Raw genomic sequence first — 55916 nt, 5'->3', positions numbered from 1 at the left:
TCGAGAACATCAGTGCCGGCAGCGGCAACGTCACCTTCGGCAATGTCGATCTGTTCCGTATCAGCGGCGACGCCATCCGCCTCACCAACATCGCCAGCGGCACGTACAGCTTCAACGGCACGACGAAGATCGATACCACCGCCCTCGGCGTTTCTGGCTTCGTGGTGCAGAACAGTGCGGCGACCGTCAGCGTCAACAACTTGGTTACGACAAGTGTTAACGCCGCCGATGTCAGCCTGGCCAACAACACCGGCACCATTGCCATCGGCGGCACGATCACCAACTCCGGTACCGGCAACGGCGTCGTCGTCTCCGGCGGCAGCGCTGCGATCACGGTCTCGGCCGGTATCTCCAGCTCGGCAACGGCGCCCGGCACGGCGGTCAAGGTCGATGGCATCACCGGCGGCTCGGTCACCTTCAGCGGCGCGATCAGTTCGACCGGCACCGGTAGGCTTTTCGAGATCGGCTCGGCGGCTTTCCTGAGCGGCGGCACGATCAGCTTCACGGGCCCGTCACTGTCGGCGACAGGCGGCGGTGGAGCGTCTGCCATCGACCTCATCGGCACGGCCAAGTTGAACGTTACCGCTCCGCTGTCGATCACCAATGCCATGAGCACCGGCCTGGTTGTCGGCAGTGTCGGCAGCACCGCATCGGCAACCTTCGGAGCGGTCACGGTGACGGGCGCCGGCCCCGGCATCGCCATCGCCAACACCGCCGGTTCAGTCACCTTCGGCACGACCCAGGTCACGCTGGGCTCTGCCGCCAACGTGGCCGGCATCGTCTTCGTATTCACCAATGCCGATGTCAGCTTCGGCACGACCACCGTGACAATGGGCGCCGGCGCCAACCAGAGCGGCATCAGCTTCGCAACTGCCAGTGCCGATGCCAGCTTCGGCGCAACCACCGTGACAATGGGCGCTGGCGCCAACCAGACCGGCATCAACTTCAGCGGCGCCTTTGCCACGGCCGATTTCGGCGTGACCAATATAACCGGCACAGGTGACCTGACCTCGCGCGGCATCGACCTGTCGTCGACGCAAGCCGACAAGACCATCACCTTCCAGGCCGGCTCCAGCATCACCAATCTCGGCGTCGGCGTCGAACTGTCGTCGGGCGGCACCACGGCGACCTCGGCCAACGCCAACTTCACCTTCGGCGACGGCACTTCGGCCAATGGGCTGCAGTCCTCCATCAGCGCCACGGCCGTTGGCGCCTACACCGTCAACACGATCGGGCTCAATTCGGCATCCGGCAATTACGATTTCGACGATGTCGCCTTCACCGGCAGCGCCAATCTGCCCAGCGCGGTTGGTGGAACCATCATGGTCTCGCAGAACGGTGGCGTGATCGCCGCCGGCACCTACGGGCTCAGCGCCGCGGTGACGACCATCTCGGTCGCCGCCGCCGATGCCCTGGCCGGCACGCAGACCTTCGCCTTCGTCGGCACCGTCGATCTCAGCGGCACGCCGTTCACGCTCGATTCGGGCCAGTCGATCACCGGGTTCGGCAACAACACCGCCATCACCGTCTCCGGCACGCTCCAGCCGGTCAATGTCCAGGGCAATCTCGGCGCCACCGGCGGCAACGTCACCGGCAATGAAGGCGTGGTCACCGGCACGGCCGACTTCCTGCATCTGCTCGGCAGCAACCAGGTCAGCAACACCGCTTTCAACTTCAATGGCGCCAGCGGCTCGGTCTTTGCCATCGACCAGAGCGCGGGTGGCTTCAACAATGCCGGCGGCATCACCATCCAGGGCGTGACGGTCAGCAATGTCGCCACCGGCAGCACGGCCTTCAAGGTCGCCAGCCTCGACTCGAACCTGTCCATTCTCGACAACAACATCAATGTCGCCGGCACGCTGCTCGACGCCAATGGCGGCGCCGGTAACATCACGCTGACGCGCGGCACTTTGCCCAACAGCGCGACACCGGGCACGCTGACCGGCGGCGGCGTCAGCATCGCAAACCATACCGGCGGCCTGATCACGTTCTCCGACGAGGTGACGGTCGGCGGCAATGGTGTCTCGCTCACCAACAACGCCGGTTCCATAATCGCTTTCGAGGGTTTGGACATCACCACGAACGCCGCGACGGCGTTCAGCGCCAGCGGCGGCGGCACGGTCAGCGTCAGCGGCACCGGCAACACCATCACCACCGGGACGGGCACCGCATTGGACCTCGACGGCGTGACCATCGCCGCGGCCGGCATCAATTTCGATACGATTTCGAGCAACGGTGCTGCGACCGGCATATCGCTCAACGATGTCAACGGCGGCTCGCTCGATCTCGGCGCGGTAAACCTGCAAGGCATCACCTCGCGCGGCGTCGATATTTCCGGCGCGCTCGGCTCGGCACTGGACTTCACCAGCCTGACGGTCGGGCTCAATGCCGCGAACGCTATCGGCTTCGACCTCAACGGCGCATCGCTCGGCGGGAGCAACATCACGGCGGGCGATTTCGACGTCGACGGCGGCAGCTTCGCCGGCACGATCGGCATCGACATGGCCGGCACGACCGGCACAGGCATCATCCAGCTCGGCGACACGGTCAATCCCGGCGGCGCCCAGACCTCGACCATCGGCAATGTCGGCTATGGCGTCCAGTTCTCCAGCGCCACCAACGCCAAGCTGGTGTTCGGCGACGGCCAGGGCCCGGCCGAATCGACGATCGCGACCACCGGCGGACAGGTCATCCACGCCACCGATAGTTTGCCGACCAACGGCGACTACAATTTCAACGACGTCAATTTCAGCGGCGACACGTCGAACCTTTCGCCCGTCCGCGTCTACTATGTCACATCAGGCGGCACCGGCGACGGCAGCCTCGCCAATCCGGGCAGCTATTTGGGAGCGCAGGCGTCCACCGCCAATGTCGTGGTGCTGATCGACCAGAACGTCAACGGTGCCCAAGAAACCATCGACCTCAGCGGCACCACGTTCAACCTCGATGACGGTCAGGTGCTGCTCGCCTTCAAGAGCGGCGACGCGGCCATCGATGTCTCGCAGCTCGGTGTCGACACCAGCGGTGGCGCGTCGGCAGCGTTCCACTTCACCACGGTGCAGAATTCGCCGATCGTTGCAGCGCCGGGCGGCATCGATACGCTGCGGCCCATCCTGGAGACCAACAACGCCACCTCGGTCATCAACCTGGCGACATCGGGCGCCGGGACGATCACCGGCGGCATCCAGAACCTCATCATCCGCAATACCGGCACCGGCGCCGGCATTTCCGGCAACGCATCGGCCACCTCCAGTTTCTTCGTCAGGGACAACGACATCGCCGCCGGCGGCCGGGCGCTCGATTTCATCACCACCGGCGCGCCGGCCGACACGCTGCTGCTGTCGATCGACGGCAACACGCTGCAGTCGACGGGAGCCGCGCTGGCCGCGTCCTTCGCCGGCCAGAACCTCGGCCCGACAGGCAACTCAATCGCCGTCAGGTCCTTCTCCGGCAATACGGTCACCGGCGGCACCGGAGGCGGCATTGCCTTCAACAACGTAACGTTCGATTCCACTGGAGCCGGCGGCACGGTCAGCGTCGGCACGCTCGATGTCGGCACGACGGGCGCACGCGTCCAGGGCAACGGCCTGGCCTTCACCAACACCAGCGGCACCCTCGACGTCGGCACGTTCAACATCGCCAACAATGGCGGTACCGGCCTCGCGGTCAATGCCAAGACCACCACCTTTACGCTGAACAGCTCAGGCGGTTCGGTCGACACCACGAATGGCGCGGCCTTCGATCTCGACCCGCTGACGGTCAACATGACGGTCGGCAGCGTCACGGCCAGCGGCGGCGCGAGCGGCATCATTTTCGACGGCGTCGCCGGCACCTTCACCGTCACCGGCGCGACAAGCATTTCCAACACGTCGGGCGCCGGCATCAGCGCCATCAACACCAACACCGGCACCTTCAACTTCAACACGGTGGCGATAAACAACACCGCCACCACCGGCGGCGGCATCGGCTGGGCCAGCGGCACGCTCAACGTCAGCGGCCTCGCCAACATCGACACGACGAGCGGCAGCGGTCTCTCGCAGGGCGGCGGCACGACCAGCTTCACCGGCGGGCTGACCGTCGACACCACGACCGGCACCGGCATCGCCAGCACCGGCGGCACGATGACCATCGCCGCCACCGGCGGCGCCGAGACCGTGAATTCGACCCTCGGCCAGGCGATCAGCCTCTCGGGCGTCGCCGCCACCATCGCGCTCGATTCGACCGCGTCGGGCGGCGGCACCAACAATGTCGGCCTGACCAATGTCACCGGCACGGTCGGCCTCGGCTCCGGCGCGCTGAGCGGTGCGACGGGCACAGCGTTCAACGTGACCGGCGGTAGTGCCGTCATCAATTATGGCGGCTCGGTCACCAAGGCGACGGCTGGCAGCGCCGTCAGCATCGCCAACCGCGGCGGCGGCAGCGTCACCTTCGGTGGGCCGATCTCGGCGAATGGCGTGGCGAGCGGCATAGCCATTTCCGGCGCGACCGCGGCGAACACGGTCAGCTTCAACGGGGCCGTCAATCTCGGTACCAGCACGACGATGACAGGCACCGCGGTGTCGATCGACAATGCCGGCACGGCTTCGACCGTCAGCTTCGCCAATCTGAATATCCTGACGAACGGCACGGCGGGCTTCAGTGCCAGCAATGGCGGCACGGTCAATGTCACGACCGGCGCCGTGAATTCCACCGGCGCGCAGGCGGTGAATCTCAACGGTATCGCCGCCGGCATCACGTTCACCTCGACGACGTCGACCGGCGGCACCAACAATGTCAGCCTGACCGGTGTCTCCGGCACCGTCGGCCTCGGCACCGGCAGCTTGACCGGTGCGACGAGCACTTCATTCCTGGTCTCCGGCGGCAGCGTGAATGTCACCTATGCCGGCAACATCACCCAGGCCAACAACACCGGCATGATCGCCGTCACCGGCGGCCATACCGGCACGCTGACTTTCAACACCGGCACGCTGTCGGCCACCAACGGCGTCGGCGTGCAGTTCAACAATGCCGACGGCACCTACAATTTCAACGGCACGACGACGCTGAACGGCGGCCTCGCCGACATCGGCATCCTCGGCGGCTCGGACGGCACCTTCACCTTCGGCACCGGCACCACGGTCACCGCCGTCGGCAATGTCGGCATCAGCGTAGGCACCGGCGCGTCCAAAATCACCTACAACGGCAACATCACCCAGGCCAACAACTTTGCCATGGTCAACGTCGCAGGCGGCCATACCGGCACGCTGACCTTCAACACCGGCACGCTGTCGGCCACCAACGGCAACGGCATGCAGTTCTCGAATGCCGACGGCACCTATACTTTCAACGGTACGACGACGCTGAACGGCGGTGACGCCGGCATCGATATCTTCAACGGCTCGGACGGCGCCTTCAGCTTCGGCGCCGGCACCTCGATCACCAATCCGACAGGCGTGGGTTTCAACGTCAATGGCGGCGCCGGCAACATCACCTATGCCGGCACCATTTCGAAAAACAACGCCAACAACATCGTTGCCATCCAGAACCGCACCGGCGGCACCACGACACTGTCCGGCACTCTTACCGCGACCGGCGCCACCACCAACGGCATTCTCGTCAACAACAACGCCGGCGGAACAATCAATTTCTCCGGTGCCGGCAAGTCGCTGACGACCGGGACCAACACCGCCGTCAACCTGGCCAACAATACCAACGCGACCATCAACTTCACCGGCGGCGGTCTGGTCATCAACACCACCAGCGGCACCGGCTTCAACGCCACAGGCGGTGGCACGGTGACGGTGCAGGGCAGCGGCAACACGATCACGTCGACGACCGGCACGGCACTCGATGTCGAGAACACAAATATCGACTCGGGCAACCTTGTCTTCCAGAGCATCTCGTCGAATGGCGGCAGCGCCGACGGCATCATCCTGGTCAACACCGGCACGGCGGCCGGCAATGGCGGCCTGCATGTGACCGGCACCGGCTCGGCCGGCTCGGGCGGCACCATCGCCAACAAGAGCGGCGCCGACGGCTCCGCCACGCAAGGCACAGGCATCTTCCTCAACGGTACGAAGGGTGTGCAGCTCGCCTGGATGCAGCTCAACGACTTCGGCAATTTCGCGATCCGCGGCAACAACGTCACCGGCTTCACGCTGGACCACGGCGTCATCAGCGGTGACAGCGGCACCAGCAACAGCCTGTCCGACGGGCTGGCGTCCTTCGCCAATGTCGGTGAGGATGCGATCCGGCTGACCAACCTGCTGGGCTCCGGTTCGATCACCAATTCGAACATCAGCGGCGGCTATACCAACACCATCATGGTCGAGAACAACACCGGCACGCTGAACCGGCTGACGATCGACAGCTCCACCATCGGCGGCAGGAGCGACAACGGTACCGGGATGAACGACGGCATCAACTTCCAGGCCGACGCGGGCAGCACCGCCATGAACCTGACCGTCTCCAACAGCGCTTTGACGACAGCCCGCGCCAACCTCGTTGCCGCGACAGGCGGGGTCGGGACGAACATGGACGTTCAGCTGGTCGGCAACACGGTAACCAACAACCACCCTGTGACCGTGAGCGGCGGCACTGCCTTCGACATCGCCAGCCTTGGCAATGTCACCTTCAATATCGCCAACAACACGTTCGACATGCATGCCGCCAATGGTGGAACCGGCATCAAGTCGCACGTCATCGAAGTGAACAAGGGCAGCGGCAGCGGCAATTCGATATTCGACGGCACGATTTCGGGCAACACGATCGGCGTCGCCGGCACAGCCCATTCGGGCAGCGGCATCGGCTCCAACGATATCGACATCAACAGCCAGGACAACGGTACCTTCACCGTCGCGATCCTGAACAACATTCTCACGCACTACGACACGGCCGGCATACAGATCTCCCAGATTTCCGGCAGCAGCACGATCAATGCCACGGTGCAGGGCAATACGACCAGCAATGGCGATTCCAATGCCTTCACCGGCCTCTACGTCGTCGCGGGCTCGGGCCTGGCCGGCGACAATGGCGTCATCAACCTTTTGGTCGGCGGTTCCGGGACTCAGCGCAACGACTTCTCCAATGGCGATCCGGCGAACGGCAGTGACGTCTTCCTGGCGGTATCCGGCGGAGCCAGTACCTCGACGATCAACCTGTCGAGGGGTGTCTCCGTGGCTCCAACGGCCGAGCAGGTCGTCTTGGACAACAACCTGAATCCGGCCACGACAACCGTGGCGACGTCGGGAACGATCAACATCGTCAATACGGTGCCACCGCTGCCCTGATCAAGTTTTGTGGTAGTTTAGCAGTTGCGAATACACAAGATTCATGTCGACATTTCTATCTGACGTGTCATGTTAGCGGCATCGGATAGAAGCTGGAGGGGGCCCGTATGGCAGAGCCATATCTATCGGAAATAAAACTGATATCGTTCAACTTCCCTCCCAAGGGTTGGGCGTTCTGCAACGGCCAGTTTCTGCCGATAAACCAGAACCAGGCGTTGTTTTCTCTTTTGGGCACGACCTATGGCGGTAATGGGCAAACCACGTTCGCGCTGCCAAATCTGCAGGGCCGGGTGCCGACGCATATGGGCGGCGAAGGATTTTTCCTTGGTCAACAGGGCGGCGAGCCGTCGCATACGCTTACCGTCCAGGAATTGCCGTCCCATGTGCATGGCGCCAGCGCCTCGACGGTGGATGGTGACCAGGTGATTGCCACCAACAATTATCTGGGCCCGGCCAATCAGCTCTATGGCGCCCCGGCGAATCTGACGACCATGATCCCAACCGAAGTCAGCAGTATCGGCGGCAGCCAGCCGCACGAAAACATGCAGCCATACCTGACCTTGAATTTCTGCATCGCCCTGGTCGGCATCTTTCCCTCGCGAAATTGAAGGAGTTCGAACGATGGCAGCCTATGTGGGCGAGATTCGCATGTTCGCCGGCAATTTCAATCCGAACGGCTGGATGTTCTGCCAAGGCCAGACATTGCCTATCTCGGAGTATGAGACGCTGTTCCAACTTATCGGCACCACCTATGGCGGTGACGGGGAAGAGACGTTCAATCTGCCGAACCTGTCGGGCCGGCTGCCGCTGCATCAAGGCAACGGGTACGTGATCGGGCAGATGGCGGGTGTAGAAGAGGTTACGCTTACAACGCAGCAGATCGCCTCGCACTCGCACCCGTTCATGGCGACAACCAATATCGGTGGCGCCAGCGCCCCGGGCAACAACGTGCTTGCCCAGTCGTCCACGATCAAAGTCTACTCCGCGATCGCTCCCACCGTGGCGCTGGGGCCGTCGTCGATGACGCCAGCGGGCGGCAGCCAGCCGCACAGCAATTTGCAGCCCTATCTTTGCATCAATTTCATCATTTCACTGTTCGGCGTTTTCCCGAGCCAAACATAGGACAGGACCATGTCGGACCAATTCGTCGCGGAAATCCGAATTTTCCCGTTCAACTTCGCCCCCACGGGCTGGGCGACCTGCGACGGTCAGCTCATGCCGATCTCGCAAAACACCGCCTTGTTCTCGCTGCTGGGCACAACCTATGGCGGCGATGGCAAATCGAACTTTGCCTTGCCGGACATGCAGGGCAATGCGCCGATGCAGCCCGGCCAGGCCGCTGGCGGATCGGATCACTTCCTGGGTGAAACCGGGGGATCGACGACGGTAGCGCTGCTACAGACCGAGATGCCGCAACATGTGCATTCGCTGATGGCCGCCATTCCTCCGGCGCTGCTGTTCGCGCCGTCGGCCTCCACGGGACTGGCGCGGTCGGCGGGCGGACCGGTCTACCAGACCAGCAACGCCAATTTGACGCCGCTGAACAGCAATGCGGTGCAGCCAACGGGCGGCGACCTGCCGCACAACAACATGATGCCGTACCTGACTCTCAACTTCTGCATCGCCTTGCAGGGCATTTTCCCGGCCCGCCCCTGATCTGTCGATGACCGGTCTGCAGGTGTTTGAAGCGGCATCAATCGGCTGGATGCGGGCGGTTGGCGCCGGGCTGTCGTTTCGCCCGGCTACGGATGCCGATCTGCCGTTCCTGTCACGGCTCTATGCGTCGACCCGCGCCGGGGAACTCGCGGTGACGTCCTGGACCGACGAGCAGAAGGCGGCCTTCCTCGACATGCAGTTCCGGGCGCAACACGCGCACTACATCAAACACTATCCCGCGGCCGACTGGCTGGTGATCATGCGTGACGGAGACGACATCGGTCGCCTCTATATCGAGCGCTGGCCGACCCAGCATCGCATCATCGATATCGCCCTTCTGCCGGCGCATCGGCGCAAAGGGCTCGGCGCGGCACTGCTCGGCGACCTTATCGACGAGGCATGGTTAGCCGGCAAATCAGCGTCGATTCATGTCGAGAAGAACAATCCGGCCAGACAGCTCTATGCCAGGCTCGGCTTCGCCGTCGCCGAGGACAAGGGCGTTTACGACCTGATGGTGTGTCCTCCCCGGTCAAGCGCTGGTGCTCTCACGCGCCGCGATACCACGACACGATGGTGAAACGTTCGTTGCGCGTGACCGGTGTGACTTCGTGCGTCGTTTCCGAACGGAAGGCAACGAGCGAGCCCGGCAACGCCGGCATGGTGACGCGCAGGTTCGGACCGCTGTATGGCCCATGCAGGACCAGCGAGCCGCCGGAATAGCCTTCGGGCGAAGGATCGTCCGACTGACGGTTGAGAAAAATCACCGCCGAGATCTTTCTGAACCGCGACTCGTCGTGAATGAGCGGCGTGTTGCCATCCTGATGCGGCACGAAGAAATCACCTTCCCGGTAGTGAAGAAACTGCGGCTTTTCGCAGGTGCCGAGCGCGAGCCCGAAATGCCGTTCCAGAGCCGTCTTCTGCCGCGCCAACAGGGCATTCACCGGCCCTTCGGTCGCTTCCGAGACCTCGGCGCGCCTGGTGCGGCGGACTTCGGGCCATGCCGGTTCTTGATCGGGACGCCCCATCAGGCCGGCCGGACGGCCCGAGGCAGCCCGAATTTCCGCGCACAGCGCGCAGCATGCTGCTTCGTCAAGGACGCCGGCGATCTGGATATAGTCGATCATATGTCGAGCCGCCCCTCCGAACCGCCCTGTGCCCTGATCGTCGTCCTGACCGACCGGACCGTCGAAAATCAAAATCAGTTGAAGACAGCCTCGTACTGATAGCCGGTCGCGTCGGCTGAAACCGGCACGATGAAGATGTCGTCGGCGATCGCATCGCTGGTGAGGTGGTAGATGGCCTGCGGCAGGCCTATATCGCGCGGCCCCTTGAACAGAAGCGTGAAGCCGCCGCCAGGGCGTGGGCTGGAGGCGATCTGGTGAACGGCCGTCAGTTCGAGGCAAACCGCCCTGCCGCCAATCGCAACAGTGAAAACCGACCCAACCGCCTGCTTGAAATCCGATACCGACGCCATACCGTCTGTCTCACTCCGCTTGTTGCCGGGCGCAATGTCGCCGCTTCGCGGCAGGCTGTCCATAGGCTGGCAGCAGCCCCGAGGCCCGGGCGAGACAATTCATCGCAAAATACCACGGCGGCCGTGCTTTTATGCGCGCCACGGACACTGTAGTACTTTGTCCCTGCGCCGGAGTTTTGGCCCAACCAAGATCAGCGCAACAAGAGCAGATGCCAGTCCTGGGGTCTGATGTGGAGGAGCCGGCCTGATCGGCCGGCGGGAGAAAGGGACGGACCATGGCTGATATCGGGGCGAAGACGCAAGCGGCGCCGGCGGATGCTGCCATGCCGCTGTTCTATTCCAGGCCCGAAGCGCTCAACCCGGCGCGGCACGGCTCGCTAGGGCTGACCGCGCGCGGCGACTTTGCCTTCGCGCGCACCGCGCATGCCATTCCGGTGGTGGCGTCGGAAATGCCGGCGGCGATGCGCTCCTACCCGATCGTCTTCATCGGCCCGGCCAAATCCCCTGTCATCATCACCGGCGTGCGCCAGGGCGAGAACTTGTTCGTCGATGCCGACGGCCGGTGGACCGCGCCGCATTACGTCCCCGCCTATGTCCGCCGCTATCCCTTCATCCTTGCCGAGGACCCGACCACGGCAGGCCGGCTGACGCTGTGCGTGGACAGGGCAAGCGAGCGGGTCATCGACCAGCTCATGGCGCCATTCCGCGATGACAAGATCGCGCCGTTCTTCAGCGGCAACCAGCCGACCGAAGCAACCAGGCAGGCGCTCGCCTTCTGCGACAAGTTCCAGATCGACTTCAGAGCCACCCGCGAGATGATCGACAGGATCGACGCGCATGGCCTGTTCGCGCCGCGCCAGAGCAAGGTGACGCTGGACGGCGGCGAAGTGCTCAACCTCACCGATTTCCAGGTGATCGACGAGCCGGCCTTCAACAGACTGAGCGACGAGGCCTTCCTCGACCTCAGAAAGTCAGGCGCGCTCGGTCTGCTCTACTGCCACCTCGCCTCGACCAACAGCTGGACATCGCTGGTGCACCAGGCATCGCTGCGCGGTAGGCCAGCCGCCTGAAAAGCGAAAGAGCCGCGGTCCACCACGGCTTTTCGCTCCATGGAGGGATAGCTGCGCCGCGCGAGCTGTCCGCTCTCGCCGGTGGTCAGATCATGGCATTGGTGTGCAGAGTGCCCTGCGCCACAGGCTGCCGGACTTCCCAGTGCTCGACGAGCTTGCCCTTCGCCAGCCTGAAGAAATCGACGATGGCGATGCCGGTTTCCTCGGGCTCTCGTTTGGCGTGCATGTGCACGATGACGAAATCGCCCTCGGCGAAGATCCGTTTGACCTCGCCCCGGACCAAGGGAAAACGTTGCCGAAGCTGCTGCAGATAATCCCGGAACCCCTGGACGCCATCGGCGATGTTCGGATTGTGCTGGGTGTAGCTCTCGCCAAAATGAACGGCGGCCGCGTCCAAATCTCCCTCATTCACCGACTTTTCAATGAAGTCGAGCACGGCGGCCTTATTCGCTTCGAGCGTCGCATCGTGGAGCGCCGTGGACGTCTGGATGAATTGCTGATCACGCATGGATATCTGTCCTGTCTTGGGATGGCTTGAAGCCGGTTGCTGAATCGGTCCGGTTCACCGCGCCCCGCACTTTCATCGACCGAGATGCGATGATCGATGGCTTGAACTTGCATATCCTTATCCAATCGTCTCAAATTGCGCCCTGTTTGGTTTTCGCGAAAGGAATACGGACGTGGACGTCTTGTCGGATGTCCTGGCTTCCATACAGCTGGGAAGTGCGGTGATCGGCAAGGCCAGGCTGCGGCGTCCGTGGGGCATCTCGGTCGATCCCATGCGCAATACCGCCATTCATCTCGTGCAGCGTGGCGAATGCTGGCTGCGCCTTGCGGGCAATGACGGACCCGTTCGTGTGGCCGAGGGCGACGTGATTCTCGTCGGCAGCGGTGTTGGTCACACGCTCAGCGACCCGGCCAATGCGCAGGTGTCGCCAATAGGCGCCGTGCTTTCGGCAACGCTCGATCCCGATGATCGGCCAGGCGTAGACGACGGGACGACGCTTCTGTGCGCCAAATATGCGCTGGACGGCGCGGGGCCGAACCCGATGGTGTCGCTGCTGCCGCCATTGATCCATCTGACGCGCGCACAGATCGCCGCCAATGAACCGCTTCGGCTGGCAACCGATCTGCTGCGGGTCGAGGCAAGTGGCGGCTTGACCGGCCACGACATCGTAGCGCCGCGTCTTCTCGACAGCGTGTTGGTCTTCCTGCTGCGGGCCTGGATCGAAAGCCAGCCGATCGGAACGGCGGGCTGGTTCGGCGCCTTGCGCGACAAAGGCGTGGCGCAAGCGCTGCGTCTCATCCACGAGCAGCCGGCAGTCCCGTGGACCGTTGCATCCCTGGCGCAAGCCGCATCGCAATCGCGCGCCACCTTCGCGCGGCGGTTCGCCCGGCTGGTTGGCGAACCGCCGCTGGCCTATGTCACGCGCTGGCGCGTCAACCTCGCTGCCAAAGCCTTGCGGGACAGCAATCGAACCATCGACGAAATCGCTCATGCGGTCGGCTACGAGTCGGCGCCATCGTTCTCGCAGGCCTTTGCCCGTCTGACCGGGCAGCCGCCCGGCGGCTATCGCAGAGGCTTTCGGTCGTCCGAACCGGAAATCCAGCGCATTGCATCCCCGAACGATCCGAGCCCCGAAAAGCAAAACGGCCGCCCGAAGGCGGCCGATTTAGCACTTGATTCCCCTTGAGGAAATTGGAGCGGGTGAAGCGATTCGAACGCTCGACCCCAACCTTGGCAAGGTTGTGCTCTACCCCTGAGCTACACCCGCTCACACGGCATCTTGGCCGCAAGCCGGGCCTATATGGCTGAAGAGCGCGGCGATTGCAACAGGGAAATCGCAGGCTTTTTTCAACATGCCAAACGATGCCGGCAAACCGCCCGCGGCGCGGGGATTTCATCGGCCTGTCGTGCGATGGCCTTGTGTCGGCCACCGCATTGGCCGTAAACGGCAAGGCGGAAAAACGACGAAGAAGACAATCGATGCCGAAGACCGAAGCCGAACTTTTTGCCTTTCTCGCCGAACTCGGCATCGCCGTTTCGACGAAACGCCATCCGCCGCTCTATACGGTCGCCGATTCGCAGGCGCTGCGCGGCGAAATCGCCGGCGGGCACACGAAAAACCTGTTCCTGAAGGACAAGAAGGACAATTTCTACCTGGTCACCGTCGGCGAGGAGGCGGTCGTCGATCTCAAGCAGATCCACCAGCTGATCGGCGCCGCCAGCCGTGTTTCCTTCGGCAAACCGGAGATGCTGATGGAGCTTTTGGGCGTCTCGCCGGGCGCCGTCACCGTCTTCGGCGTCATCAACGACACGGCGCACCGGGTCAAGCTGGTGCTCGACGAGGATTTGATGGCGCATGCCGTCATCAACGCCCATCCGCTGACCAATGAGGCGACGACATCGATCGCGTCGGTCGATCTCATCAGATTCGTCGAGGCAACCGGGCACGATGCTGCTATCTTGAAAGTCTCGGCATGATCGCCACATGCATGGCGAAACCGACTTCCAATGACATGGCGCCGACCCGCGGGCCGGCGGCGCGACCGAAAGGGTGACGAGATGAGCGACAACAAGCCGTTTGGCGGGTCATTCGGCAGCAGTGGCGGCCAGTATGCGCCCACCGTTCAGTATGGCGGAACGGGAGCCGCGCCGGCAAAGGTCGCGCTTGGCGAAGCCGCGCCTCCCGCCGCCGCCGGCGATGTCATCAAGGACACCACGACCGCCGCCTTTGCCGCCGACGTCATCCAGGAATCGCGCCGCCAGCCGGTGCTCGTCGATTTCTGGGCGCCGTGGTGCGGCCCCTGCAAGCAGTTGACGCCGCAGCTGGAAAAAGCGGTGCGGGCCGCCGGCGGCAAGGTCAAGCTGGTCAAGATGAACATCGACGACCATCCCTCGATCGCCGGCCAGCTGGGCATCCAGTCCATTCCGGCCGTCATCGCCTTCAAGGACGGCCAGCCGGTCGACGGCTTCATGGGCGCCATCCCCGAAAGCCAGATCGCCGAATTCATCACCAAGGTCGGCGGCAAGGGCAATGGCGCTCCGGCCGTGGCCGAGGCGCTGGCGGCTGCGACGGAAGCGCGCGAGGCCGGCGACATGCAGACGGCCGCCGACATTTTCGATGCCATCCTGGCGCAGGCGCCGGAGACGATCGAGGCGATCGCCGGGCTGGGCGAGCTGCTGTTCGAGGCCGGCGACACGCAAGGCGCCGAGGCTTTGCTGGCAACGGCGCCCGAGGCCAAGAAGGACGCGCCTGTTCTCGCCGCGCTGCGCGCCAAGATGGCGCTGGCCGCGCAAGCGGCGGAACTGGGCAATCCGGCCGAGTTCGAGCGCCGCCTGGCCGAAAACCCCAAGGACCATCAGGCGCGTTTCGACCTGGCCATGATCCAGAACGCCAGGGGCGAACGTACGGCGGCAGCCGACAACCTGCTGGCCATCATCAAGGCCGACCGCGGCTGGAACGAGGATGGCGCCAGGACGCAATTGCTGCAGTTTTTCGAAGCCTGGGGCCTGACCGACGAGGCGACGCTGGCCGCGCGGCGCAAATTGTCGGCGCTGCTGTTTTCCTGAGCCGGCGGCTGTTTCGTCGCACGGGCTTGTGGTCGGCGGCGGCTGCGCCAGATTAGGAAGCTGACTTCGGCCAAGCCGACGATCCCGGCGGCGGGCGGCGAATGAAGTCGATCGGAGGAATGTGGTGCAAGCGGGAAACGCGCATTACCGGCTGGCCAAGGATCTGCCGTCGACGATCCCGATCTTTCCGCTCGAGGGCGCGCTTTTGCTGCCGGGCGGCCGCATGCCGCTCAACATCTTCGAACCGCGCTATCTGCAGATGGTGGACGAAGCGGTCGCCGGCTCGCGGCTGATCGGCGTCATCCAGCCCCGTCTGGACGGCGCGCTGCGCGAGGATGGCGAGCCGGAACTGTGCAATGTCGGCTGCGCCGGCCGCATCATCGCCTTCTCCGAAACCGGCGACGGCCGTTACCTGATTTCGCTGCAGGGCGTGTTCCGCTTCCGCATCGCTCATGAACTGACGGTCAAGACGCCGTTTCGCCAGGCAAAGCCGGCGCCCTTCCTCGCCGATCTCGATGACGATCCGGCGGCGAACGAGATCGACCGGCCGGCACTGCTCAAGGCGTTCCGCGCCTATCTGCAGGCCAATGACCTCGAGGCCGACTGGGAAAGCGTCAGCCGCGCCGAAAATGCCATGCTGGTCAACGCGCTGTCGATGATGGCGCCCTACGGCCCGGCCGAGAAACAGGCGCTGCTCGAAGCCGCCGACCTGAAGACGCGCGCCGAAACGCTGATCGCCATCACCGAAATGGCGCTGGCGCGCGAGAATGAGGACTTTGGCTCGAGCCTACAGTAAGATGTGCCGATATTCAGGTGATGCCGGCCTGCAAATGGCGGCTTCCTGCGCTTCCGGTGCTCACGTACGGAAAGTACGCTCCGCTCCGGTTCTCGGAAGCCACCATTTTCGACTCGGCCTGACCTGAATCTCAACACATCTTCAGATAGTCGGTCAGGAGGCAATAGAGTGGCGGCTGATGGGCGTGACGGAAAGAAGATCAATGTTGATCCCAAGCTGCTGGAACTGCTGGCCTGCCCGCTGACAAAGGGGCCGCTGGCCTGGGATCCAGAGCGCGGCGAACTGATCTCGCGGGTCGCCAAGCTCGCTTATCCGGTGCGCGACGGCATCCCGATCATGCTGCCCTCCGAGGCGCGGACGCTGTCGGCGGAGGATGTGCTGGCGCCGCCGAAGCTGAGTGGGCCGTCTTAGGGTATATCGATATTCAGGTTATGCCGGCCTGCAAACAATGGGTTGCTGGGCTTGCGGCCTTCGCCGGCCGAAGCACTCATAAGTAGCTTGTCAGTCAAGGCTACGGCCGGCGTAGGCCGGTGCCCACGGGGCCGGTGTAGGGGCGGTGCCATTCATCGCGTTGTCATCCCAGGGCGGAGCAGCCGCGTAGCGGCGTCGCGAAGACCCTAGGATCCATTCCGTGACGTATGCGACGCGCGAAAGCGGGCCAGAACCAGGTGCCTTTCTTCCGACGGTGTAGAGACGCAATTCTGGACCGTGGCACTCTTCGGTTGATGTCGCGGCATGGATCCCTTGAGCTGCGGAGCAGCTCCAGGGGTCTGCGCGACGGAGCTTCGCTCCTGCTCCGCCCGTGGATGACGAAGGTGCGTGTGGCCCTGTCTACTGAAAATTGCGCCCCTTGGGCATGACGCTTTCCGCCTCTTCCGACAGCATCGCAATATCCTGCCCGACCGGCGCGTTGCGTATCGCGGGTCGGCTGTCGCGAATCGGAGCCTCAGCTTTCGCTGCTGGAGGGGAAGCGCCCGGCGCTCCGGCCCCGCTGACCTTCTCCAGAAGCACGGTCAGCCAGGGCGTCAGATCCTCGATCTTTTCGGCGACGATATGGATGACACCGGATTCCGACTGCAATTTGCCGGTGACCTTGACGAAGCGCGCGCCCATGACGATCGGCCGGAAGCGGTTAAAGGTCCGCTCCCAGAAGATGACGTTGGCGACCGCCTTGTCGTCCTCCAGCGTCAGGAAGATCGCATTGCCCTTGCCGGGACGCTGCCGCACCAGGACGAGGCCGGCGACGGAAACCCGCCTGCCGTCGCGTACCGAAGGCAGGTTGGCATTGGGCGTGACCCCGGCGCGGTCGAGCCGCTCGCGCAGGAAGGCGACCGGATGCGCCTTCAGCGACAGGCCGAGCGAGCGGTAGTCGTGGATGACATGCTCGCCGAGCGGCATTTTCGGCAACTTCGTCTCCGGCTCCAGCTCGCGCAGGCGCAGCGCCGGCTGGTCGAACAGCGGCAGCTTTTCGGCCGCACTCCTGGCGCCCAGCGCGCGCACTTCCCACAGCGCGGCACGGCGGTCGAGGCCGACCGAACGAAAGGCATCGGCCTGCGCCAGCCGCTCGATCTCGTCGACATCGAGGCCGGAGCGCAGCCAGACGTCACGGACGGTTTCGTAACCTGAACCCCGCCGCTTTACGAAATCCTCCATGCGTTCCTTGGAAAGGCCCTTGATCTGCCGGAAGCCGAGCCGCACCGCATGGTTCGTCTCGATGACCCCGCGCATATCGGCATGGCGCGGCAGGATGCGGGCCGGATCGAACGGCGCTTTTTCCAGGGTGCAGTCCCAGACGGAATAATTGACGTCGACCTCGCGGATGTCGACGCCATGGTCGCGCGCGTCGCGCACCAGCTGCGCCGGCTGGTAAAACCCCATCGGCTGCGAATTCAGGATCGCGGCGCAGAACACGTCGGGATAAAAGGTCTTGAACCAGCAGGAGGCATAGACCAGCAAGGCGAAGGAGGCGGCGTGGCTTTCGGGAAAGCCGTATTCGCCAAAACCCTCGATCTGCTTGAAACAGCGCTCGGCGAAGTCCTTGGTGTAGCCCTTGCCGACCATGCCGTCGATCATGCGCTGGCGGTAATTGCCGATGGTGCCGGTGCGCTTGAAGGTTGCCATGGCGCGGCGCAGTTCGTCGGCCTCGCCCGGCCTGAAGCCGCCGGCGACGATGGCGATCTTCATCGCCTGTTCCTGGAACAGCGGCACGCCGAGCGTCTTGCCGAGAATCGCCTCGAGCTCCGGTTTCTGATATTCGGGTTTTTCCTTGCCTTGCCGGCGGCGCAGATAGGGGTGCACCATATCGCCCTGGATCGGACCCGGCCGCACGATCGCCACCTCGATGACAAGGTCATAGAAATCCTTTGGCTTGAGCCTTGGCAGCATCGACATCTGGGCGCGCGATTCGATCTGGAAGACGCCGAGCGTGTCGGCGCGGCCGATCATGTCGTAGACGCGCCTGTCTTCCGGCGGCAAGGTGGCGAGCACATAGGGTCGGCCATAGGGATCCCGGGCTTTTGGATAGTGGTCCGTAAGCAGAGTGAAGGCGCGCTGCAGGCAGGTCAGCATGCCGAGCGCCAGAATGTCCACCTTAAGGATCTTCACCGAGTCGAGATCGTCCTTGTCCCATTCGACCATCTTGCGTTCGTCCATCGCCGTCTTGACGATGGGGACGATCTCGTCGAGCCGGTCCCTGGTGATGACGAAGCCGCCGACATGCTGGGAGAGATGGCGGGGGAAGCCCATGATCTCATTGGCCCGTTCCATCACATGGCGCGATGTCGGGTCGCTCCGGTCGAGGCCGCCGGCGCGGGCTTCCTTCTCGCCGACCTCGGAGGTAGACCAGCCCCAGATCGAGCCGGACAGGGATGCCCGGACATCCTCCGACAGGCCCATCGCCTTCGACACTTCGCCCAGCGCCGAACGGCCGCGATAGCTGATGACGGCGGCGGCGAGCGCGGTGCGCTTGGAGCTGTATTTCTCGTAGATGTACTGGATGACGGTCTCGCGCTTCTCATGCTCGAAGTCGACATCGATGTCGGGCGGCTCGTTCCTCTCCTCGGAAATGAAGCGTTCGAACAGCGTGTCGATCCGGTCCGGCCCGACTTCGGTGATGCCGATGCAGAAGCAGACGATCGAATTGGCGGCCGAACCGCGCCCCTGGCAGAGAATGTCCTGGCTGCGGGCGTATTTGACGATGTCGTAGACCGTCAGGAAGTAGCGGGCGTAGTTGAGGCGCTCGATCAAAGCGAGCTCTTCCTCGATGCGCTTGATCACCGAATGAGGCACGCCTGAGGGATAGCGCCTGGCCGCCCCCTCCCGCGCCAGTCTTTCCAGCTCTGCCTGCGGCCCGAGACCGGATTCCGTCGGCTCGTCGGGGTAATTGTACTGGAGGTCGCTGAGCGAGAAGGCCAGCTCTTGCGCGAACAGCAGCGTCTCGGCCAGCGCCTGCGGATGCCTGCGGAACAGGCGGGCCATTTCCAGCGGCGGCTTCAGATGGCGTTCGGCATTGGCGCTGAGTTCCAGCCCGACCTCGGCGACCGGCGTGTTGAGGCGGATCGCGGTCAGCACGTCCTGCAGCGGGCGGCGTTCGGCGGTGTGGTAGAGGACATCGTTGGTCGCCATCAGCGGGATGCCGGTGCTCTGGGCAAGCGCCGCTGCCTGCTCGATCCGGAAACGGTCATTGCCCGCATAACAGGGCGAGACGCCAAGCCGCAGGGCCCTGCCGAAGCGGTCCTTGAGCTGGCCAAGCAAGGCAAGACAGTCCTGCGCGCCCGCTGCCAGATCGGGCATGACCGCCAGCGACATCAGATCCCCCCATTCGAGCAGGTCGCCGCGCTGGAGAAGGGTGGCGCCCTTTTCGGTCTCGTCGCGCAGATTGGCCTGGGTGAGCATGCGGCACAGATGCCCCCAGCCTGCCCGGTTCCTGGGATAGGCGAGAATGTCCGGCGTGCCGTCGCCAAAAACCAGCCGGCAGCCAGGGTGATAGGCAAGCTTTTCGACCTTGGCCTGCTGCCAGGCGCGCACCACGCCGGCCACCGTGTTGCGGTCGGCAAGGCCGATCGCCGAGAAACCCATGAGCTTGGCCGCGACCACCAGCTCCTCCGGTTTGGAGGCGCCGCGCAGGAAGGAGAAGTTCGACTGGATGCCGAACTCGGCATAGGGAATGACGGTCAGCGCGTTCATGCGAAGACCCCGTGCATGAACCAGCGCGGCGCGGCTTGCGAGCCGCCGTAAAGCCCTTGCCGGTAGAGCCAGTAGCGGCGGCCGTCGGCATCCTCGATGCGGAAATAGTCGCGTGTCGATGCCGCGGCGTCGCCTGGCGCCTGGCGCCACCATTCGGCGGCGATGCGTTCGGGACCCTCGGCGCGGGTGACGCGGTAGAGCGCGCGCCGCCAGCGGAAATGCAGCGGCGGACCCTCCGGCATTTCGGTGGCCGGCACCTCGATGGGCTCGGGCGCGCGGAACAGCCGGATCGGCCGTTCCGGCGGAAAGATGGTTGTAGGCGCCCGCACCCTGTCCGGTCTTTTCGGCGGCGTGGTCCGGCGCGGCGCTTCGCTGAAGGGGACGATGGCGACGGCGCGTTCCGGCAGATGGCTTTCAACCGCGACCGGCTGCAGCACGGCGCCCTCGCCGAGCCGGGCGCGGATGCGGTCGGCGAACAGCGCGATGTCGGCGCCGTCATCGGTCACCTCGCCCGTCAGATCGGCCTGCGCCATGTCGAAGGCGGCGGCCGCCAGCACCGAAAGCCGCACCAGATCGAAGCCGTAGCCGGCGTCGATGTCCTGCTCGAGGGCGGCCAGCCTTTCATGGAACAGTTTCTGGATCAGCCGGGGATCGCGCATCGGCCGCGAGGTGCCGAGCGCGATGCGGCTGACGGCGCCGTCGACGCGGAAGAGCAGCAGCGCCAGCCTCCGCGCGCCCTCGCCGCGGCGTTCGAGATCGGTCTTCAAGGTCGTCGCCAGCAGGCCGACCAGCCGCTCGATGTCCTCGGTCAGGGTGACAGGTTCGGCGAGATGCCGCTCGACCGAAAGCGGGGCCACGGGAAGGCGCGGCGAGACCGCTTCGTCGAGACGGCCGAGCGCCTGGTCGAGGCGCAGCAGCAAGGTGGCTCCGAAGCGGCGGGCAAGCGGCGCGCGCGGTGCTGCCATGACGGCGCCCGCCGTGCGCAGGCCGACACTTTCCAGGCTGGCGCGGGTTTCCGGCGCTATGCGCAGTGCGGCGAGCGGCAGAGGCGCCAGCAGCGCTTCCTCCTCGCCTGAAACAACGATGCGGTCGCCGCAAAAGCGAGCCGCCGCCCAGGCCGCGCCCGGCGTCGGGGCAAGGCCGGCGCGGACATCGAACCCCTGATGGAAGAAGCGCGACAGGATGTCGTCCAGCATGGCGCGTTCGCCGCCGAACAGATGGGTGCAGCCGGTGACGTCGAGAAACAGTCCGTCCGCCCCATCCAGCGCCACCAGCGGGGTGTAGCGGTCGCACCAGTCGGCAAGGCCTTCGAGCAGGCGCCGGTCTGCCTCCGGATCGGCCTCGACGATGTCGATCGACGGATGCATGGCACGCGCGTCGGCAATGCCCATGTCGCGCTTCAGGTGCAGCGCCTCAGCCCGCTCGTCGAGGGCTGAGATGCGCTGCGCGTTGCCCTGGCGGTGGCTGATCACCAGTGGCGGATGAGATGGCGTCGGGTGATCTTGGGGCCGGGAACGCCAGGACCGCCCCAGGCGCTGCCGCAGGATCCTTTCGGCCGCCAGATAGGGAAACCACAGGGACAGGATTCTTTGCCCGGCCTGTCCGTCCTTTCTCGCCCCTTCTTTCATCGAATACGCGTTCATCGGGGTTCCACTCCAGTGTGAATTGTCCAGGCAAGGCCGTGCGGCTCTTGCCGATGCTGATGGTGAAGGCCGGGCGGCCGATCGATCCGGCGAGCGGCCCGGCGACGGTTTCGCGCGGCACGGCCGGCGCCGGCGAGACGATGAGGCGGACGGGCGCCGCCGTCGGTTCCGGCTCGGCCGCCTGCCGCAGCAGGAATACGGGGCGGCCGGCACTTTGCGCCCTCGCATGCAGCCGGCGCGTCGCGGTCAGGTCGAGCCGCAGCGGGTTGCCGCGGATTTCGAGGATGACGGCGGCGAGCGCCGTCATCCGCGCTGCTTCCTCGGCGACCCACAGCGCATCGACGAGTTTCGGCGCCTCGGAAAACAGCAATTGCTCAGGCCCGATGCCGAAGCAGGCCTGCAGTCCCCTGGCATAGGGAAAGCCCGCCTCGCGGAAGATTTCCGTGGTGCCTATCCACAACACCGGCAGCCCTTGCGCCTGCTTGAGGATCAGGCTGGCGAGCGACAGGGCAAAGCCGGCGACGGCTCCGGCATCGCGGGTTTCCAGGCCATGGATTTCGCTGAGCGCCGCTTTCGGCAGCCCACCGCTCAGGGCGGCATCGAGAGGGTCGACGCCGATCGGCAGGAAGGCATCCGGCAAGGCCGCGGCAAGACCGCGCCGGACGATCGTGAGATCGGCGCTGGCGTCGGCATCAAGCGGCGCGCCAGCCGGCGCCTGCAGGCGCTCGGGCAGCGTTCCCTCGATCTTCGCGATCTGGCGGCGCAGGGCAAAAACAGTCTCCCGCGCCACGGCTGATATCGCCATGACGGTCAGTGTCCACTCACAATTGTTCCTGTTATGTTCCTATTGATTCCAGAGGGTGACGGAAGAGTCAAGCAGAGTCACAAGGAATTTATTCCTGCAAACGCGCTTCAGCGCTGGCCGCCGAAAGCCAGTCGTGCGGCCAGGCCCGCGAATACGGTTCCCAGCAGGATCTGCGGCGCCCGCCGGAACCGCGTGCGTTTCGATAAGGCGGCTCCGATCCGGCTGGCGGTCAGGATGACCAGGCCGTTGACCATCAGCCCGATCAGATTGAGCACGGTCGCCAGCAGCAGGATCTGGCCGGCGACGGAACCGGTCTCGGGGCGCACGAATTGCGGGAACAGCGCCAGCACGAACAGCGCCATCTTCGGGTTGAGCAGATTGGTCAGCAGGCCTTGCCGGAAAATCCGGCTTCGCGAATAGCGCGGCAGGCCGGCGACCGGGGCAAATGCCGTTCCGTCGGAACGGAACGCCTTCCAGGCGAGATAGGCAAGGTAGGCTGCGCCGGCATAGCGCACGATGTCGTAGGCGATGGGCGCTGCCAGGAACAGTTGCGACAGGCCGAAGGCGGCGGCCAGCGCGTGGCAATAGGTGCCGGCGGCGATGCCGGCATAGGTCGCCAGGCCCGAGGCGCGCCCCTGGCTGGCGCTGCGGGAGGCGATCAGCAGCATGTCCGGCCCTGGCGTCGCGGTCAAAGCGAGGCAGGCAATGGCGAAAAGTCCGATGGTGGAAAGGTCCGGCATGAGAACTCCCCAGGAGATGGCCGGAACCGACCCCTAAGCGATTCCTCGGCATCGGCAAAGGTGCCGCGGCAGGAATTGCCGCTTCATTTGCCTCGCCCGGTGCGAAAGCCTATATGCCGGATCAAAGGACAAAGCATGGCCCGCATCTACAAGACCCGCACCTGGCATGGCGAACTCGCCCCCTCGATGGAGGAGATAGAGTTCCTGGCGCTGGAGGCCTACGCCCATCTGCCGGAAGATTTTCGCAAGCTGACGGGCGAGATCGTCATCCAGATTGCCGAGTTCCCGACCGACGAGATCATGGACGACCTGTCGCTGGAAACGCCGTTCGACCTGCTCGGCCTGTTCGAGGGCCGCGGCATCGCCGAGCGCTGGAACCCGCAGACCGGCGAAGGCCCGAACCGCGTCACGCTCTACCGCCGCGCCATGCTCGACTACTGGGCCGAAAACGAGGAGACGCTCGGCGACATCGTCACCCATGTGCTGATCCACGAGATCGGCCACCATTTCGGCCTGTCGGACGATGATATGGAGCGGATCGAAGAAGCGGCTGAGTAGAGCCCGAAGAGAAGGAAGGCCTCAGCGCCTGGCCTACCAGTCGCTGAGCTTGGTATCCGGCCCATATTCCTGGCCGTCGACATCCTTCACCACCGCCTGGCCGCAGCGCATGGTCTTGGCCTCCTTGTCATAGGCATAGGTCGGCGAGCCGAACAGGTGCCAGCCCTTGTTCAGCGCCGCCGTCACCTTGTGGCAGAAGCTGGCGTCGTCCGGGCCGGTGAGAAAGCGGTAGAGTTTCATGTCCCAAGTCCTGTCGTAAGTGCCCATAGCCCGCGAGCATGGGGCTATATCATGCGCCGATGGCGGCCGCCTTCGCCAGCAGTTTTTCGGCCTGTGCCAGATGCAGCCGCTCGACCATCTTGCCGTTCAGCGCGATCACGCCTCTGTCTGTGTTTTCCGTGAGCGCAAAGGCATCTTTCACCGCGCGTGCCTCGGCGATCGCCTCCGGCGAGGGGGCGAAGGCGCGGTTCGCGGCGTCGATCTGGGCCGGATGGATCAGCGTCTTGCCGTCGAAGCCCATGGCGGCCGCCTCCGCGCACTCACGGGCAAAGGCGTCGAGGTCGCGAAAATCATTGGCGACGCCGTCGAGCATGTCGAGGCCTCCGGCGCGCGCGGCCAGCACCATCTGCATCAGCCATGGCACGAGGTAGCGCCGGTCCGGCGTCACCAGCACGCCGGTTTCCTTGGCCAGATCATTCGTTCCGGCAACGAAACAAGTGAGCCGTGAGGCCGGGTCGCGGCCCAGTTCGGCAATGGCGCCGATGTTGAGCAGGGCCTTCGGCGTCTCGATCATCGCCCAGAGTTTCACGCTATCGGGGGCAAAATTGTCGTCGAGCACGTCGCCGACTTCGAGGATGTCGCGCGGCGTGGTGACCTTGGCCAGCAGGATGCCGTCGGGCTCGACTTTCGCCACGGCCAGGAGGTCGTCGTCGCCCCATTCGCTGGCCAGCGCATTGACGCGCACCACCATCTCGCAGCGGTGGCCGAGTTGGTTGGCAGCCGGGCGGCCGGCGAAGATGGCGGGCAGCTTTTCGCGGGCGGCAATCTTGTCGGCCGGCGCGACGGCGTCCTCAAGGTCGATGATGATTGCATCGCAGGACAGAAGCGCGATCTTGGCCAGCGCCTTGTCGTTGGAGGCCGGGACGTAGAGGACGGAGCGGCGCGGGCGGTAGGGTTCCATGCCCGATCTATGCCGTGTGTGATTGGTGGAGGCAAGCGTTGGGGCTGTGCGGCCACCCTCTCCCTTGTGGGGAGGGTCGCTGCGAAGCAGCGGGGTGGGGTCGGCGCCGGGCCCCCACCCGGACCTTCGGTCCGACCTCCCCACAAAGGGAGGTAGAAGCTCAGCGCCCTTCCGCAGCCGTTGCGGAAGGGGGCCTTTCCTCTCCCCGTCGATCGGGGGAGAGGTGTCGAGCGAAGCTCGACGGAGTGGGGGTCGACCCTTGGGCGCAAGGCGAGGCAATGCTTGCGCCCTTCCTATGTCCGTTCGCGGCGGTTGCCAGGTGGTTCCCCCACTCCGTCTCGGCTTCGCCGAGCCACCTCTCCCCCCTCCGGAGGGAGAGGAAAAGGAGCCTGGCTGGGGCGACACACCAGCCCTGGCGCGCGACCCTGCACGAAAACTGCACAGGCCTGCGGAAAAGCTCCTCGGATCCGCCCTGCCATCTCCCTGCCGGCCTGCGAAACAGGCGGCATGCACAAGCGAGCAAAACCCCGTTGGTCCGTGCCACAGCGCCTGCGCAGCGAAGGCTGGTGGCTGGTCGATCCGCCATGCGCGAATCCCATGGCGATTCTCATCCCTTTCGCCCGCAAGTGTCCGCCGACCTTCCGGCTGGACACCATCGGGAGGATCAGGTCGTGACAGCGTTCTTCTCTGCCGCGCCAAGTTATTGCGGTCGCTTCGGTGTTGCCGTGCTGCTGGTCGTGCTGGCGGATTTCCTGTTCTACGGTCAGCCCGCCGGCATCACCGCCTTCCTGTTCGCCATCCTGATCGCCGCCGCGGTCGTGGCCGTGCATCCCACGGCCTTCAGCGACATCAGGGTCTGGCTCAAGCCCGCCGCCTTGCTTGTCGCACTGCTGCCGCTCGCCGAAAATGTCAGCCTCCTGTCCGTCTCGATCGCGCTCGCGGCGCTGGTCGTGTTCGCGCTTTCGTTGAGCGGTCGCTTGCGGCACGGCATGGCGCGCATTGCCGGCCAGATCGCGTTGTTCGGGCTGGCGGCGCCGTTCCGCTTCGTCAGCGATTTCATCCGCTGGCGCAAGACTGCGCGCCGGTTTGGCGGGCGACGTGTGCGGCTGGCGGCGATCGCCGTCTGGGTGATGCCGCTGACACTGGGCGCCGTGTTCCTGGCACTGTTCGGCGCCGCCAATCCGGTCATCGACTACTGGCTGTCGCTGATCGACCTGATGAAGCTGCTCGACCTCATCCAGCTGGCGCGCATCGCCTTCTGGCTGTTCGCGCTCGCCGGCGTCTGGGCCTTTCTGCGGCCACGCCTGCCGCGCTTTTCGCGGCGCGGCCCCCGGCCGACCCATGCCCTTGCCGCGGCGGCGATCAATCCGCAAAGCCACATCATCGAGGACATCGTGTTCGGCAAGGCCGCCATCCTGCGCGCCCTGATCGTCTTCAACGTGCTGTTTGCGCTGCAGACCGGGCTCGATGCCACCTATCTGTGGGGCGGGGCAGCCCTTCCCGACGGTCTGAGCTACGCGGCCTACGCGCATCGTGGCGCCTATCCCCTTGTTGTCACCGCACTGCTCGCCGCCGGGTTCGTGCTGGCGGCGCTCAGGCCGGGCAGCGAAACATCGGGGGATCCCGTCATCCGCCGGCTGGTCTATGCCTGGGTGGCGCAGAACATCATGCTGGTCATCTCGTCGATCCTGCGGCTCGACCTCTATGTCGGCATCTATGCGCTGACCTACTGGCGCATCGCCGCCTTTGTCTGGATGGGGCTGGTGGCGGCAGGCCTTGCGCTGATCATCGCCCGCATCGCGCTCGGAAAATCCAATGAATGGCTCTCCTCCGCCAATCTTCTGACGTTATCCCTGACGCTTTATGCCTGCTGTTTCATCAATTTCGCCGCGACGATCGCCAATTACAATGTCGACCATTCCTTCGAAATGACCGGCCAGGGCATCCCCCTCGACGCCTGGTATCTGCGCTCGATCGGCCCGGGCGCGTTTCCAGCACTCGACCGTTTCTTCGATCATCAGGGAAAGACCGCCGAGGCCGGCGCCGCACGCGAACTTGTGAGACTGCGTGGCATCGACGAGGGTTGGTACCGAACCGTCCAGGCAAACTGGCGGGCCTGGAGCTTTCGCGACTGGCGCCTGCTTGCCTATCTCGACAGCAAGGGGTCGCTCGTGCTTCCTCAGCCTTCGCAACCTTCCTTGCCGGGCCGCTGACCGATGCCGCATCACATCCTCGTCGCCGACGATGACCCGCATATCCGCGAAGTGATCTGCTTCGCGCTGGAAAAGGCCGGCATGAAGACGCTTGGGGTGGCCGACGGCGCCGCCGCCTTGCAGGAAATCGGACGCCGGGCGCCCGACCTCGTCGTGCTCGACATCGGCATGCCGGAGATGGACGGGCTGGAGGTCTGCCGGCGGCTGCGCCACACATCGGATGTGCCGGTGCTGTTCCTGTCCGCGCGCGACGAGGAGATCGACCGCATCCTCGGGCTCGAAATGGGCGGTGACGACTATGTGACGAAGCCGTTCAGCCCGCGCGAGCTGGTCGCCCGCGTCAACGTCATCCTGCGCCGCGCCCGCCCGGCGCCGGCCGCAGCGGCCGACGACCGGCAGTTTTCGCATGGCAAGCTCACTCTGGCGCCGGCCAGCCACGCTGCCGCCTTCGACGGCAAGCCGCTTGCCCTGACGGGGATAGAGTTCTCGATCCTGAAAGGGTTTTTGGCGCGGCCGGCGCATGTGCTCGACCGTGACGCGGTGATGGCAAACGCCTATGCCGGCAAGATCCATGTCGCCGACCGCACCGTCGACAGCCATATCCGCAACATCCGCGCCAAGCTGGCGTCGGTAGGCTGCCTGGACGCCATCGAGACCGTGCATGGCGTCGGCTTCCGGCTCGGCCGATGCGGCTGACGACGTCCAGCAAATGGATCGGCCGCAAATGGCGGCCAAGGCTTGCCACGGTCGTCGTCGCCATCCTGATCATGGTAATGGCCTTGCCGCTGGTCGGCCTGTTCTTCTTCCGCCTCTACGAGAACCAGCTGATCCGCCAGACCGAGGCAGAGCTGATCGCGCAAGGGGCGGCCATTGCCGCCATCTATGCGCAGGAGGTGCGCGAGGCCGGCATTCCCCCGGACAAACTCGGCGCGCCGATGCCGCAGGCCAATGGCGGCGCCAGCCGAGCCGCCAATCCCGACGGCCCGTACCGGCCGATCGAGCCGCGTCTCGATCTCGCCTCCGACGCCGTGCTTCCGACCCGGCCGGCCGCCATGTCCGCCACCGCCGATCCGGCCTTCGCCGCAATCGGCACGCGCCTGTCCGGCATTCTCGACGCCACGCAGAAAACCACGCTGGCCGGCTTCCGGCTGCTCGATCCCCAAGGCGTCGTCATTGCCGGGCGCGGCGAGGTCGGGCAGTCGCTTGGCGAGGTCGATGAGGTGCGAACCGCCCTTGGCGGCCACTATGCCAGCGCGCTCAGGCTGCGCATTCCCGACCAGCCGACGCCGCCGCTCTATTCGGTCAGCCGCGGCACCAAGGTGCGGGTCTTCGTCGCCCTGCCTGTGGCCGTCGACGGCCAAGTCGCCGGCGTGGTCTATGTCTCGCGGACACCCAACAACATCATCAAGCATCTCTATGGCGAACGCGGCAAGGTGACCCTGGCGGCGATCGCCATCCTCGGCGGCACGCTGCTCATCGGCCTGGTGTTCCTGCGCACGGTCAGCCGGCCGATCTATGCGCTGATCGACCGCACCCAGCGCATCGCCGCCGGCGAGCGCGACGCGATCCGGCCGCTCGACCATCATGGCACCTACGAAATGGCCGAGCTGTCCGCCGCTTTCCTCGACATGGCCGAAAGACTGCAGGCGCGATCGGACTCGATCCAGACCTTCGCCACCCATGTCTCGCACGAGCTCAAATCGCCGCTGACGGCGATCCAGGGCGCGGCCGAATTGCTGCGCGATTCCGGCAGCGCGATGGATGATGAGGAGCGGCGGCGCTTCTCCAACAACATCGTCACCGATGCCGGGCGGCTCAATCTGCTGGTGCGGCGGCTGCTCGATCTGGCCAAGGCCGAAAATCTTGCACCGAGCGGCGAAAGCACCTCGATCGGTGCCGCGCTGGCGCTGCTGCCCGCCGACACCAGGCTGGTGGTCCACGTCGAGGCGGGCGGCGATCTCGCCTTGCGCATCTCGGCCGAGAACGCGGCGATCGTGCTTGCCAATCTCATCGACAATTCCGCCAGGCACGGCGCGACGCTGGTTTCGATCACCGCGACAAGCGCCGGCGGCAAGGCGACAGTTCTGGTCGGCGATGACGGCGCCGGCATTTCGCCGAGCAACCGGGCGCGCATCTTCGAGCCGTTCTTCACCACGCGGCGCTCCACCGGCGGCACCGGCATGGGCCTCGGCATCGTGCTGGCCCTCCTGAAAGCGCATGATGGCATGATCCGACTGGTTGACAGCGAGCGCGGCACGCGCTTCGAGATCACACTGCCGGTGGCGTGAGGATTGCCGGCGGCCGGATTCGGAGAAAAAGCAGTGCGCTACGACATCGTCATCATCGGCGGAGCCATCGTAGGCTCATCGGTCGCCTATTATCTGCGCGAGGAAGGGTTTTCCGGCTCCATCGCGCTCATCGAGCGCGATCCGCAATTCGCCCACGCGGCGACGACGCTGTCCATGGCCTCGATCCGCCAGCAATTCTCGATTCCCGAAAACATCCGCCTGTCGCAGTTCACGCTAAAACTGTTCCGGCGGCTGAAGGAGACGTTCGGCACCGATGCCGATATCGGTTTCCGCGAGGGCGGCTATCTTATCCTGGCCGGCGAGAACGGCCTGCCGGTGCTCAAGGCAAACCACGATGCGCAGGTCGCCGAAGGCGCCGACATCGTGCTCGAGGACGCCGAGCAGCTGACGCGGCGCTTTGCCTGGCTGTCGGCCGAGGGTATTTCCGCTGGCGCCTATGGCCGGACCGGCGAAGGCTGGTTCGACGCGCATGCGATGCTGACGCTGTTCCGCAAGGCGCTGCGCGACAAGAAGATCGACTTCATCGCCGCGTCCGTCACCGGCATTGCGCGCGACGGCAACCGCGTCACCGGCGTCTCGCTCGACAATGGCCAGACCTTGGAGGCCGGCATCGTCGTCAACGCCGCCGGGCCGAATGCCGGCAAGGTCGCGGCTCTTGCCGGGCTGGCGCTGCCGGTCGAGCCGCGCAAGCGCAACGTCTTCGTGTTCGAAGCGCGCGAGAAATATGCCGACATGCCGCTGCTGGTCGATCCCTCCGGCATCTATGTGCGGCCGGAAGGCTCGGTCTACCTCACCGGCGGCGCCGAGCCGGAAGAGGGCGACGGCCCGGCCGACCCCAGTGATTTCGAGGTCGACTGGCCGCTGTTCGAAGAGGTGATCTGGCCGGTGCTGGCGACCCGCATTCCCGCCTTCGAGGCAATCAAGGCGACCCGCGCCTGGGCCGGGCACTACGACTACAACACGCTCGACCAGAACGCGGTGATCGGGCCGCATCCCGAGGTCGGCAATTTCCTCTTCGCCAACGGCTTTTCCGGCCACGGCCTGCAGCAGGCGCCGGCGGTCGGCAAGGCGCTGGCCGAGTTCCTGGTGCATGGCGGGTACCGGACGATCGACTGCTCGGCGTTCGGCTATGAGCGGGTGGCCCAGGGACGGGCGTTCCGGGAATTGAACGTGATTTGAGAAGCGGCCGGTTCTCCCTTCTCCCACAAGGGGAGAAGGAAGAGGCGCCTAAGCCGCCGCCAGTCTCCCGGCCTCGACATAAGCCTGCAGCCAGGCCAGCACCCGGCCCCAGCCCTCGGCATGCTCGGCCGCCGCATCGCTGCGCCCGGCAAAACCGCCATGGCAGATGGTGAGGCGCGTGCCCTTGGCGGTCGGCGCAAGCAGCCAGGCGACCGTGGTCTGCCGCCGGCCAAGCGTCGGATGGTCCCAGGCATAGGCCCGTGTCTGCACGATCCGGCGTGGCGCTTCGATCTCGAGGAACTCGCCGCCCGCCGGCAGCTCCCTGCCGTCGGCCGTGCGGACGACGACAGTCCAGCGGCCGCCGACGCGAAGGTCGGCCGACCAGTCGGCCATTCGGTAGGTGCCGGCGGACCCCCACCAGTGCTCGATTTCTCTCGTGACCAGCGCGCGGAAGATGCGTTCAGCAGGCGCTTCGATCTCGGCCGACGCCATGATCGTCTCGCCATTGGTCATGCTCTGTATCCCGAGGATGTGCATCATCGGTGCCTCCGCATCGTTTTGTTTCGGTAGCGAAACGAGCCTTTCATCCTTTCGACGGCGGGCGCTCGAAACCCTTGCCGGTCTCGAGCAGGCTCTTGAGACTGGCCAGCACCAGCGGCCAGCCCTTGGAGACATTCGGGATCAGCCGGTGCGGGCCGTCGGCCTCGTGGGTGACGGCAAGCTTCATCAGTTCGCCGTCCTGTTCCATGGCGAAGGTGCAGCGTGTGTAGCCGTCTTCCTTGACCTCCGACAGCCATTCATTGCGCCATTTGATGACCAGGCGTCGCGGCGGGTCGATCTCGAGGATCTCGCCCGAATCGGCGACGCGGCCGTCGGGGAAGATCAGTTTCCAGCTGGAGCCGACCTTCCACTCGCTTTCCTGATAGGAGCAGAGGAAGAACTGCCGGTTGAACTGCGGGTCGGTGAGCGCCTCCCAGAGTTTTTCGGGCGTGGTGCGGATGTAGGTCACGTAAACGAAGCTGTTGCTCATCAGTCTTCCCTTTCGAGGCGTTTCTTCAGATCACTCAATGCATCCAGCCGATGGCGCTCGAACTTGCCGATCCAGCGCTCGGCGATCTCGTTGATCGGAACCGGGTTGAGGTAGTGCTGCTTCTCGCGTCCCTTGCGCAGCGTGGTGACGAGGTTGGCCTCCTCCAGGATCGCCAAATGCTTGGTCACCGCCTGGCGTGTCATGTCCATCTCCGCGCACAGCGCGTTCAGCGTCTGCCCGTTCCGGGCATGGAGGTTGTCCAGCAATTGCCGGCGTGTCGGGTCGGCCAAGGCGCGAAAGACTGCATCCATGCTCATGGCTTTAATATGCAACCATTTGGTTGCATGTCAAGCGGCAAGATCGTGCGCCGTCGGCGGTTGGGCGCGGCCACGGGAGAAAAAGTCAGCCCTTGCGGGAGAACCAGAAGGCGTCGGCCATGCGTTTCATGCCGATGCGTTCGTAAAAGCCGACCGCATCGGGCATGGAAATCAGGCTGATGGCGACCGACGGCCCGAGCTGCCGCCGCGCCTCGTCCATCAGGCCCCTGCCGATGCCGAGCCCCTGCGCCGATCGGGAGACGGCGAGTTCCGAGATGTAGCAGACCCAGGAGAAGTCGGTGACTGCGCGGGCCACGCCGATCAGCGGCTTGCCTTCCATGTCGAGGCGCGCGGTCAGCACAAGATTGGCGCCGGACAGCATGGCCCGCAGCCTGGCGGGATCATCGACAGGCCGTGTCTCGCCGAGGCCGGACTCCACCAGCACGCGGCGGAATTCGGCGATGTCGAGCGCGGGCTCGCTTGCGTAGACGAATTGGGGTTTTCAGCCATGGCGGCCAGACTGCACCATCGCTTCGCGAATTCGAAGTCGTTTTGTGGTACGGCCCTTGTGCCAGCGGGCACGAACAGCTGCCTTTTATTTGCCCTCGGCTTTGTGTAAACGGGGCGTCAGCAAATCCCCCGCAACGAAAACACGGGCCAAAGCCATGGAAAAATTCACCAAGCTCACCGGCGTCGCCGCTCCGATGCCGATCGTCAATGTCGACACCGACATGATCATCCCGAAGGATTATCTCAAGACGATCAAGCGCACCGGCCTCGGCACCGGCCTGTTCGCCGAGATGCGCTACAATGACGACGGTTCGGAAAATCCGGATTTCGTGCTCAACAAGCCGGCCTACCGCAAGGCGCAGATCCTGGTCGCCGGCGACAATTTCGGCTGCGGCTCGAGCCGCGAGCACGCGCCCTGGGCGCTGCTCGACTTCGGCATACGCTGCGTCATCTCGACCTCTTTCGCCGACATCTTCTACAACAACTGCTTCAAGAACGGCGTGCTGCCGATCACCGTCAGCCCCGAGGATCTCGAGAAGCTGATGGACGACGCCTCGCGCGGCTCCAACGCCACTTTGTCGATCGACCTAGAAGCCAAGGAAATCCGCGGCCCGGATGGCGGCGTGGTCAAGTTCGACCTCGACGACTTCAAGCGGCACTGCATGCTCAACGGGCTCGACGATATCGGCCTGACCATGGAGAAGGCCGGCGCCATCGCCTCGTTCGAGAAGAAGAACGCCGAACAGCGTCCCTGGGCCTGAGCGGCACCGTCCGACGATAGGCCCGGCCGGGTTCAGGCCGGGTTTGGTGGCGACTGAAGGGAGGGACAGTCATGGCACGTTCGCTTCTTGCCGGCGTTTGCGGCTTGGCCTTGTTGCTGGTGCCCAGCGTGAGTGCCTTTGCGCAGACGCAGACGCCAGCCGCAGCCCAGAAGCCGGCCGGCCAGCCGGCGACCGACCAGGGATCGTCGAGCACCAGCGACGCGGCGCCCGCCGACGACGACAAGCAGGCGCCGATAGCGTTCGAGGGCGGCCAGCTGACCATCACGCAGCCCGAGCAGGACGGCGAGAAGGTGCTCGCCTATGATGGCAAGCAGCTGGCCAGCAACTACGATGTCTTCTTCGACAGGATCGTGAAGATCGGCGACGTCAACGTGGCGCTGGTCGATGTCGGCGACGGCGGCAATCAATGCGGCCCGGCCAAGGTGATCGTCTGGAAGCCGAAGGACGGCGAGATCAAGACCACGATGGTCGAGCAGGACGAATGCGGCGCGCCGCCGGCGGCGATCTCCGACAGCGCCATCTATTTCGTGCCCTATCTGCTGCCGGGCGATGAGAAGCCGGCCCTGCAATGGTCGCCGACATCGGGGCTGACCACCTCCGGCAATCTGACCTACATGCCGGAACCGGGGACCGACTGGAAAGACATCGACCCGTCGACATACGACAACATCATCGACGCCTTCCACAATGAGGCGGTCTACAAGGAAGCCGAAAAGCTGCTCGGCAAGGACATGCCCGACATGGCGACCAGCCTGCTGGTCGGCGGCGGCACGGAAAAGACCGCGTCGGGCGCCTTCTATGCCAGTGGCTGCGTGCCGCATGATTGCGGCGGCAATGACGGCTTCATGGCGGTCGATCCGGCCAAGCACAAGCTCTACTTCGCCCGCCGCGGCGACAATGGCGAGCCAGCGGCGTGGCCGCCGACGGCGACATGGCCGACCGATGTCAAGGAAGCACTGGATAAGGCGCTGTCATCGGGAAATTAGGGCGGCCCCCGCAGCCCCCGCGCTTTCGGGAGGAGGCCTCCGGCTGATCTCCGGACTGCGTCGTGACAATGGTCCGCCTCGCTTGGCCCACGACCCGCGCCGCGCCGCCTGCTAGATGCAGGCCACAATCCGAGGAGGCCCCCCAATGCGCAAACTGATCTCCACCGGTTCGCCCTTCGAGAAGACCGCCGGCTATTCGCGCGCGGTGGTGCAGGGCGACTGGTGCTTCGTGTCCGGGACGACCGGCTATGATTACGCGTCGATGACGATGCCGGAGACGGTCGAGGCGCAGACGCGCAACTGCCTGGCGACGATCGGCAAGGCGCTGGCCGATGGCGGTTTCGAGATGTCAGACGTGGTGCGGGCGCATTACTACATCACCGACCAGGCCTTTGTGGACGTGGTCTTCCCGATCCTGGGCGAGACCTTCGGCGACATCAGGCCGGCGGCGACGATGATCGTGTGCCAGCTCAACAAGCCGGAAATGAAGATCGAGATCGAAGTCACGGCGCTGCGACGCTCGGCTCCGGGGCGCTGAGATCATGAAGGTCCGGCGCATCGTGGCCAATATCGAGACGCAGGATGCGGCGGCGGCGAAGCGCTTCTACCATGATGTGCTTGGCCTCGACGTGCTGATGGACCAGGGCTGGATCGCCACTTACGGCTCCGAGGAAAAGATGCAGGTGCAGGTCTCTTTCATGGCGCAAGGCGGCTCCGGCACGCCGGTGCCGGACCTGTCGATCGAGGTCGACGATATCGAGGCAGCACTCGAAGGCATGAAGGCCGCCGGCTTCGCCATCGAATACGGCCCGGCCGACGAACCGTGGGGCGTGCGGCGCTTCTATGTGCGCGATCCCCTGGGCCGGCTGGTCAACATTCTCTCACATCGGTGATCGCGGTTCTGAACCGCAGGCTTGCGCCGCAAGCGCTTGGCGTTTAGCAAGGCCGCGGTTCAAATCTTTCTGGGACGGTTTTTCCATGGCAACGAAGCATCTTTTCCTGCTCCCCGGCGACGGCATCGGCCCCGAGGCCATGGCCGAGGTCAAGAAGCTGATATCGGCCATGAACGAAAAGCTCGGCAGCGGCTTCGCCACCGATGAGGGCCTGGTCGGCGGCTGCGCCTACGACGCGCATGGCGCGGCGATCTCCGATGCCGACATGGCCAAGGCGATGGCGGCGGACGCGGTGCTGTTCGGCGCCGTCGGCGGACCGAAATGGGATGCCGTGCCTTACGAGGTGCGGCCCGAGGCCGGCCTGCTGCGGCTGCGCAAGGACATGGAGCTGTTCGCCAATCTGCGCCCGGCCATCTGCTATCCGGCACTCGCCGCGTCCTCCTCGCTCAAGCAGGAGGTGGTCGAAGGCCTAGACATCCTCATCGTGCGCGAGCTGACCGGCGGCGTCTATTTCGGCGAACCCAAGCAGATCATCGATCTCGGCAACGGCCAGAAGCGCGGCATCGACACCCAGGTCTACGACACGTTCGAGATCGAGCGCATTTCGGGCGTCGCCTTCGAGCTCGCGCGCACCCGCAAGAACCACGTGACCTCGATGGAAAAGCGCAACGTCATGAAGTCGGGCGTGCTGTGGAACGAGGTGGTCACCCAGACGCACAAGGCGCGCTACTCCGACGTCAAGCTCGACCACATGCTGGCCGATGCCGGCGGCATGCAGCTGGTGCGCTGGCCAAAACAGTTCGACGTCATCGTCACCGACAATCTGTTCGGCGATATGCTGTCCGACATCGCCGCCATGCTGACCGGCTCGATCGGCATGCTGCCGTCCGCCTCGCTCGGCGCGCCAGACGTCAAGACCAAGAAGCGCAAGGCGCTCTACGAGCCCGTGCACGGCTCGGCGCCCGACATCGCCGGCAAGGGCATCGCCAACCCGATCGCCATGATCGCTTCCTTCGCCATGTGCCTGCGCTATTCCTTCGGCATGGTCGATGAGGCCGACAGGCTGGAAGGCGCGATCGCCGCCGTGCTCGATCAGGGCCTGCGGACGAAGGACATTTTCTCGCCGGGCATGACCGAGGTCGGCACGGTCGAGATGGGCGACGCGATCATCGCCAAGTTCCTGGGTTAACGCGCTCACTTAGAGCGTTTCACCGTTTCATGGAAACGGCGAACCGCTCTAACTCTTTGTTTTGACACAATTCCCAAGGGAAAGCGCTATGCGCTTTTCCCGGGAAAACCGCTCACACTTTTCCTGGAATTGCTCTAGCGTATTTCGCCGGCGAGCTGCCGCAGCAGGCCGACGAGTTGCGCTTCGTCCACCGGTTCGAAAAAGGCCGCGTCGGCGGTCTCCACGGCAACGATGGCGCGCTGCGCGGCGGCGGCCCCGGCCGGGGTGACGCGGATCACCTTGGCACGCGAATCCCTGGGGTCGGCTTCCCGCGCGATCAAACCCTTGGCCTCGAGCCGGGCAACGACGTCCGAGGTCATCTTCACCTCGGTGCCTGCCTGGGCGGCGAGCTGCACCTGGTTGGGCGGCTCGCCATTGCGGCCCAGCCACATGGCGGAGGCCAGGAGCACGAATTGGACATGTGTCAGGTCGAGCGGCGCCAATGCCGCGGTCATGACGCGCTGCCAGCGCATGGTGGTTCGCCACAACAACAAGCCGGGGCTCTCCGAAGGTCCGCTGAAGCGCGTCTTCAAATCCCGTCCATCAGCCACCGTTCGCCAACTCCTTTGCCTGCTCGAACAATTTAGCCATCGACACGTCGAAATCGCCGCTGATCTGCGGGCCGAGTTCGGGTCCGACCTCGGCTGCCGAGGGGCCGGAAATCTCGAGCCGGTGCGTCACCTGCGTGCCGCCCTCGACCGGCACCAGCGTGTGCCGGAACAGCAATTTCGTATCACCGAACGACGTCTCGTCGGCATAGGTGACGTTATCGACGAGATCGACGATGGTCGATTCGAACGTGTCCTGCCCGACCGGCGTCACCGAGACGCGGGTGCCCTTGGCGAACGGTCCGTGCAGCACGAAAGTGTCGGACCCTTCATAGGTGAGGCGGCCCTCGTGCAACGCCTTCAGCGCGTTCCAGATGGCTGCTGAGGGAAGGGAGGAAATCGCGGTGTATTCATTGCTCCACATTGTCCTGGCTCCATTCATCTTGTCTGATCGACCATTCAATCTGTGCACAGACTATCTGTGCGCGGATTAAATTGCAAGAGGAATCTTCAGCCGTGACGAAGTTCGGCCGAACGATCGTTTTTTGGGAGTGACTCACCCCTTTTCTCGGGAAACTGGCTGTTAAACTCCGACCCCCGCGGGCACCGGCCCCCAGGCGTTCTTGCCCGCCTGGGATGGCACAAGCCCGAAGACCAGCACGGCTACGCCACCGATGGCTGGGATGAAGCAGAGCAAGACAAACCAGCCGCTCTTGCCGAAGTCGTGAAGACGTCGCACGGCAAGCGCGATCCAGGGCAGGTTGAGCGCCAACGCGACAATAAAGAAGGGCAGGAATCCGATCGCGTTCCTGCTCGGAACGTCGCGGAAACCGTTGATGGCAAGATCCACAAGTATCCCGAAACCCAGCATGGCAAACACCAGGATGGTCGAACACAGCCAGAAGGCCCAGTATTCCTTGCGGCGGGCGCGTCCCTTGAAATTGAAAAAATCCACACTGACCGTGCACAGGAAGTATGCCCACAGACCTGTGGAACGAGTGGGCCGGGTTTCAGGGGCAAGACCAGGCTGGCCAGGGGTCGCCGAGGGTGCGGGCGAACTCGCGGCGACGATGTTGCGCGCTGTTCCGTCGTCCGGCTGGAATTCGACAAGACGGCCTCTGACGAGGGCTATCTCCCGGCTCAGATCCGTCCGTGTGAAAAAATAGCGCTTGCCGTCAGCGCCGTCGATGTAGCCGTAGTCTTGATCCGCATCGTAGTGAAACACCGTACCGCGCATTGCTTTCCCCCTGCATCGCCTCGCCAGCATGCTACCCAGGGTTGTTCATAAGTGCAATATGCACGCCACGCTAAACTCTGACCCCCGCCGGCACTGGCCCCCACTGGTTTTCGCGCCCCTGTGTCGGGATCAATGCGAAGACCAGAATGATCAAGCTGCCGAAGGTCGGGATCAGGATGACCAGGCTGAGCCAGCCGGTCAGGCCGAGGTCGTGCAGGCGGCGCACGATCATGCCGAGGCTGGGCAGGAAGGTGGCCAGCAGGAACATGCCGAAAAGCCCCACTGTCATCGCCGGCAGCTCGGCATTGTCGAAATTGCCTATCTCGGCATCGGTGAAAACGCCGATGCCGACGATCACCAGCAACGCGATCGTCCAGAACAGGCAATAGCCCCAATATTCCTTGCGCCGGGCGCGGCCGGCGAAATTGAAGTAGTTCCGGGTCACACCGCTCCAGAAATAGGACCAGAGATCGGTGGGCTCTGCCGGCTCGGCCGTCCGGCCGAAATGCTGCGCCGGCGCTGCGACGGCCGCGGGTACGGGATTGGCCTGAGCCGGTGCGGGGTTTATGCCGGCGGCCGGGCTTGCGGCCTGGGTGGCGATCGAGAAGACGTCACGCGCCTGGCCGCCGCCCGGCTGGAACTCGACCGCCGTGCCCTTGGGCATCGCGGTTTGCCGGCGAAGGTTCTCGCGGGTGAATGTGTAGCGGTTGCCGTCGGCTCCGGTGATGAAGCCGAAACCCTGGTCCTCGTCATAGTGAAGCACTTCGCCACGCATCACCCACCCCCCTTGTCGCCGCGTCCCCGCCAAGATGTGGCACGGGGCCGAGCCCACGGGCAAGACCGTGCGGCATGGCTACCATATTAGCGGCAAATCGAGCATAAGGCTTGACGTGCAGCCGTCTTCACCGAAGCAGACCATGACAGTCGAGCATTCCGATGCCAGCGCCGGGACCGAGGAAGGGCAGGCCGCAAGGCCGGCGAGGCTTGCCCCTGCACTGGCCATCGATGCGACCGGCCTGATGTTCTGGCCGCCCGGCAAGGGCCTGGCGGGCATTCCACGGGTGGAGAGCTTTCTCGTCAATGCGGCGTTGGCGGATCCCGACCCCGACGTGGAGGTGGTGGCGTTCAGGCCAGGCGAAGGCCGGTTCCGGCCGCTTGCGCCTTTCGAACAGGACCACGTCGCGGCCGGCGAGATTTCACCGCATCGTGTCAAGCAGTGGCCGGGGAGACGCGCGGCGCTGTCGCGGGCTTTCGAGGCGGTGCGGCAGCAGCCCTGGGACAAGCGTGACGCGGACCGCCATCTGGCCAGGACGGTGACCAATGGCGGCATGGGGATCGCCTGGCAGGCGACGCGGCTGTTGATCCGCGCCTATCGCCTCTACCAGCGGGCGCGGATCCGCCTTGGCTTGCGAGAGGCCCCGGCCCGGCCGGCCGAGACGGAGCCCGCCCTTGTGCTGATCAGTCATCACATCCTGACCCAGGAAGACCGGTTCGCCGTTTCGGGCGGCGCCGGCAAGGTTGCCTTCCTGTGTCACGACATCATCACGGCATTGCGCCCCGACCTGATCGGCTTGAGCGCCGGCGAGCGCCGTTTCGGCTCCGATCTCGAGCAGCTCGTGCGCGCCGGTGCGCCGGCATTCTGCGCCTCCGACGAGGTCGGCGCGACGCTGACCGAATATATGCGCAAGGCCGGCATCGGCGCGCCGGTGGTGTACCGGTTTCCGATGCCTTCCATCCTGCACGAGACGGCATCGCGCATCGGCGCGACCTCGCGCATCGAGGCCGGCGAGCCGTTCGTGTTCTATTGCTCGACCATCGAAGTGCGCAAGAACCACATATTGCTGGCGCGGATCTGGCAGCAGGCGCGGGAAGAGGGCGTCAAGCTGCCAAGGCTTGTCTGCGCCGGGCGCTGGGGCTGGATGATCGAACCGCTACGTGCTTTTCTCAAGGTGCATCCCGAACTGCTCCAGTCGGTCACCTTCACCGGACTGGTCAGCGACGAGCAGCTCATAGGCTATTATCGCAGCGCCACCTTCGGCGTTTTTCCCTCGCATATAGAGGGCTGGGGCTACGGCGCCTCGGAATGTCTCGATTTCGGCGTTCCGGTCATCGTGTCGACGGCGCCGTCGCTGATCGAAGCGAGCGGCGGGCTGATGCCGGCGATCGATTCCGAAGACCATGCCGGCTGGTACGCCGCCATCCGCAGGATGGCTGAGGATCATGCCTGGCGTTCCTCATTGGCGGAGCGCATCGCCCAAAACCATCGGCCGACGCCGGCGGCCGCCAGCTGGTCGGCCATCAAGGCCGGCCTGAAAGAGAGCGCGTCCCGGCGTTCGTAGGGTTACGAAGGCCGCTTCTTCGGCTTCTTGTGCTTCGGCGGGCCGGCATTGTCGAACTTCGGCTTGCCCGGCTTTTTCGCCCACGGCTTTGCGTCATGCGCGGCTGCCGGGCGCTGGTCGACCGAGGCCGGTGCGCGCTTCTCGAATTTGCGCTTCGGCGCGTTCGGGTCGAATGGCGCCTTGCCGCGATGCGGCTTCTTGTCGGGGCTGGGCGGCTGATAGCCGGCCCGCGACAGGTCCGGCGTGCCGTCGAGCCGCTTGACCACGATATTGCCCTGCAGTTTGCGGTCGGGCCCGATGGCGGCGAGAAAACGGTCGGCCCAGTCCGCGGCGATCTGCACGAAGGTTTCTTCCGGCTGCATCTTGATGGCGCCGATCTCGCGCTTCGAGATGCTGCCGGTGCGGCACAGCATCGGGATCAGCCAGCGCGGCTCGGCATTCTGCCGGCGTCCGACCGACAGCGAGAACCAGACGCTGGCGCCGAAATCGTCACGGCGGCTCGGCGCCTCGTCGCGCTGCGCGAAATTTTCGCCGGCCGGTCTTTCGCGCGCCAGTCTTTCACGCGAAGGCGTGAACGGCGCGACGTCCATGAGGTCCTCGGGCGCCGAGCGGCTGGCGCGGCACTGGCGCACGAAGGCGGCCGCCACCTGTTCGGGGCCATGCTTGGCGAGAAGCGCGTCGATGAAAGCGCGCTCATCGTCCTTCACCGGCTCGTCGAAGGCCGGATCGGCGAGGATGCGCTCGTCGTCGCGGCGCATCACATCGTCGGCGGAGGGCGGGCTCGCCCAGGTCGCCTTGAGGCCGGCGTTCTGCAACAGCCGCTCGGTGCGCCTGCGGGCGCTGCCCGGCACGATCAGTGCGCTGACGCCCTTGCGCCCGGCGCGGCCGGTGCGGCCGCTGCGGTGCAGCAGCGTTTCGGGATTGGTCGGCAGGTCGGCGTGGATGACCAGTTCGAGGTTGGGCAGGTCGATGCCGCGCGCCGCGACGTCGGTGGCGATGCATACTTTTGCGCGGCCGTCGCGCATCGCCTGCAGCGCATGGCTGCGCTCGTTCTGGCTGAGCTCGCCCGAAAGCGCGACGACGGAAAAATTGCGGTTGTTGAAACGCGCGGTCAGGTGATTGACGGCGGCACGCGTGTTGCAGAACACCAGCGCGTTCTTGGCCTCGTAGAAACGCAGCACGTTGATGATGGCGTTCTCGCGGTCGGCCTGGGCGACGTTGAGCGCCCGGTATTCGATGTCGAGATGCTGCTTTTCCTCGCCGGCGGCGGAGATGCGCACGGCATCGCGCTGATAGCCCTGCGCCAGCGTGGCGATGGAGCGTGGCACGGTGGCCGAGAACATCAGCGTGCGGCGTTCGGCCGGCGCGGCATCGAGGATGAATTCGAGGTCCTCGCGAAAACCGAGATCGAGCATCTCGTCGGCCTCGTCGAGCACCACCGCCTTCAGCGCCGACATGTCGAGCGAGTTGCGGGTGATGTGGTCGCGCAGGCGGCCGGGCGTGCCGACGACGATATGGGCGCCACGCTCCAGCGTGCGCCGCTCGGTGCGCATGTCCATGCCGCCGACGCAGGACGCCACCGTGGCGCCGGTCGGCTCGTAAAGCCATTCGAGTTCCCGTGTCACCTGCAGCGCAAGCTCGCGCGTCGGCGCCACCGCCAATGCCAGCGGCGCCGTGGCCGGGCCAAAACGCTCGGCGCCGTCGAGAAGCGTCGGCGCCATGGCAAGGCCGAAGGCCACGGTCTTGCCGGAGCCGGTCTGCGCCGACACCAGCGCATCGGCCTGGCCGAGTTCCAGCACCGCCTTCTGCACCGGCGTCAGTTCGGAATAGCCGCGTTTTTCCAGCGCCTGTGCCAGCGCCGGGACGATACCTTCAAAGTTGGACATCTCGCTCTTTCGGAATTCAGGGTTCTGCGCTCATCATGGAGCACATCGGGGCCGGCGCCGCGCCAGCCCAACAATCTTGGCCGTTCGTACTTCCTGCCGCCGCTCTTGTACAGGGCGCGCCATGAAGGCCATGCGCCGCGCCGCGCATTGACTCCTGCCGCAAACCGCGTAAAAGCCCGCTTCGAACGGGATCGTTTTTCGATGCGCGGCCTTTTGATGGCTCTTCTTGCATTCGATGCCCCCAGCCGCAATGCGAACCATTGGGCCGGGCGCGTCGGCGCGTCCCCTCGTTCCAGCAAAACCACGGCCAAGAAAACCACCACCAAAACGTTGTGATTCCCTTGGCCTAACCACCCTCTCCCGGGTCCGGCCCGGGGGACGGAACCCGCATTGGCCGGCGGGTTTTCTCCAAAAACCAAGCGGAGAGGGACAGGAGATCTTTATGAGTTTCAAGGTTGCAGTCGTCGGCGCCACGGGCAATGTGGGCCGGGAAATGCTCAACATACTGGAAGAGCGCGGCTTTCCGGTAAGCGAAGTGGTGGCGCTGGCGTCGCGGCGCAGCCAGGGCACGGAAGTGTCGTTCGGCGACCGCACGCTGAAGGTCAAGGCGCTCGACCAGTATGATTTTTCCGACACCGACATATGCGTCATGTCGGCCGGCGGCAATGTCTCCAAGGAATGGTCGCCGAAGATCGGCAAGCAGGGCTGCGTCGTCATCGATAATTCGTCGGCCTTCCGCTACGACCAGGACGTGCCGCTGATCGTGCCGGAAGTGAACCCGGACGCGATCTCGCTGTTCACGCGCAAGAACATCATCGCCAACCCGAACTGCTCGACCGCGCAGCTGGTCGTGGCGCTGAAGCCGCTGCACGATTTCGCCACCATCAAGCGCGTCGTCGTCGCCACCTACCAGTCGGTATCGGGCGCCGGCAAGGAAGGCATGGACGAGCTGTTCACCCAGACCCGTGCGGTGTTCGTCGCCGACCAGGTCGACGTCAAGAAGTTCACCAAGCGCATCGCCTTCAACGTCATTCCGCATATCGACGTCTTCCTCGACGACGGCTTCACCAAGGAAGAGTGGAAGATGGTCGCCGAGACCAAGAAGATGCTCGATCCCAAGATCAAGCTGACGGCGACCTGCGTGCGCGTGCCGGTGTTCATCGGCCATTCGGAAGCGGTCAACATCGAGTTCGAGAAGCCGATCACCGCCGACGAGGCGCGCGACATCCTGCGCGACGCGCCGGGCTGCCAGGTCTTGGACAAGCGCGAGGACGGCGGCTACATCACGCCGTTGGAATCGGCCGGCGAGGACGCCACCTTCATCTCGCGCATCCGCGAGGATTCGACCGTCGACAACGGCCTGTCGATGTGGGTCGTCTCCGACAATCTGCGCAAGGGCGCCGCGCTCAACGCGGTGCAGATCGCCGAGCTCCTGGTCGAGCGCGGCTTGATCCAGCCGAAGAAGAAGGCGGCCTGACGGCGGTTCTTTTCTCGCTCACGGGCCGTATCGCCGCTGCCGCGGCTGGCCCTGCGCGGGCGCGCCGGACGACCGGCGGCCCGCGGTCGCGGGCTAAGGGCACCTTTTCCTTCTCCCACACGGGGAGAAGGGAAAGCCCGCACCTGCCCCTCGGATTGAGCTTACTTTATGAACGGTGCTCGGCCTGTCACTCTGCGCCCGGCCAGCGGCTCCGATGCCGCTGCCATTGCCCGGCTCATGCGGGCGGCGCTCGACGCCTACGACTGGATGCCGGTCATCCATACGCCGGCCGAGGACCTCGCCTTCCTCCGCGACATCGTGCTGCCACGGCAGCAGGTGACGGTCGCCGAAGCCGGCAGCGAGATTGTCGGCTTCGTTGCCGTCAGCGGCGATTGCGTGGAACAACTTTATCTCGACCCGGCCTGGACGGGGCAAGGCATAGGCAGCCGGCTGCTGATCGGCGCGACCGCTGCTTTGCCGGTCGTGAAACTCCATTGCTTCCAGGCCAACACCGGCGCCCGGCGCTTCTATGAGCGCCATGGGTTCCGCGCGGAAGCGTTCGGCGACGGCACCACCAACGAAGAAGGCCTGCCGGATATTCTGTATGTACGCGGGCGTTGATTTCAGCCGGCACTGTCCTTGGCCAGCTCATGAAGCAGCCCCAGCGCCTCCTCCGCCCGCTCCGCCGGCACGAACAGGTGATCGTGGTAGAACGCCGAGACCGGATTGACGCCCATGCCGGCGGCGGCGAGCCGCGTGGCGATGGCGGCGAGGAAGCCGACGGCTTCCAGCGATGAGTGGATGTTCAGCGTGATCATCCGGCAGCGGAACGAGGCGGCCAGTCCGGCTGCCTTTGCCGCGTCCTCGGTCACGATCAGCGTCGTGCCCGCGCGCTCGCGAAACAGCATCACCGGATCGAGGTTCTTCGGCTGGGAAACTCCAGGCGCCAGCGTGGCGAAGACATGGATGCCGTCGAGCAATTCCGGCGTCATCGACGCCAACAATGTCTTCAGATCGGTCTCGCCGGTCATCTTTCTCGCCTGAACTGGGACGGGCAACAGACTTCTCAATATCCGCAACCGGCACATGCCGATAGTCCGCACCGCGCACGACATGGCGATGTCGCTGGCGGCCGGGCTTGCGGATCTGTCGCATCGCACAATAGAGCAGCTCAGGGCCGATGCCGGCCCGTGAAAGGCCGTCCATGATCGTTCGCCCGCGCCCCAACTTCCTGCAGCTGTTCTTCATCATGCGCGGCTCCGTGGTGCCGCGCATCCTGCCGCAGATCTTCGGCTTCGCCGTCTATTCGGCGGTCATCCTGGCCCTGGCGCGATGGTTCGAACTCGATCTCGGCGTCTTCAACATCGCGCCGTTCGGGCTGGTCGGCGTGACGCTGTCCATCTATCTGTCGTTCCGCAACAACGCCGCCTATGACCGCTGGTGGGAAGCGCGCAAGCTGTGGGGCACGCTGGTCTTCGAGATCCGCAACCTGGCGCGCGCCACGACCAGCCTCATTCCCGATCCGGCCGAACAGCGCGCCTTGCTGATGGAGGCGCTGGCCTTCTGCCATTTCCTGCGCGGCCAGCTGCGCAAGACCGACAGCAGCAAGGACGCCCGCGCGTTCATCGACGCCGAGGCGGAGGCGGTCGCAGCCTTTGCCAATCCGGCCGACGAGATGGTCCGGCGCATGGGCCGGCGCGCCAATGCGCAGCGCCGGGCGGGCGACGTCGATCCGATCGGCTTCCGCATTCTCGATGAAAGGCTGGCGTCGATCACCGCCATCCAGGCCGGCTGCGAGCGGATCGCCGGCACGCCCTTGCCTTTCGCCTATACGCTGCTGGTGCACCGCACGGCCTATATCGTCTGCCTGCTTTTGCCCATCGGGCTGATCTCGACCACCGGCTGGGCGACGTCGCTGTTCACGGCGCTGATCGCCTACACTTTCTTCGGCCTCGACGCGCTTTCGGAGGAGCTCGAGGACCCGTTCGGCACCGAAGCCAACGACCTCGCTCTCGACGGCCTGTGCCGCGTCTGCGAGATCTCGGTGTTCGAGGCGCTGGGGGAGGCGCCGCCGAAGATGCTCCCGGCCGAGAAGTTTTATTTCTCCTAGAATCCGGTTCGGCTTGCCTGCCGGCCAAAGGACGGATCGAAAAAACCCAGCCCTCTGTAGGATTGCCGCCTCGTGCCGCGTCCTTGGTTCGACCCCGGCGAAAGGGGTTCGAACCATCAGGGAGGAACACCGATGAGCATTTCCGAAACCGCGCCTGCCTCGTCCGGCGCCTTGTGGACCGGCCGCGTGCTCAGCGGCCTCATCATCCTGTTCATGGTCTTCGACGGCGCCATCAAGCTGCCGCCGCTCGACATCGTCACCCAGACCATGGTGCCGCTCGGCTGGCCGGCCGACGCCAATGTCGCGCGCCTGCTCGGCGTCATCGGCCTGGTCTCGACGGCGCTCTACGCCTGGCCGCGCACTTCGGTGCTCGGCGCCATCCTGCTCACCGCCTATATGGGCGGCGCCATCGCTACAAAGCTGCGCATCGATAGCCCGCTGTTCTCCCACACACTGTTCGGCGTCTATCTCGGCATCATCCTGTGGGGCGGTCTCTATCTGCGCGACCCCAAGGTGCGCGCACTGATCCCGTTCAGCCGATAGTCTCATTGTTCTGACGCAATTCCGGAGGGAAACCGCTTCACACTTTTCCTGAAATTGCTTTGAGGAGAGAAAAATGTTCAGCACCATCCTCATCATCCTGGTCGTCTTCATCGCCGCCGTCCTCATCTACGCCGCGACACGGCCCAATGATTTCGTCACCACCCGCACGGCCACCATCAAGGCTGCGCCGGAGGCGATCTTCCCGCTGATCAACGATCTCAGCCGCTGGCCGACATGGTCGCCCTACGAAAAGCTCGACCCCAACATGAAGCGCACGGTCTCGGGCGCGCAAAGCGGCAAGGGCGCCGTCTATGCCTGGGAAGGCAATGGCAAGGCCGGCAAGGGGCGCATGGAGATCGTCAATTCGGTGCCGTCCTCGCTGATCTCGCTGAAGCTCGATTTCGAGAGGCCGTTCCGGGCCAACAACAGCGTCGATTTTTCGCTTAGGCCATCGGGCGACGCCACAACCGTCACCTGGGCGATGCGCGGCGCAAGACCGTTCATCGCCAAGCTGATGGCCCTATTCATGGACTTCGACAAGCTGATCGGCAAGGATTTCGAGGCCGGCCTGGCCAAACTGAAGCAGACAACGGAGCAACAAAGACTAACAATTTCAAAATCTTGATCGCAAGTGCCGAAACCGTCGTCGACGCTAAGCCGGCCAATCGTCACTCTCCCAGGGATCAAATCAGCCGCACGCGAGTTAACGAAATGGCGGCGAGGACGGCGATCCGCGTGAGAGAGAGGATTTCATAATGAAGAAGGCGATTACCATTCTGGTGCTGACGATGGCGTTGGGCGCGTGTTCGCAGACGGAAAAAGGCGCTGCTGTAGGCGGCCTTGGTGGCGCCGCGGTCGGCGCGGCCGTGGCTGGGGATCCGGTCCAGGGCGCTGTCGTTGGAGGCGCGGTTGGCGCCGTGGCGGGTGCCCTGATCGGCCACGCCAGCGAAAGTGGCCAGTGCCGCTACCGCGACCGCAATGGCCGTGTCTATGTCGACCGCTGCCCAAGCGGCTATTGAGCGGCGGGCAGCACTGAAGACAGCAAAACGGCGGGCGCAGGCTCGCCGTTTTCGTCTGAAAATGCCTACAACAGGTCCCGGATCAATTCCCAGGCGTCGCGGCCGAGACGCGCATCGGCCTGATCATTGCCGCCATGGGCGTGCAATGCGGACCGTGGGGTGGTTTCACCCGGCAAGAGAATGCGGTGGCCGGCATCGGGGTTTGAGACGAGGCGGGTGGCCTTTCCGGCATCTTCTCGACGCCGAACAATCGATCGGGCAAAGTCGAGCGAGGGCCACAGCGCGTCGTCGCCGCCCGCGACCAGCACAAGCTGCGCCGAGATAGCCTCGACGGGAATGGCGGCCTTGTCGGCCTCCTGCTTGAAGCTTGCCAGGCAATGCTCGAATAGCCCCCTGTAGGACACAAGGCCATCGACATGGCTCGCGCGCCAGTTCGGCTCGGTCGGAACGAACGGGAGCGGCACCCCCTTCAGCGTCCATGACGATCGCTCGGGCCAGCTGGTGCCGTCGCGGCCCGGCCCGATATTGCCCCACACCACCGATGTCGGGCTGATCGCGGCCACGGCGTCGATGCGCGGGTCGTGCGCCGCCGCAAGCAAGGCCGCCTCGGCGCCTTTGGACGTGCCGACATAGACGATGCGCCGGCAGCCCAGCCCGACAAAATGGTCGGTAGCGGCGAAAAAAATCTCCAGAGGGATTTCACATATGCCGGGGACCTGGCCTTCGCCGCCGAACCACTGCAGCGCTAGAGCGGATGCGCCCTCGCCGGCAAACAGCCGTGCGCGGGCGACGTCGACACGGCCGCTGGATCCGCTCAGCACCACGACGCCCGTCGTGGCGTCGGCGCATCGCAGCAGCGTTCCGGCAACGCGGCCGGACAGGATTTCTTCCGTGACTGGCCGTTCGCCCATCCGTTCCATCCGATACCGCCATGGCACGGGCGCACAATAGCAAAACGGCGGGCACTGGCCCGCCGTTTTGTCGATGCGATGAAGCGATCTTTATTCGGCGGTGGCGGCTTCCGCCTCGGCCGGCGCGGCTGAAGCGGCCGCAACGGCGGCGGCAGCGTCTTCCTGCGCCTTCTTCAGCAAAGCGGCGCGTTCCTGCGCCTTCTTGCCCGGCTCGGCCTTCTTCGGGTTGGAGCGGGCGTCGCGCTTGGCAAGGCCGGCCTCGTCGAGGAAGCGCAGCACGCGGTCGGTCGGCTGGGCGCCGTGCGACAGCCAGTGCTTGACGCGGTCGGCGTCGACCTTGACGCGCTCGCCGTCCTTCGGCAGCAGCGGGTTCCACGAGCCGAGCGACTCGATGAACCGGCCGTCACGCGGCGAACGGGCGTCGGCGACGACGACGTGGTAGTAAGGACGCTTCTTCGAGCCCGCACGGGCCAGTCTGATCTTCAGTGCCATTTCTTATCTCCTAAAAGCTCTGATTTCGTTGATATGGTTCGGCTAAATCTTTGTTTTCAGCCGGTTTTCGTCACGCCGTTGGCAGCGGCGATCTGTTCGTGGTGGCGGATCACTTCGCGGACGACGAAGTTGAGGAATTTCTCCGCGAAATCGGGATCGAGATGCGCGTCGTTGGCCAGCTGGCGCAGACGGGCGATCTGCTGCTGCTCGCGCGCCGGGTCGGCCGGCGGCAGGCCATGCTCGGCCTTCAGCACGCCGACCGCCTTGGTGCAGCGGAAGCGCTCGGCCAGCATGTGGATGAGGGCGGCGTCGATGTTGTCGATCGATGCGCGATAGCCGGCCAGGATGGTGCGGGCGTCGGCCATGTCCTTTTCTTCGTTCATCCGTATTCTCACTTCTTCTTGCCAAGGCCCGGCAGTCCGCCTCCGCCGAGGCCGGGAAGCCCCGGAAGTTTCATGCCGCCGGGCAGGCCTGGCAGGCCGCCGCCAGGAAGTCCGCCGGGCATGCCCTTCATGCCGCCGAGGCCGGCGGCCTGCGCCTGCTTCTGCAAGGCTTCGAGCTGCTTGGGGTCCATCTTGGAGAGATCGGGCATGCCGCCCATGCCGCCGGGCATCATGCCGCCCCCCAAACCACCAAGGCCCATCTTGGAGGCAAGGCCGCCCATCATGCCGCGCATCAGGCCGCCGCCTTTGCCCTTGCCGCCCATCGCCTTCATCATGTCGGCCATGCCGCGATGCATCTTCAACAGCTTGTTGATCTCGGCGGCGTCGGTGCCGGAGCCGGCGGCGATGCGCTTCTTGCGCGAGTGTTTGAGAATATCGGGATTGGCGCGCTCGGCCTTGGTCATCGAGGAGATGATGGCGAGCTGGCGGCCGAACATCCTGTCGTCGAGGCCGGCGGCGGCCATCTGGTCCTTCATCTTGCCCATGCCGGGCATCATGCCCATGATGCCGCCCATGCCACCCATTTTCGACATCTGCTGAAGCTGCTGGGCGAGGTCGTTCAGGTCGAACTTGCCCGACTGCATCTTCTTGGCCATCGCCGCCGCCTGCTCGGCGTCGATGTTCTCGGCGGCCTTCTCGACCAGGCTGACGATGTCGCCCATGCCGAGGATGCGGTCGGCGATGCGCTTGGGGTGGAATTCCTCCAGCCCGTCCATCTTTTCGCCGGTGCCGATCAGCTTGATCGGCTTGCCGGTGACGGCGCGCATCGAAAGCGCGGCACCGCCGCGGCCATCGCCGTCCATGCGGGTCAACACCAGGCCGGTGATGCCGACGCGCTCGTCGAAGCTTTTCGCCAGGTTGACGGCGTCCTGGCCGGTCAGCGAATCGGCGACCAGCAGGATCTCGTGCGGGCTCGACACCTTCTTGATGTCGGCCATCTCGACCATCAGCGGCTCGTCGATATGGGTGCGGCCGGCGGTGTCGAGGATGACGACGTCATGGCCACCGAGCTTGGCGGCCTGCACGGCGCGCTTGGCGATGTCGACGGGGTTCTGGCCAGCAATGATCGGCAGCGTCGCGACCTTGGTCTGCTCGCCGAGCTGGCGCAGCTGCTCCTGCGCGGCGGGCCGCCGCGTGTCGAGCGAGGCCATCAGAACCTTCTTGTTCTGGCGCTCGGTCAGCCGCTTGGCGATCTTGGCCGAAGTGGTCGTCTTGCCGGAGCCCTGCAGGCCGACCATCATGATAACGACGGGGGCCGGCGCATTGAGGTCGATGGCGACGCCCTCGGCGCCCAGCATGTCGACCAGCTCGTCATGGACGATCTTGACGACCATCTGGCCGGGCTTGATCGACTTCAGCACCGCGGCGCCGACAGCCTTCTCGCGCACCTTGTCGGTGAAGGAGCGCACCACTTCGAGCGCCACGTCGGCCTCGAGCAGCGCACGGCGCACCTCGCGCAGCGCCGCCGAGACATCAGCCTCGGAAAGCGCGCCGCGGCCGGTCAGGCCGTTCAGGATGGAGCCAAGACGCTCCTGCAGCGATTCAAACATATTGCGTCCTTCGATCTCGGTTCATTCGACCCGAGAGGTAATGCGTTCGCGCCAACTGTCCAAGCAAAAGCAAAGCCCAAAACCAAAAAGCACCCGGGGGCGCATTGCGCTGCCGGGTGTTGGCCTCCAGGATCTCTTTACAGCACCACCTCAAAGAGGCTTCGGCGTCCTGGTCGGCTTGCTCGGAGGGATACTCGTCGCGGAATTCGAGGCGTGTAGACAGGAAATCGGCCGCGGAGTCAAGACAAGGGCCAGGTGGGTAGTGTCTCAGTTTGAAAATTCAGATGTTTTCAAACTCACTTAGCAGGCGCCAAAGCTCGGTCCGCCCGTTCTCGTCGCTAGCAACCTCGACCACATTTCGAACGGCATAGTATTCGCGTTCATTTCGGATTTTGTTGCGCTTGAGAATGCCCTCGACGCCCGACCGATGCCGGGCGCGCAAGTACGAAATTGTCGGCAGACCGTTCCGCTGAAGTTGCTCATCTGCGAGCCTTACCTGCTCAACGGAAAGGCGGTGTGAGCCTTCGAGGCAATCGCCTATTGCAAGGGCCAATCCTATTCTGGCCTTCGCCGGCGACCGAGCTTCGAAATTTGCCAATACGTTTAATGGATTGGTTGCGGGGTCGCGAAGTGCGTCGGACTCGAATGTTTCGAGGAAGTATCGAAAAAAGCCTCTGTAAGAATCGTACTCATCTGGAGAGATTTTCAATTGCCTTCCCTTTTCTGTAGGGACCGCGCACAGTCGGCTTCTCGGCTTCTCGGCTTCTCGGCTTCTCGGCTTCTTTCGCCTCGATTGGCGCAACGATGTCCGCAATCTCCCAAAGCTTATCAGTGACGCCAGCGGCCGGTAGTGTCTCAGTTTGAAATTAGGGATCGGATAAGGCGCGACCGTCTGCCATTCCATCCGCACAGTTTGCAGCGAGCGCCGTCGAACTCATGGCGACAGTTTTCATACCCATAGAGATGGTGAGAACACTCTGGGCATAGGAACGCCATCTTGGATGACGACGCCACAAATTTGCTGCGGCATTCGTCGCAGCGCTTCCAATCCCCGTCGCTAGCTTTCTGCGTAGGCATTAGCCGTCGACCACTCGCTTTTTGTAAGAGCCGCGCTTACCCGGCTTCTGCGCGACGGCGTCCATCTTCTCGCAAAGATTGTGCATTGACCAGAGCGTATTCGAAACGCCAGCGGCCATTGCCGGCAACATTTTCAGCGTCTTGTGAATGCGAATGACGTTGTACCAGACGGTGTACAGCGCGACGATGTGAACGTGGTTTTCGAACTTCTTCGAGAATGCATTGGTTAAGCGCGTGAAGCGGCGCATATGCATCCGCATGGTGAGGTTCTGGCGTTCAACATGCGACGTGCTGACATGCGCCAGATCAGTGCGGTGCTTTTGGCGGAACCTCGGCGCCCCCCTCATCTGCCCGCCGGCATCTTCTCCCCTATAGTGACGGGGAGAAGGACGCCGTCGCAAAGGGGTGGCGCTTCCCAATAGGCAACCTGTTGCCGCGACCGCCGTCACCGCACCACGTACATGATGCGCCGCGTCTGCGGGTCGATCAGTGCCGGCTGACCGTTCACATAGACATAGCGGTAGTTGTAGTCGGGAATCTCGCGCAGCTCGACCGTGTCGGGCAGGGTCGCGCCGGTCACCACCTCGCCGTCGAGATAGACGGGGTCGAGGCGATGGGTGTCGACATAGGTGCGGACCTCGGCCGGAGGCGGAGGAAAGGCGTCCTCGGCCGGCTGGCCGGCGACAATCGCCCCGGTATAGTCGGTCGAATAATTGCCGATGTCTTCCGGCGGCGAGACGATCGCCACGCTGGAGCCGTGCGGACGCTGCGTCAGGATCACCCGGCTGCCGCTGAAATCGGCCGTTACATAGTCGGAATAGACCCAGCCCTGGCCGCCGGCTTCGGCGATGGTGCACCATTTGCTGTTTTCGATACAGCCATTGAGCGTCGCGGACTGGCCGGCGGCGAGCACGCCGATGACAGGATATTGCGGACCGGGCCCGGCGCGCACGTTGAGATCGGTGACGGCCGAGACGGCGGTGTCGGCAAAGGCGGCGCCCGACATCACGGTCATCATCCCGGCGATTGCGGGCAACAAGACGGATTTCATGGCTTCACTCCGTTTTCATGGTCCCTCGGCGGTGAAAACGGGGCAGCGGCGCATGCGTTCCGGCTAAAACGCCCGCGCCAACTCACGATTTGTTCCCGCGCCTTTCGGCAGTCCGGTCAAAAGCTCGTGAACGAAGGCCAGTTTTCGCGCCGTCAGGTCCGAAATGACGAAGGGATAGAGGTCGGGCAGGCCCATGCAGCGGTTGATCGAATTGGAGGCTTCCGACAGCACCAGCCAGCGGGCAAGGATCTTTTCGAAGGGCTCGGGCGCGTTGGCAGGGTCCGAAGGGGCCGCCTGCAGTTCGCCGCCGGTGTCGCCTCGCGGCAAATCATTGGCTTCCACCGTCTCCAGCCGGCCGAGCGGGAAGTTCAGCGCGTGGACCATCTCCAGCGTGTCGGTGATGTGCAGATGGTGGGCCCAGGTCTCGGCCCAGTCCTCCCAGGGATGCGAGGTGGCGTAGGCCGAGATGTGGTTTTGCTGCCAGTCGGGCGCGGCACCATTGGCGTAATAGGTCTTCAGCGCCTGTTCGTAATCGGCGCGATCGTCGCCGAACAAAGTGCGGAAAGCGTCCAGCCTTTGCGGATCGTCGCGGATCAGGCGATCCCAGTAATAGTGGCCGAGCTCGTGGCGGAAATGGCCGAGCAGCGTCCGGTAATTCTCACCCATCTCGACGCGACGCTTCTCGCGCTCGGCTGAATCGGCCTCGGCGACGTTGAGCGTTATCAGGCCATTGTCATGGCCGGTCAGGATGCGTTCGCCGCCCGGCCCGCCGCCGATCGGATCGGCGAGGAAGTCGAAAGCGAGGCCCACCTCGTCCGCAGGCGCCTGTTTGGGCGCCACCGGCAGGCCGAAGGCGAGCAGCGAATAGATGGCGCGCTTCTTGGCCGCTTCGACCCGGATCCAGCGTCGGCGGTTGCCGTCGACGGAAAGATCGGGGATCAGCTGGTTCAGCCCGCAGGCGCGGCAAAACCCATGTCCCGGTTCGGCCATCCAGTTGCAGGCACATTCATCGGCATTGGTGCACTGGAAGATGCCGTCGGCGCCCGACAGGGCGAAGCGGGCATGCTCGGGATCGTAGAGCACGAGGCTGGAGCAATTCAGGCATTGCGCATTCTCGAAGTAGAGACGATGGCCGCAATGCGGGCAGTCGAACAGTTTCATGTCGGCCTCAAAACCTCAGAGCCAGCGGGCGGCAGGTGCCCAACGCCGAGCGCCGGCCGCCGTTCCGCCTGTGTCGATGATGTTTCGCCGCATGCGGCCCATGGCACGCAGGGTCCTGGCCGTGGCAAGCCCCGCCGCGCCGTCGCCGATGATCACGCCGCCTATGCCGAAAGGCACACCGAAATGCCGGGCGCTGGCACAGGCACGGCCGCCGATGCGACATCAACGTCTTCCATGGTTATTTCGACCCCGCCACAATAATCACTTGATCGTAGGCAAATTCCCCGGCATTCGCCAGCATCGTGCCGCGGACGGTGACAAATGCACGTTTCGCTGGCAAATTCGCTGATGGGACGTGAATCAGGCAACCAGGAGAACAAAATGGCATTTCTTGCCAAGGGTAGGATTTTAGCGGCCGCGGTGGTGGCGGTGCTTGGGCTGGCGACGGGTGCACAGGCGGCGGCGAGCTGTGGCAGCACCGGTGCCGGCTTCGACGCCTGGAAACCGGGCTTCGCCGCACAGGCCAAGTCCGAAGGTGTCGGCGCCAAGGGTCTGGCCGCTTTGGCTGGCGCCACTTACGCGACAAAGACAATCTCCGTCGACCGCGGCATTCACAAGGCGTTCAGCGGCTCGGTGGATGCCTTCATGAAGCGCCGTGGCGGCGAGGCGATCATTTCCAAGGGCCGTTCGCTGAAAAAGGCGAACGCGGCGCTGTTCAGCCAGATCGAAAGCAATTACGGCGTGTCGCCCGGTGTGTTGCTGGCCATCTGGGGCATGGAGACCGGCTTCGGTTCGTCCATGGGCAACCAGAATACGGTCTCGGCCATTTTGACGCTTGCCTATGATTGCCGCCGCCCGGAATTCTTTCATCCGCATGCCATTGCGGCGCTGAAGCTGGTCGATCGCGGCGCCTTGAGCGCCTCGTCGGTCGGCGCCGCGCATGGCGAGATCGGTCACACGCAGTTCCTGCCCGGGAATGTCCTGAAATATGGCGTGGGCAGCGGCAACCTCCGCGACAAGGCCACCGCGCTGGCGTCCACCGCCAACTTCCTCAAGGCCCATGGCTGGCGGCGGGGCGCGAGCGCGGCGGACAATGTCGGCGCAATTGCCGGCTGGAACGACGCCAACGTCTACCAGCAGGCCATCGTGCGCATCGCCACGGCGATCGACGGCGACTGATTGAAGTCCAACTCTTTGTTTTGAGGCAATTCCGGACGGAAAACCGCTTCACGCTTTTCCTGAGGGTGCTCTGTTCGACAAAAGCCCGGCCATGCGCCGGGCTTTTGTGTTGGTGGAAGTCCCCTACTTCGTCATCAACTCTGAGGAATGGCGGCGTCCCTGAGCCTAGCGTTTAAGGTGACGACGATCTTTCGCATGACGGCAGCGATGGCCACCATTGGCTTTTTGCCGTTGGTGATGAGGCGTTTGTAGAAGGTTGCGAACTCACCCCTTCCGGCAGCGGCGTGCAATGCGGGCATGTAGAGCATGCTCCTGATCTCGGGTCGTCCGCCGCGGATTTTGCGGTAGCCTTGCTTTTGCCCGCCGTCGTTTGGATGAGGCGCGCGCCCTGCAAGCGCGGCAGCCTTTCGACGTGTCATGGTGCCGAGCTCGGGCAAGGTGGCCAGCAGCTTGGCCGCCACGATCGGGCCGAGACTGTCCATGGCCGTGCAGATGGC

56 protein-coding genes, 1 tRNA gene and 1 pseudogene (2 of these 58 running past the window's edge) are annotated in these 55916 nt (G+C 64.6%); 29 read left to right on the top strand and 29 right to left on the bottom strand.

Features of this window, described 5'->3' with window-relative positions; genetic code table 11:
- The 5 genes from CK228_RS20450 to CK228_RS20430 form a co-directional block, all read left to right on the top strand.
- Nucleotides 1-7268: the 3' portion of an S-layer family protein gene (locus tag CK228_RS20450; protein WP_179295984.1), read on the top strand. 5086 nt of this gene lie to the left of the window's left edge; 7268 of the gene's 12354 nt are visible here — the last part of the coding sequence; the start codon falls outside the window, past its left edge; it ends in the stop codon at nt 7266-7268.
- A 107-nt stretch (nt 7269-7375) separates the two neighbouring features.
- Nucleotides 7376-7876, top strand: coding sequence for a tail fiber protein (locus CK228_RS20445; RefSeq protein ID WP_095788994.1), 501 nt, complete (start codon nt 7376-7378; stop codon nt 7874-7876).
- Between the two features lie 13 nt (nt 7877-7889).
- Nucleotides 7890-8390 (top strand): tail fiber protein, encoded by a 501-nt coding sequence (locus CK228_RS20440; protein ID WP_095775573.1) that lies wholly within the window; start codon nt 7890-7892, stop codon nt 8388-8390.
- A gap of 9 nt (nt 8391-8399) precedes the next feature.
- The gene (locus tag CK228_RS20435; RefSeq protein WP_095775572.1) at nt 8400-8924 is read left to right on the top strand and encodes a tail fiber protein; all 525 of its coding nucleotides are present in this window, start codon (nt 8400-8402) and stop codon (nt 8922-8924) included.
- A gap of 7 nt (nt 8925-8931) precedes the next feature.
- On the top strand, nt 8932-9501 hold the full coding sequence (locus CK228_RS20430; protein ID WP_095788993.1) for a GNAT family N-acetyltransferase: 570 nt from the start codon (nt 8932-8934) through the stop codon (nt 9499-9501).
- Here CK228_RS20430 and CK228_RS20425 read toward each other — a convergent pair.
- Together CK228_RS20425 and CK228_RS20420 are read right to left on the bottom strand one after the other, a co-directional pair.
- On the bottom strand, nt 9470-10048 hold the full coding sequence (locus CK228_RS20425) for a 2OG-Fe(II) oxygenase (protein WP_095788992.1): 579 nt from the start codon (nt 10046-10048) through the stop codon (nt 9470-9472). The two genes, CK228_RS20430 and CK228_RS20425, sit on opposite strands and share 32 nt — an antisense overlap.
- 74 nt (nt 10049-10122) lie before the next feature.
- The gene (locus CK228_RS20420; protein WP_095775661.1) at nt 10123-10398 is read right to left on the bottom strand and encodes a hypothetical protein; all 276 of its coding nucleotides are present in this window, start codon (nt 10396-10398) and stop codon (nt 10123-10125) included.
- A 275-nt stretch (nt 10399-10673) separates the two neighbouring features.
- Here CK228_RS20420 and CK228_RS20415 point away from each other — a divergent pair, with 275 nt between their 5' ends.
- On the top strand, nt 10674-11468 hold the full coding sequence (locus CK228_RS20415) for a SapC family protein (protein ID WP_095775569.1): 795 nt from the start codon (nt 10674-10676) through the stop codon (nt 11466-11468).
- An 85-nt stretch (nt 11469-11553) separates the two neighbouring features.
- Here the strand turns inward: CK228_RS20415 and CK228_RS20410 are convergent, their stop codons facing one another.
- Complete coding sequence (locus CK228_RS20410) at nt 11554-11976, bottom strand: nuclear transport factor 2 family protein (protein ID WP_095788991.1); 423 nt, start codon at nt 11974-11976, stop codon at nt 11554-11556.
- Nucleotides 11977-12148: 172 nt separating this feature from the next.
- Between CK228_RS20410 and CK228_RS20405 the strand changes: the two genes are divergently transcribed.
- Nucleotides 12149-13162, top strand: coding sequence for an AraC family transcriptional regulator (locus CK228_RS20405; protein ID WP_095775567.1), 1014 nt, complete (start codon nt 12149-12151; stop codon nt 13160-13162).
- Between the two features lie 6 nt (nt 13163-13168).
- On the opposite strand, the gene CK228_RS20400 is transcribed toward CK228_RS20405, so the two are convergent.
- Nucleotides 13169-13243, bottom strand: a tRNA-Gly gene (locus CK228_RS20400).
- Nucleotides 13244-13455: 212 nt separating this feature from the next.
- Between CK228_RS20400 and CK228_RS20395 the strand changes: the two genes are divergently transcribed.
- From CK228_RS20395 to CK228_RS20380, 4 genes are all read left to right on the top strand, one after another.
- Entirely contained in the window at nt 13456-13953 is a 498-nt protein-coding gene (locus tag CK228_RS20395; protein WP_095789049.1) for a prolyl-tRNA synthetase associated domain-containing protein, read from the top strand.
- Nucleotides 13954-14034: 81 nt separating this feature from the next.
- Nucleotides 14035-15042, top strand: coding sequence for a thioredoxin (trxA, locus tag CK228_RS20390; RefSeq protein ID WP_095789048.1), 1008 nt, complete (start codon nt 14035-14037; stop codon nt 15040-15042).
- Between the two features lie 124 nt (nt 15043-15166).
- Nucleotides 15167-15838, top strand: coding sequence for an LON peptidase substrate-binding domain-containing protein (locus CK228_RS20385; RefSeq protein WP_027047556.1), 672 nt, complete (start codon nt 15167-15169; stop codon nt 15836-15838).
- 168 nt (nt 15839-16006) lie between these two features.
- Nucleotides 16007-16249 (top strand): Trm112 family protein, encoded by a 243-nt coding sequence (locus CK228_RS20380; RefSeq protein WP_095775566.1) that lies wholly within the window; start codon nt 16007-16009, stop codon nt 16247-16249.
- 420 nt (nt 16250-16669) lie between these two features.
- Here CK228_RS20380 and CK228_RS20375 read toward each other — a convergent pair whose 3' ends face one another.
- The 4 genes from CK228_RS20375 to CK228_RS20360 all read right to left on the bottom strand — a co-directional run bounded on the left by CK228_RS20375 (nt 16670) and on the right by CK228_RS20360 (nt 23211).
- The gene (locus CK228_RS20375; RefSeq protein ID WP_095788990.1) at nt 16670-20023 is read right to left on the bottom strand and encodes an error-prone DNA polymerase; all 3354 of its coding nucleotides are present in this window, start codon (nt 20021-20023) and stop codon (nt 16670-16672) included.
- Nucleotides 20020-21495, bottom strand: coding sequence for a DUF6504 family protein (locus CK228_RS20370; RefSeq protein ID WP_095788989.1), 1476 nt, complete (start codon nt 21493-21495; stop codon nt 20020-20022). Before CK228_RS20370 ends, CK228_RS20375 begins: the two co-directional genes overlap by 4 nt.
- Nucleotides 21437-22471 (bottom strand): ImuA family protein, encoded by a 1035-nt coding sequence (locus CK228_RS20365; protein ID WP_095788988.1) that lies wholly within the window; start codon nt 22469-22471, stop codon nt 21437-21439. Before CK228_RS20365 ends, CK228_RS20370 begins: the two co-directional genes overlap by 59 nt.
- A 107-nt stretch (nt 22472-22578) precedes the next feature.
- Nucleotides 22579-23211 (bottom strand): LysE family translocator, encoded by a 633-nt coding sequence (locus CK228_RS20360; protein ID WP_095775562.1) that lies wholly within the window; start codon nt 23209-23211, stop codon nt 22579-22581.
- Nucleotides 23212-23346: 135 nt separating this feature from the next.
- On the opposite strand from CK228_RS20360, the gene CK228_RS20355 reads away from it, so the two are divergent.
- On the top strand, nt 23347-23769 hold the full coding sequence (locus CK228_RS20355) for a metallopeptidase family protein (protein WP_095775561.1): 423 nt from the start codon (nt 23347-23349) through the stop codon (nt 23767-23769).
- Between the two features lie 33 nt (nt 23770-23802).
- On the opposite strand, the gene CK228_RS20350 is transcribed toward CK228_RS20355, so the two are convergent.
- Nucleotides 23803-24009: a DUF1737 domain-containing protein gene (locus tag CK228_RS20350; protein ID WP_095774865.1), complete on the bottom strand. Its 207-nt coding sequence runs from the start codon at nt 24007-24009 to the stop codon at nt 23803-23805.
- Nucleotides 24010-24058: 49 nt separating this feature from the next.
- Nucleotides 24059-24949 carry a CoA ester lyase gene (locus CK228_RS20345; RefSeq protein ID WP_095788987.1) on the bottom strand — a complete coding sequence of 297 codons (891 nt, stop codon included), beginning with the start codon at nt 24947-24949 and terminating at the stop codon, nt 24059-24061.
- Between the two features lie 671 nt (nt 24950-25620).
- Between CK228_RS20345 and CK228_RS20340 the strand changes: the two genes are divergently transcribed.
- The 4 genes from CK228_RS20340 to CK228_RS20325 are packed head-to-tail and all read left to right on the top strand — an operon-like array spanning nt 25621 to nt 30650.
- Nucleotides 25621-27162: a DUF4173 domain-containing protein gene (locus CK228_RS20340; RefSeq protein ID WP_095788986.1), complete on the top strand. Its 1542-nt coding sequence runs from the start codon at nt 25621-25623 to the stop codon at nt 27160-27162.
- A 3-nt stretch (nt 27163-27165) separates the two neighbouring features.
- A complete protein-coding gene (locus CK228_RS20335) occupies nt 27166-27858 on the top strand; it encodes a response regulator transcription factor (protein ID WP_095774862.1) in 693 nt (230 codons plus the stop codon).
- Entirely contained in the window at nt 27849-29450 is a 1602-nt protein-coding gene (locus CK228_RS20330) for an ATP-binding protein (protein WP_095788985.1), read from the top strand. The genes CK228_RS20335 and CK228_RS20330 overlap by 10 nt, the downstream gene beginning before the upstream one ends.
- 33 nt (nt 29451-29483) lie before the next feature.
- Entirely contained in the window at nt 29484-30650 is a 1167-nt protein-coding gene (locus tag CK228_RS20325) for an FAD-binding oxidoreductase (RefSeq protein ID WP_095788984.1), read from the top strand.
- Nucleotides 30651-30698: 48 nt separating this feature from the next.
- Here the strand turns inward: CK228_RS20325 and CK228_RS20320 are convergent, their stop codons facing one another.
- The 4 genes from CK228_RS20320 to CK228_RS20305 form a co-directional block, all read right to left on the bottom strand.
- A complete protein-coding gene (locus CK228_RS20320) occupies nt 30699-31190 on the bottom strand; it encodes an SRPBCC domain-containing protein (RefSeq protein WP_095788983.1) in 492 nt (163 codons plus the stop codon).
- Between the two features lie 43 nt (nt 31191-31233).
- Complete coding sequence (locus CK228_RS20315) at nt 31234-31680, bottom strand: SRPBCC family protein (RefSeq protein ID WP_095788982.1); 447 nt, start codon at nt 31678-31680, stop codon at nt 31234-31236.
- On the bottom strand, nt 31680-31991 hold the full coding sequence (locus tag CK228_RS20310; protein ID WP_064987727.1) for a metalloregulator ArsR/SmtB family transcription factor: 312 nt from the start codon (nt 31989-31991) through the stop codon (nt 31680-31682). Before CK228_RS20310 ends, CK228_RS20315 begins: the two co-directional genes overlap by 1 nt.
- A gap of 91 nt (nt 31992-32082) precedes the next feature.
- A complete protein-coding gene (locus CK228_RS20305; protein ID WP_245438076.1) occupies nt 32083-32442 on the bottom strand; it encodes a GNAT family N-acetyltransferase in 360 nt (119 codons plus the stop codon).
- Between the two features lie 220 nt (nt 32443-32662).
- Here CK228_RS20305 and leuD point away from each other — a divergent pair, with 220 nt between their 5' ends.
- The 5 genes from leuD to leuB all read left to right on the top strand — a co-directional run bounded on the left by leuD (nt 32663) and on the right by leuB (nt 36357).
- Nucleotides 32663-33268: a 3-isopropylmalate dehydratase small subunit gene (leuD, locus tag CK228_RS20300; RefSeq protein WP_019862120.1), complete on the top strand. Its 606-nt coding sequence runs from the start codon at nt 32663-32665 to the stop codon at nt 33266-33268.
- Nucleotides 33269-33339: 71 nt separating this feature from the next.
- Nucleotides 33340-34275, top strand: a complete 936-nt coding sequence (locus CK228_RS20295) for a hypothetical protein (protein WP_095788980.1) — start codon at nt 33340-33342, stop codon at nt 34273-34275.
- A 145-nt stretch (nt 34276-34420) separates the two neighbouring features.
- Nucleotides 34421-34813 carry a RidA family protein gene (locus CK228_RS20290; RefSeq protein WP_095788979.1) on the top strand — a complete coding sequence of 131 codons (393 nt, stop codon included), beginning with the start codon at nt 34421-34423 and terminating at the stop codon, nt 34811-34813.
- 4 nt (nt 34814-34817) lie between these two features.
- Nucleotides 34818-35168: a VOC family protein gene (locus tag CK228_RS20285; RefSeq protein ID WP_095788978.1), complete on the top strand. Its 351-nt coding sequence runs from the start codon at nt 34818-34820 to the stop codon at nt 35166-35168.
- An 85-nt stretch (nt 35169-35253) separates the two neighbouring features.
- The gene (leuB, locus tag CK228_RS20280) at nt 35254-36357 is read left to right on the top strand and encodes a 3-isopropylmalate dehydrogenase (protein ID WP_032932300.1); all 1104 of its coding nucleotides are present in this window, start codon (nt 35254-35256) and stop codon (nt 36355-36357) included.
- A 134-nt stretch (nt 36358-36491) separates the two neighbouring features.
- Here leuB and CK228_RS20275 read toward each other — a convergent pair whose 3' ends face one another.
- The 4 genes from CK228_RS20275 to CK228_RS20260 all read right to left on the bottom strand — a co-directional run bounded on the left by CK228_RS20275 (nt 36492) and on the right by CK228_RS20260 (nt 38956).
- Entirely contained in the window at nt 36492-36947 is a 456-nt protein-coding gene (locus tag CK228_RS20275; protein WP_095788977.1) for a MarR family winged helix-turn-helix transcriptional regulator, read from the bottom strand.
- Nucleotides 36940-37368, bottom strand: a complete 429-nt coding sequence (locus CK228_RS20270; RefSeq protein ID WP_095788976.1) for a polyketide cyclase — start codon at nt 37366-37368, stop codon at nt 36940-36942. Before CK228_RS20270 ends, CK228_RS20275 begins: the two co-directional genes overlap by 8 nt.
- A 159-nt stretch (nt 37369-37527) precedes the next feature.
- Nucleotides 37528-38181 (bottom strand): DUF805 domain-containing protein, encoded by a 654-nt coding sequence (locus CK228_RS20265; protein ID WP_095788975.1) that lies wholly within the window; start codon nt 38179-38181, stop codon nt 37528-37530.
- Nucleotides 38182-38251: 70 nt separating this feature from the next.
- The gene (locus tag CK228_RS20260) at nt 38252-38956 is read right to left on the bottom strand and encodes a DUF805 domain-containing protein (RefSeq protein ID WP_095788974.1); all 705 of its coding nucleotides are present in this window, start codon (nt 38954-38956) and stop codon (nt 38252-38254) included.
- Nucleotides 38957-39098: 142 nt separating this feature from the next.
- Here CK228_RS20260 and CK228_RS20255 point away from each other — a divergent pair, with 142 nt between their 5' ends.
- Complete coding sequence (locus CK228_RS20255) at nt 39099-40520, top strand: glycosyltransferase (protein WP_179295983.1); 1422 nt, start codon at nt 39099-39101, stop codon at nt 40518-40520.
- Nucleotides 40521-40522: 2 nt separating this feature from the next.
- Here the strand turns inward: CK228_RS20255 and CK228_RS20250 are convergent, their stop codons facing one another.
- Nucleotides 40523-42406: a DEAD/DEAH box helicase gene (locus tag CK228_RS20250; RefSeq protein WP_095788972.1), complete on the bottom strand. Its 1884-nt coding sequence runs from the start codon at nt 42404-42406 to the stop codon at nt 40523-40525.
- Between the two features lie 442 nt (nt 42407-42848).
- Between CK228_RS20250 and CK228_RS20240 the strand changes: the two genes are divergently transcribed.
- On the top strand, nt 42849-43883 hold the full coding sequence (locus CK228_RS20240) for an aspartate-semialdehyde dehydrogenase (protein ID WP_010912399.1): 1035 nt from the start codon (nt 42849-42851) through the stop codon (nt 43881-43883).
- A gap of 168 nt (nt 43884-44051) precedes the next feature.
- A complete protein-coding gene (locus tag CK228_RS20235) occupies nt 44052-44504 on the top strand; it encodes a GNAT family N-acetyltransferase (RefSeq protein ID WP_095788970.1) in 453 nt (150 codons plus the stop codon).
- Nucleotides 44505-44506: 2 nt separating this feature from the next.
- On the opposite strand, the gene CK228_RS20230 is transcribed toward CK228_RS20235, so the two are convergent.
- Nucleotides 44507-44914 carry an ACT domain-containing protein gene (locus CK228_RS20230; RefSeq protein WP_095788969.1) on the bottom strand — a complete coding sequence of 136 codons (408 nt, stop codon included), beginning with the start codon at nt 44912-44914 and terminating at the stop codon, nt 44507-44509.
- Between the two features lie 173 nt (nt 44915-45087).
- Here CK228_RS20230 and CK228_RS20225 point away from each other — a divergent pair, with 173 nt between their 5' ends.
- From CK228_RS20225 to CK228_RS20210, 4 genes are all read left to right on the top strand, one after another.
- A complete protein-coding gene (locus CK228_RS20225; RefSeq protein WP_095789047.1) occupies nt 45088-45993 on the top strand; it encodes a bestrophin family protein in 906 nt (301 codons plus the stop codon).
- Nucleotides 45994-46125: 132 nt separating this feature from the next.
- Entirely contained in the window at nt 46126-46536 is a 411-nt protein-coding gene (locus CK228_RS20220; RefSeq protein WP_095788968.1) for a DoxX family protein, read from the top strand.
- Nucleotides 46537-46609: 73 nt separating this feature from the next.
- Complete coding sequence (locus tag CK228_RS20215; protein ID WP_095788967.1) at nt 46610-47161, top strand: SRPBCC family protein; 552 nt, start codon at nt 46610-46612, stop codon at nt 47159-47161.
- 130 nt (nt 47162-47291) lie between these two features.
- The gene (locus tag CK228_RS20210) at nt 47292-47555 is read left to right on the top strand and encodes a YMGG-like glycine zipper-containing protein (RefSeq protein ID WP_095774843.1); all 264 of its coding nucleotides are present in this window, start codon (nt 47292-47294) and stop codon (nt 47553-47555) included.
- Nucleotides 47556-47620: 65 nt separating this feature from the next.
- Here CK228_RS20210 and CK228_RS20205 read toward each other — a convergent pair whose 3' ends face one another.
- From CK228_RS20205 to CK228_RS20165, 8 genes and pseudogenes are all read right to left on the bottom strand, one after another.
- Nucleotides 47621-48466 carry an acyl-CoA thioester hydrolase/BAAT C-terminal domain-containing protein gene (locus CK228_RS20205; protein WP_095788966.1) on the bottom strand — a complete coding sequence of 282 codons (846 nt, stop codon included), beginning with the start codon at nt 48464-48466 and terminating at the stop codon, nt 47621-47623.
- A gap of 90 nt (nt 48467-48556) precedes the next feature.
- Nucleotides 48557-48958 carry a 30S ribosomal protein S16 gene (gene rpsP / locus CK228_RS20200; RefSeq protein WP_019862097.1) on the bottom strand — a complete coding sequence of 134 codons (402 nt, stop codon included), beginning with the start codon at nt 48956-48958 and terminating at the stop codon, nt 48557-48559.
- 56 nt (nt 48959-49014) lie between these two features.
- Nucleotides 49015-49341 carry a chorismate mutase gene (locus CK228_RS20195; protein WP_095774841.1) on the bottom strand — a complete coding sequence of 109 codons (327 nt, stop codon included), beginning with the start codon at nt 49339-49341 and terminating at the stop codon, nt 49015-49017.
- Between the two features lie 8 nt (nt 49342-49349).
- Nucleotides 49350-50951: a signal recognition particle protein gene (gene ffh, locus CK228_RS20190; RefSeq protein ID WP_095788965.1), complete on the bottom strand. Its 1602-nt coding sequence runs from the start codon at nt 50949-50951 to the stop codon at nt 49350-49352.
- A 280-nt stretch (nt 50952-51231) separates the two neighbouring features.
- The gene (locus tag CK228_RS34790; protein WP_143750609.1) at nt 51232-51660 is read right to left on the bottom strand and encodes a hypothetical protein; all 429 of its coding nucleotides are present in this window, start codon (nt 51658-51660) and stop codon (nt 51232-51234) included.
- A 367-nt stretch (nt 51661-52027) separates the two neighbouring features.
- Nucleotides 52028-52327, bottom strand: a pseudogene (locus CK228_RS20175) (IS1 family transposase); the annotation flags it as partial.
- 146 nt (nt 52328-52473) lie between these two features.
- Nucleotides 52474-53079, bottom strand: coding sequence for a DUF1236 domain-containing protein (locus CK228_RS20170; RefSeq protein ID WP_095788962.1), 606 nt, complete (start codon nt 53077-53079; stop codon nt 52474-52476).
- 63 nt (nt 53080-53142) lie between these two features.
- Complete coding sequence (locus CK228_RS20165) at nt 53143-54240, bottom strand: putative zinc-binding metallopeptidase (RefSeq protein WP_095788961.1); 1098 nt, start codon at nt 54238-54240, stop codon at nt 53143-53145.
- A 381-nt stretch (nt 54241-54621) separates the two neighbouring features.
- Here CK228_RS20165 and CK228_RS20160 point away from each other — a divergent pair, with 381 nt between their 5' ends.
- Entirely contained in the window at nt 54622-55419 is a 798-nt protein-coding gene (locus tag CK228_RS20160) for a lytic transglycosylase domain-containing protein (protein WP_095774881.1), read from the top strand.
- Between the two features lie 134 nt (nt 55420-55553).
- On the opposite strand, the gene CK228_RS20155 is transcribed toward CK228_RS20160, so the two are convergent.
- Nucleotides 55554-55916, bottom strand: partial view of a transposase gene (locus tag CK228_RS20155; protein ID WP_245438075.1) — the final stretch only. The gene runs 423 nt beyond the window's last position; the window shows 363 of its 786 coding nt (coding positions 424-786); its start codon lies beyond the right edge, outside the window; its stop codon occupies nt 55554-55556.

It is taken from the genome of Mesorhizobium sp. WSM4312 (genome assembly GCF_002294875.1).
Taxonomy (GTDB): domain Bacteria; phylum Pseudomonadota; class Alphaproteobacteria; order Rhizobiales; family Rhizobiaceae; genus Mesorhizobium.
This window is presented reverse-complemented; position numbering and strand designations above follow the sequence as displayed.

Bases quoted from the DNA above. Each gene is read 5' to 3' on its own strand.
- CK228_RS20255 (WP_179295983.1), top strand. From the start codon at position 39,099: ATGACAGTCGAGCATTCCGATGCCAGCGCCGGGACCGAGGAAGGGCAG.
- CK228_RS20290 (WP_095788979.1), top strand. From the start codon at position 34,421: ATGCGCAAACTGATCTCCACCGGTTCGCCCTTCGAGAAGACCGCCGGC.
- CK228_RS20365 (WP_095788988.1), bottom strand. From the start codon at position 22,471: ATGGCGATATCAGCCGTGGCGCGGGAGACTGTTTTTGCCCTGCGCCGC.
- CK228_RS20430 (WP_095788993.1), top strand. From the start codon at position 8,932: ATGACCGGTCTGCAGGTGTTTGAAGCGGCATCAATCGGCTGGATGCGG.
- CK228_RS20320 (WP_095788983.1), bottom strand. From the start codon at position 31,190: ATGATGCACATCCTCGGGATACAGAGCATGACCAATGGCGAGACGATC.
- CK228_RS20270 (WP_095788976.1), bottom strand. From the start codon at position 37,368: ATGTGGAGCAATGAATACACCGCGATTTCCTCCCTTCCCTCAGCAGCC.
- CK228_RS20160 (WP_095774881.1), top strand. From the start codon at position 54,622: ATGGCATTTCTTGCCAAGGGTAGGATTTTAGCGGCCGCGGTGGTGGCG.
- CK228_RS20395 (WP_095789049.1), top strand. From the start codon at position 13,456: ATGCCGAAGACCGAAGCCGAACTTTTTGCCTTTCTCGCCGAACTCGGC.
- CK228_RS20420 (WP_095775661.1), bottom strand. From the start codon at position 10,398: ATGGCGTCGGTATCGGATTTCAAGCAGGCGGTTGGGTCGGTTTTCACT.
- CK228_RS20170 (WP_095788962.1), bottom strand. From the start codon at position 53,079: ATGAAATCCGTCTTGTTGCCCGCAATCGCCGGGATGATGACCGTGATG.
- CK228_RS20250 (WP_095788972.1), bottom strand. From the start codon at position 42,406: ATGTCCAACTTTGAAGGTATCGTCCCGGCGCTGGCACAGGCGCTGGAA.
- CK228_RS20205 (WP_095788966.1), bottom strand. From the start codon at position 48,466: ATGGGCGAACGGCCAGTCACGGAAGAAATCCTGTCCGGCCGCGTTGCC.
- CK228_RS20445 (WP_095788994.1), top strand. From the start codon at position 7,376: ATGGCAGAGCCATATCTATCGGAAATAAAACTGATATCGTTCAACTTC.
- CK228_RS20415 (WP_095775569.1), top strand. From the start codon at position 10,674: ATGGCTGATATCGGGGCGAAGACGCAAGCGGCGCCGGCGGATGCTGCC.
- CK228_RS20355 (WP_095775561.1), top strand. From the start codon at position 23,347: ATGGCCCGCATCTACAAGACCCGCACCTGGCATGGCGAACTCGCCCCC.
- CK228_RS20375 (WP_095788990.1), bottom strand. From the start codon at position 20,023: ATGAACGCGCTGACCGTCATTCCCTATGCCGAGTTCGGCATCCAGTCG.
- CK228_RS20265 (WP_095788975.1), bottom strand. From the start codon at position 38,181: ATGCGCGGTACGGTGTTTCACTACGATGCGGATCAAGACTACGGCTAC.
- CK228_RS20315 (WP_095788982.1), bottom strand. From the start codon at position 31,680: ATGAGCAACAGCTTCGTTTACGTGACCTACATCCGCACCACGCCCGAA.
- ffh (WP_095788965.1), bottom strand. From the start codon at position 50,951: ATGTTTGAATCGCTGCAGGAGCGTCTTGGCTCCATCCTGAACGGCCTG.
- trxA (WP_095789048.1), top strand. From the start codon at position 14,035: ATGAGCGACAACAAGCCGTTTGGCGGGTCATTCGGCAGCAGTGGCGGC.
- CK228_RS20330 (WP_095788985.1), top strand. From the start codon at position 27,849: ATGCGGCTGACGACGTCCAGCAAATGGATCGGCCGCAAATGGCGGCCA.
- CK228_RS20345 (WP_095788987.1), bottom strand. From the start codon at position 24,949: ATGGAACCCTACCGCCCGCGCCGCTCCGTCCTCTACGTCCCGGCCTCC.
- rpsP (WP_019862097.1), bottom strand. From the start codon at position 48,958: ATGGCACTGAAGATCAGACTGGCCCGTGCGGGCTCGAAGAAGCGTCCT.
- CK228_RS20335 (WP_095774862.1), top strand. From the start codon at position 27,166: ATGCCGCATCACATCCTCGTCGCCGACGATGACCCGCATATCCGCGAA.
- CK228_RS20440 (WP_095775573.1), top strand. From the start codon at position 7,890: ATGGCAGCCTATGTGGGCGAGATTCGCATGTTCGCCGGCAATTTCAAT.
- CK228_RS20210 (WP_095774843.1), top strand. From the start codon at position 47,292: ATGAAGAAGGCGATTACCATTCTGGTGCTGACGATGGCGTTGGGCGCG.
- CK228_RS20410 (WP_095788991.1), bottom strand. From the start codon at position 11,976: ATGCGTGATCAGCAATTCATCCAGACGTCCACGGCGCTCCACGATGCG.
- CK228_RS20285 (WP_095788978.1), top strand. From the start codon at position 34,818: ATGAAGGTCCGGCGCATCGTGGCCAATATCGAGACGCAGGATGCGGCG.
- leuD (WP_019862120.1), top strand. From the start codon at position 32,663: ATGGAAAAATTCACCAAGCTCACCGGCGTCGCCGCTCCGATGCCGATC.
- CK228_RS20230 (WP_095788969.1), bottom strand. From the start codon at position 44,914: ATGACCGGCGAGACCGATCTGAAGACATTGTTGGCGTCGATGACGCCG.
- CK228_RS20435 (WP_095775572.1), top strand. From the start codon at position 8,400: ATGTCGGACCAATTCGTCGCGGAAATCCGAATTTTCCCGTTCAACTTC.
- CK228_RS20425 (WP_095788992.1), bottom strand. From the start codon at position 10,048: ATGATCGACTATATCCAGATCGCCGGCGTCCTTGACGAAGCAGCATGC.
- CK228_RS20220 (WP_095788968.1), top strand. From the start codon at position 46,126: ATGAGCATTTCCGAAACCGCGCCTGCCTCGTCCGGCGCCTTGTGGACC.
- CK228_RS20195 (WP_095774841.1), bottom strand. From the start codon at position 49,341: ATGAACGAAGAAAAGGACATGGCCGACGCCCGCACCATCCTGGCCGGC.
- CK228_RS20295 (WP_095788980.1), top strand. From the start codon at position 33,340: ATGGCACGTTCGCTTCTTGCCGGCGTTTGCGGCTTGGCCTTGTTGCTG.
- CK228_RS20260 (WP_095788974.1), bottom strand. From the start codon at position 38,956: ATGCGTGGCGAAGTGCTTCACTATGACGAGGACCAGGGTTTCGGCTTC.
- CK228_RS20350 (WP_095774865.1), bottom strand. From the start codon at position 24,009: ATGAAACTCTACCGCTTTCTCACCGGCCCGGACGACGCCAGCTTCTGC.
- CK228_RS20310 (WP_064987727.1), bottom strand. From the start codon at position 31,991: ATGGATGCAGTCTTTCGCGCCTTGGCCGACCCGACACGCCGGCAATTG.
- CK228_RS20165 (WP_095788961.1), bottom strand. From the start codon at position 54,240: ATGAAACTGTTCGACTGCCCGCATTGCGGCCATCGTCTCTACTTCGAG.
- CK228_RS20235 (WP_095788970.1), top strand. From the start codon at position 44,052: ATGAACGGTGCTCGGCCTGTCACTCTGCGCCCGGCCAGCGGCTCCGAT.
- CK228_RS20360 (WP_095775562.1), bottom strand. From the start codon at position 23,211: ATGCCGGACCTTTCCACCATCGGACTTTTCGCCATTGCCTGCCTCGCT.
- CK228_RS20215 (WP_095788967.1), top strand. From the start codon at position 46,610: ATGTTCAGCACCATCCTCATCATCCTGGTCGTCTTCATCGCCGCCGTC.
- leuB (WP_032932300.1), top strand. From the start codon at position 35,254: ATGGCAACGAAGCATCTTTTCCTGCTCCCCGGCGACGGCATCGGCCCC.
- CK228_RS20240 (WP_010912399.1), top strand. From the start codon at position 42,849: ATGAGTTTCAAGGTTGCAGTCGTCGGCGCCACGGGCAATGTGGGCCGG.
- CK228_RS20225 (WP_095789047.1), top strand. From the start codon at position 45,088: ATGATCGTTCGCCCGCGCCCCAACTTCCTGCAGCTGTTCTTCATCATG.